The sequence below is a fragment of the Kitasatospora sp. NPDC032121 genome (assembly GCF_055580145.1).
Map to the genome: position 1 here is coordinate 56,220 of NZ_JBVILX010000017.1, position 56,816 is coordinate 113,035.

Sequence of the window (56,816 nt, forward strand, 5' to 3'; positions counted from 1 at the left end):
ATCAGCATCCTCCGACAGGTGAACCAGGAGACCCGGAGGATCATCGGACGCATTGGCGGCAAGCGCCGCGCGGACGTCAGGTTGAGGGTGTCTGGCCAGCCGCTCTTTCACGCCGGCGGGCATCGACGAGTTGGCGGCGATGGTGCGGGCCGCGCCAAGCGAGATGATCTCCTCGATCAACTCCACGGGCAGGTCCCGCCGCCGAGCCACGCAACGGCGCGCGGCAGGATGGCGGACGAGACGGCGAAGCAGATCCAGGTCGAGCCCCTCTTGGACAGCCAACTCCTGCAGCTCAACATCCAAGCTCATGGCCTGAAGGCTAGGCGACTTGGAGGCTCGCGTCAGCCGCGGCGGCCTTTTCCTGGCGACCGGCGACCGACACTGGCTCCGCGTGATCTGGGCCTGCCGGCGCGACGGCACGCTCTACGATCCCGACACCCACCAGGCCAACAGCAAGATCAATCGAGCCGTCCGCCCCACCGGCCGCATGATCTTCTACCACCTCGCCAGCCTCAGGATCCGGCCCGGCACCACCACCAGCCCACCCGCCGTCCTCCAAGCACACCTGCTCGAACTCCTCGGCATCGACGAAACCCGACCCCGCTGGCTGGAAACCTAAAACCCCATGTGCGAAGTCCGGGCCTAGCCTTGAGCGATGAAGCTGCCCCTCGCGTACCGGACCGCCGAGTCGCTGCTCGCGGGCTTCCCCCTGCGCTGGGCGCACTCCTGTCGGGTCCTGGAGCAGGCCCGGCTCCTCGCTCCGGTCCTCGGTGCCGACGGGGAGCTGGTGTGCGTCGCCGCGGTGCTTCACGACGTCGGGTACGCGACGTGTGCGGTTGACACCGGCCAGCACATGATCGACGGCGCCCGGTACCTGCGTCGGATCGGCGTCGGTGACGAGGTCTGTTCGCTGGTCGCCTACCACTCCTCGTCGGAGTGGGAGGCGGCCGAGTTGGGCTTGTCGGCCGCGCTCGCGGAGTTCCGCCGGCCGCCGTCGGACCTGCTGGACGCGATCACGTACTGCGACCTCACCAGCGGCCCCGACGGCGCCGTGGTGAACCCGGTGTCCCGGCTCGACGAGGTGCTCCGCCGGTACGGCGCCGGCCACGTCGTCCACCGCGCCGTCTCCGCCGCCCGCCCGGCGCTGCTCGACATGGTCGACCGGGTCGCGAAGCGGCTGGCCGGCTCCGACGGCGCCTGAGCGCTCAACCGAGGTGCGGGGGCTCCCCGTTCCGGAAGCCGTGGTCGAGGCGGAGCCTGGTCGTCGGGGCGATGTCGAGCCCGTCCAGGTCCTCCCGCGGCACCCAGCGGACCTCGAAGGACTCGGAACTGGCGGCGAGCCGGCCGCCCACCGGCCGTGCGCGGAAGCACAGGGAGAACTCCTGGCGCACCTCCCCGTCGGAGAACTCGATCACGTGGCCGGGATCGCTGTACGTGCCGACGAGGCCGGTGACCTCGACCTCGATGCCGGTCTCCTCCCGCACCTCCCGCACGACGGCCCCCGGAAGGTCCTCACCGATCTCCAGGACCCCGCCCGGCATGCCCCAGCGGCCGTTGTCGGAGCGCCGCTCCAGCAGGAGTTCGCCGCGCCCGTTCACCACGAACGCGGTGACGGCGGGCACGATCCGCTGCGCCCGCGGGGCGTTCGGGTCGTCGAAGTAGTCGGTACGGCTCACGGTGCCTGCCTCGGCAGCGGAAGCGGTACGGCACCGGACCAGGCCTTCTCGAAGCTCTCCTGGTAGGTCGACACCAGCCGGGCGCCATGGACGCGGCGCAGGTGGAGCACCGGGGTGAGCGGTGCGCCCACGCCGTAGATCTGGGTGTTGACCAGCATCTCGTCGTCGAACCAGTACAGGGAGTTGTGCAGCGTGGACCGGTGTACCCGGAACTCGATGCCGGGTGTGCCGTGGAGCGGACGGTAGAGCTTGATGACCTCGCGCACCTTGTACGCGACGCCTTCGCCGAGCTCCTCCTCCTCGCCCCGCCGCGCGATCTCCGGGCTCTCCGGGTCACCGAGCAGCATCCGGACCCTTACCCCCGCCCGTGCCCGTTCGGTCAGCGCCCGGTGCCACCGCGGGTTCTGGGCCAGGTGGACGCCGGCGTGGACCAGGATCCCGATGTCGCTCGCGGCCCGCTCGGCGAACTGCACCCACGACTCCGGTGGCACGGAGGAGCGATGGGGGTAGACGTGGACGATCTCGGCGTCGGCCTCGTCCAGCCGCCGGGTCTCGGACTTCGCGTCCGGCCAGAGGTAGTCCTCGTCGATCTGCAGCTTGGCCGCGGCTGCCTGGCGGTGTCGCCGGTACGGTTCGCGGTTCCTGAGGATCCAGCGTTCCACCGTCTTGGCGTCGACACCGCAGTGCTCCGCCAGCTCCTGCTCGGTCACCCCTCGGACGACCAGCGCCGACCGGAGGCGTTCGTTCGCCATGGTGCTCCCGATGAGGGACGTCTTGGGACGTGCTGAGGCCTCAGGACGATACCGAGGACGTCCCAGGACGTCCAGCTCGGCTCTGATCACGTCCCCTTCCTCGGAGGCATCCTGAGTCCCCGCCGGTTCGGATACCGCATCGGTCGGCTCGAACTCGCCCGCTCATCTGCGGAGACCTGCCATGAACCCGAGTGTTCCCAGCACCATCGCCGACGACCCGGTCGACACCACCGGCGTCCTGGCCGCCGTCCACGTGAGCTCCGGGGGACTCGTCCTCGGGGTCTCTCCGGGTGTGGACCGCGGCGAAGCGGACCGCCGGGCGGCCGCGGCATGACCGCGGCCATGCCCGTGAAGGGCGCCGGGAGGCCCCTGCGGCCCCTGCCGCTGCCCGGACTCCTGTCCGCCGTCCACATCCCCGACCCCCACAGCCCCGGCATGGCCGGCCTGGCCTCCTACCTGGCCCGGCGCCACGCTCGGGTGACGGTCTCGTCGGCGCCCCTCGATGCCCGCCCCGACCTGCGCCGAAAGCTCGAACGGTGCGGTGTCCGCCTGCAGGCGACCACCCCCGGGGGGATCCCGCTGATCTGGGGCGGGGACAACACCGCGATCCAGGACATCCTCGACCACGCCGTCGGCCGGGGCCTTCCCGTACTGGGCTACGACCGGGCCGTCGAGCTGCTGGCCGGGACGGCTCCGGTCACGGTCGCCGTCGCGGGCAGCCATTCGACCACCATGGCGGCTGCCGCGCTCACCTGCGCGCTCGCCCGCCGTGACCCCGGGTGGATCCTCGCCGAGCCCCCGAAAGGGGACTCCGTCGGCTACGACGGCGACGGGGAGGTCCTGGTCGCGGACCTCTGTCCGGACAGCTCCGGTCATGAGACGTCGCCGCCCGGTTGGCGCTTCCGCACCCTCGGTGAAGGGCTGCGTCCGACCGTCACACTGATCACCGCCGCGGACGCGGCACCGCCGTGCTGGTGGAACCAGCCGGAGGCGCTGGACCGGATGGAGGCCCTCGCCCGGCGGAGCGAGACGGTGGTGGTGTGGGCCACCCAGCCGGGCTGCCAGGAACTGGCGGACCGGCTGCGCAGGCACCGTCCGGGTCTCAGGGTGGTGACCGTCAGCCGCGGCACCGACACGGACGTGCAGGTCCTCCGGACGTTCTGGACCGGAGAGGACCACCGCGTCACCGTCCAGGCCGACGGCGAGCGTCACACGTTCACCCTGCCGGTCGCCGGGACGAACAACGCCATGGCCGTGGCAGCCGCGTGGGCCGCGGGCTGGGCCCTCGGTGTTCCCGGCACCGAACTCGCCGACGGGCTCGGCGCGTTCGCGGGCGTCGAACGGTCGCTGACCCGGCTCGGCTCGGCCGGCGGCATCGACGTCGTGGAGTCCAGGGCCGTGCACCCGGGGGAGATCGCCGCCGACCTCCAGGGCGCCCGGATGCTCACCGAGGGCGCGTTGGTGGCCGTGTACGAGCCCTCCGGGCACCTGCGGTCGAACGCCCTCGCCGGTCCGATCGCCGACGCCCTGAGCGCCGCCGACCGGACCGTGCTGCTGCCCGTCCACTCGACGTTCCCCCGGCACCGGAACCGGGCCGACGGCGGCGAAGCCATCCTCAACGCCGGTTCCACCGACACGGTGATCCGGCACGAGCCCGGCCTGCACCAAGCGGGCGCCGACGCCCTCGTCGCCTCCCTCGTCCAGCGGGGCGACCTGATCCTGACCATCGGTCCGCACCTGGCCCGGCAGATCGGGCCCTCGCTGCTGGCCGTGCTGGACCAGACGTAGCCGCCGACCCGGCAGCCCCCCTTCCGCCCCGCTCCTCCTGGAGATCCGCCATGCCCGTGTCCCTTCCCGGCAAACCCGACCTGTCCGAGGCCGAGGTCGTCCTCCTGCAGCCGGTGACCCGCGGTGCCCTGTACGAGGCGACCAGCCGCGCCACCGGAAGCGGGGAGGCCAAGGTCGGCGTGGCCGTCCACGCCCCGGCGGCCAGGGTCGGTGCGAAGCCGCGTTCCACGCCCCCGCACCGGGCGCGGGCTGGGAGCCGGTGAGCGACGTGCACGCGGTGAACGCCACCGGCAGGCCGCTGCCGGAGCGGCACGTCGCGGTGATGGACAGGGTCGGTCTCGGGCTGACGGACGCGGCGATCGGCGCCGCACTGAACCTGACGGTCGACACCGTCAAGAGCCACCTGCACCAGGCGTACGACCGCTTGGGGACGGCGAACCGGGTCCAGGCCTTCGCCCGGGCATGGCAGTCCGGCCTGCTCACCCGTTCCGCCCCGGTGAGCGCTCCGCCACCCCTTACCGACGAACAGACGTTGATCCTCCGGATCTGGGCGGCGGGCGGGACCCGCCCCGACGTCGCCCGCGCACTCGAGGTCCGGGAACGTGCGGCGGAGCTCTACGAGGACGCCGTGCTGGACGCCTTCCGCACGCGCAAGCGCGTCGTCGCCGTCCGCCGAGCGCTGGAGCACCAGCTGATCGATCCGGCCCGGGACACCCTGGCCGACCTCACCACACCCATGGCGGCCGATTCGGGTCAGGGCCGCACCGGGCACCACCGGACGACGGGAGGCGGTGGTGCCTCCGGCCCCGTCGCCGCCGCGTCGACGGAGCCCGACCACCGCTCCGCCCCGCTGGAGCACGCCGTCGCGCTGCTGCGATCCGCGCGCGGTCTGGCCGTGCACCTCGGCGCGCTGGACTGCCTCCCGGACGTGCCCTCGCTGAAGCAGGTTCTGGCCGGAACCGCGCCCCGCGGTGCGACGCCGGCCGCCGTACGGCTGGTGCACCAGGCGCTGGCCCTCGGCGCCCCGTGCGCACTGGTCCTCCCGGCGGCCGCGGTCGATCCGGGACGTGCCGTCGAGACGGTCGGTCTGGGAGCGGCCTGGTCGTGCGCCGTGCGCCAGAGCGCGTACGACGGCACCGCCGCCTACGTGGAAGCCGCCCACCGCCTCGGAGTGCCGGCCGAGGACGTGCTGGCCGTCTGCACCGCCGACCAGGCGCCTGTGGCGGCGGCAGCCGGGGTCCGCAGGGTCCTGACGACCACGAGCATCGCGCTGAGGACGGAGCAACGGCGTGCTCCCCGGCCCGAGTTGAACGCGCTGGAGCGTCGGATCGCCGAGTTGGCCGCTCAGGGGCTGAGCATCCCCGAGATCGGCGTCCGGGTCCACACCGGGGAGTACCTGGTCCGAACCCGTCTGGCCGACCTCCGCCGACGCGCCGCTGCCGTCGACGACGCCCACCTGGTCGCGCGCCTGATCGCGGCCGAGCTGATCGACACCGGACGGCTGCGACGCGAACTGCCCGAGCACGTGCCCGAGCTGGACCAGGCGGGTCGGGCCGTGACCGTCCTCATCTGCACCGGCACGTCGGGCGAAGCCGGTGCCAACGGCATCGGGCTGACCCTGCCCACGGCCCGCGCGATCGAACGGCGGGTCGTCCGCGCACTCTCGTGGCGCGGCAGCCGCACCCACGCCGCAGCCGTCGCCGTGCTCACCGGCATCGTCGCACTGCCGCGGTGACCGTCTCCGGGATCCTGCCCGACCCCGGCCGGACCGGTGGTGTCGACCAGGCGCGAGAACCGGCCGCACCGTCGCATCCGGACGGAGGTCACGGACGGCGGGTTCGGGCCCGATGGCGGGCTCGTCAGCGTGCGCGAGAGGAACCGGGTGCCGGGGCACCTGAGCGACTGGCCTTCCGCAATACTCCCTGGTGTTCCCGCCCCGCTCAGAGCGGGGCGGGAACACCAGGGACGCGTCAGCCGCCCGTCGTCAGCAGCCGGTTGGCCAGGGCGTCGGCGAGGCGGTAGGCCTCGTCGGCCGAGAGGGTGCGGCAGATGGCGTCTGCCAGTTCCTCGACGTTGTGCCAGTCGACGTCGCCGAGTTCCGCCTGTGGGATGGCCGACGGCTGCTCGTCCACCGGGGCCACGGCCCGCTGCTCCGGCATCGGGAGAGGCCCGGAATTTTCCGCGGAAAATCGGTCGGTGCTCTGAACAGGCTCAGCGCTCGCGACCGAGTTGTGGAGAGCGGGCTCCGGCCGGGGAGCGGCGGGGGCCGGCATCTCCACGGCTGCCGGCGCCACCTCCGCGACCGGCTGAACTGCGGGCGCGACAGCGGGCTGCGGTGCGGGAGCCTCAGCCGGTGCCTTGGCGGCGGCCTTGGCCTCCAGCTTCGCTGCGCGCCTGGCGGCCACCGCGTCGGCGTCGGCCTGGAGCAGCTGCTCCAGTTCCGCCGTCTGCCCGGCCAGGGACATCGCCTCGATGCCCTTGACCGAACCGAGCCGGCGGGCGACGTTGATGGAGATGCCCTCCTCGCCGCGCGCCTTGGCCCGCACCTGGCGCTGCAGCTCGGGGTGGAGCTTCAGCAGGTTCTTGCGGTGCGAGATCCAGCTCTGGGACCAGCCCTCCGCCTCGGCCGCCTCCTTGGCGGTCGGGTACTGCGCCACGATGAGCAGGACCGCGTTGGCCTCCTCGATCGGGTCGAAGTCCTTGCGCGCCATGTTCTCGTCGAGCGCGGCCCGCAGCAGGGTCGCCTTGGACTCCGCCACCGAGTCGTCCACGACGACGAGCAGCTGCTCGCGCCCGTACAGCTCCGCGGCCGCCCGTCGGCGGTTGCCGTTGACGACGATGACGTCCTGCGGGCCCGCGCCCAGCGTCTGCCGGTCCTCCGGCCACAGCCGCAGGTAGGCGGCCGGGGTGACGGCGAGGCAGCTCTGCAGTTGGCGGTCCTTGATGCTCGCCAGGTCGGAGAGGTCGCCCAGCTCGTCGCGGGGGTTACGCGGGTTGGGCAGGCAGCTGGCGGTGGGGATCCACTTGGCCACCGGGGCACTGTTGTTGGCGCTGTCCACGCCGGGGGCGTCGACGACCGGGTCGCCGGCCATCGAGGCGAAGGAAACGCGACGGCCTGCCATCAGCGGCCCCCGTAACCGAGCTCGAGGGACAGGCGGAAGAAGTCCTCGCGGGCCCGGTAGGCGGTACCGCTCTCCTTGTACTGGGTGACGACCGTTCCCTCGGCCACCGCACGCGAGTGGATCTTGTACCGGCGCAGGACGGTCTTGGCGCGGGGCCAGCCCTTCGCCGTGATGTACGCCTCGGTGTCCTCCAGGTCGGCGCGGCCGTCCCGGGGGTCCCAGTTGTTGACGACGATCCGGAAGGGGATGTCCATCGGCTCGATGACCTTCTGGATGGTCCGGGCCGTCGGGTCGAAGCAGAGCGGCTCGGTGATCATCGGGACCAGGACGTCGTCCGCGATCTCCAGGGCTCGGCGCAGGATCTCCTCGTCGGCCAGGGTGCCCGGTGTGTCGATGAAGATGTGCTGGTACTCGTCCTTCTCACCGAGGACGTCGAAGGTGCACGCCGCGAGGTTGACCGTGGTGGTGGTCTTGCCCACGCCGCCCTTCTGGTTGGCGATGACGTGGATCTTCGCGCCGGTCTTCTTCAGGTGGATCAGCTGCTCGGCGTGGTCGTGTGCCGCCATGAAGTCGAAGGGCAGGTTGTCTCCCACCCGCTCGGCCCAGACGACGGCGGACCCCTGGGGGTCTGTGGACACGACAAGCACGGATGGCTTCATGATGTTCCGTTCTCTCCGTGGGCTTCCCGGGCGGACTGCCCGGTACTGCGGATGCCCGCCGCTCAAAGCCGTGGACGGCGGACGGGGAACAGCATTCCAGATGATCAGCCCGGAGCCTGACACGACCCGCGTGTCATGGAGCACAGAATGCGGGGCGATGGGGGCTTGTTTCCCGGAAGGCTCCCAATTTTCAGCCTTCGCACCTGTAGTGATGTCCAGGTTCCGGAGGGGGGGAGCTAATGCACAGAGTCATTTACCTCGAGTGTGTGGCGCGGATGTTGAGCACTTTGTCAGGCCGCGTGGCCGTGGCAGGATGTCTGGCGTCGCTTGATGGCGTGGAGTACGACGGTGGCCAACCGGCGTTCCTGCGCCGGGTCCTCTGTGGTCCCAGCAGCACCGTGAACCAGTCGTGGATGGTGTCGCCATCCCATCTCCATTGCTATCTCCCCGTTCGGCGCACGGCCCTGCCGGACAGGGCCGTGCGCCGCCACGGTGCCCAAGGCAGTACGAACGAGCGCCCGGTCTCCTGTCCGCCCACCGCCGACGCAGACAGCTGCGATGTCGCAGGCGCCATCTCCGTCCCTTCAAGGCCGCCACCGCCGCACCACCCGTGCCCCGCCCGGTTCCACGGCCCCGCCGCATTGTCCGCTGGATCATGACCGACCCCGCAAACCTGACAGCCGATGATGCCGTCGACCTCAAGGAGATCCAGGCCAGCTGCCCCGAACTCGACGCGGTCACCCAGACCCAGTTACCGGCCCAACAAGCGACCCAAGAACCCGACCGACAGGACCGATGGGCCCCGATGAAGTAGCGGTAAATCCGGTGGACAGCGTCGCGATACTGCCGTCATGGCCGTCACCCAGCAACTTGCCCGAGTCTCGGCGGAGTACCTCGCCGCCTGCCGTCAGTCAGCCGACGAATCACCCGACGGAGATCATCACTGGGATCCGCCGTCCGCGGACTGTCTGGATCTGGACTGGGCACCGGCCATGCTGGAGCGTGCCTGCGAACTCATGCGACTCGACGCTGTCCACCTGGAGGCGCTCAAGCGCGCGACCGATGGCGACAGCGGCATCGATCTGGATTTCCTCAACGCGAACCCACATGCGATCGCTTTCTTCAGCAACTCCACTCCGACGGCCCTCTGTCCAGAGGCAGTTGCCCGAGTGTCGGCACTGCTCGGAGAGATCGACATGCAGGCGATCCTCCAGTCGGTCCTGGACAGCGGCGCGGGATCCAAGCTCGGTTACGGGTTCATCGGCGATCCAACGGAGTACCTGCTGGGCCACTTCGGTGCGCTACGTGAGTTCTACGCGGAGGCGGCCCGGAGGGGCCTTCTCGTCGTCCTGTGGTGGGACTGACCCAGTAGGCCTCCTCGATCAGCCGACAGCAGGGACCGGGGTGGCCGGCTCAAGCCCGTGGGCAGGGCATGGGGAATTACGGGCTCTGGCGCTGATCTTGTGACGCTGCCGGTGTCGGTGGCAGCTGCGATTATGGCTCGCGTGTTCTTCGCGGAACTTCGAGGTGCTGTTCCCCCATCTCGCTGGTGTCGTAGTGGCGTTGGTCGAGCGGGCTGCGGTCGGTGTGGTGACGATGCGTGCGCGGGCCCGCTCGGCGGGTGCGGACTGTCCGCACTGCGGTAGTGCGTCGGGCCGGGTGCATGGCCGGTACATGCGACAGCTGGCGGATGCCGCAGTCAGTGGCACCAGTGTGGTGATCGAGCTGCTGGTTCGGCGGTTCAAGTGCCCGAACCCGGCGTGCCGGGCGGTGACGTTCGCAGAGCAGATCGCGGGGCTGACGAGCCCGCATGCCCGCTACACGCCACTGGTGCGTGAGCAGTTGACCTCGATCGCTCTCGCGCTGGCCGGCCGCGCGGGAGCCCGCCTGGCCGGGGTGCTGGGCCTGCGCGTCGCCAAGGACACCCTGTTACGCCTGATCCGCGCCACGCCGGAAGAATCCGTCGGGCAGATCCGCGTGCTCGGTGTCGACGACTTCGCGCTGCGGAAGGGCGACTCGTACGCCACGATCCTGGTGGACTTGGAGAGGCGGCGCCCGGTGGACGTGCTGCCCGGCCGGGATGCCGAACCGCTGGCCGCATGGCTGAAGGGCCATCCGGAAGTGGAGATCATTTGCCGGGACCGGGCCGGGGCTTATGCCGAGGGCGCCCGCAGCGGAGCCCCGCAAGCGGTGCAGGTCGCCGACGCCTGGCATTTGTGGCACAACCTCGGCGAGGCCGTGGAAAAGACCGTCTCTGCCCACCACGCCTGCGCTCGGACCGCGTACGAGAACACCGCACGGGCAGCCCCGCCGACAAGCGACGACATCTGGCTGACGCCACCGCCGCCGGAACCGGCTGCCGGGATGCTCGCGCGGGCGCGGGGAGGACTACTGCTCCTGGAGCTCCGTCAGCATCGGGAGCGGCTGACCCCCGCGCTCGCGGGGAGGACGCGACCAGCGGAGTGGATGGCGAGGGATGCTTCGGCTGACCCCCGCGCTCGCGGGGAGGACGACCTTTCGCGTCCTGGCACTGCCAGGTCCCGAGCCAGCGCTCGGTCTCTCCTGCCACCAGGCCGGTGGTTGCAGGATGGCGAAGCGTGTTTCTGGCGCATTGAACCCGTCGCCGTCAGCGGCAGATCCAGTAGCTGTCGCGGATCGGGTGCTTGTATTGCTCACCGGTCGAGCGAATCACCACGATACCGCCGTCCTCGTAGGAGACCCGGTCGCCCGCCGCGACGAACACCGGTCCGCGCAGCTCGACCTGAAATTCGGCGTGGAGCAGGAACTCGCTGAGCAAAAGCATCCGCGGGACCGGGGTAACCCCATCGATGTTTAGGCGCACGAACCAAGCATCCCGCACCCCCGAACGGGCCTTCGCTCAGACCGTCGCGCTCGCCGCCTAACGCTGTGATTGATCACGGGCCTGGGGCTCTAGCACGACGGGGATCTATCGCGCAGGCGTTCGGGTGATCTCAGCGGGCCCAAGTCCTTCTCGGCGCGGTCCCGCTCGAGCAGCGGCCAAATTCACCGAAGGGGCCGGCCATGCCCCGGACACCGGCTCGGGCAGGCGGCGCCACGGCTCGGACACCGCGCCCTCGACCAGGGGTAGCGGTCCCGGGTGAGCGTTGCCGATGCCGGTGGCACGTACTCGCGTTAGACTGAAAACACGGGTTGTGAATTGCGCCCGCAGGGGGTTTTGACGGTTGGATGACGCGTCATGGCTGCGCACTTCTCGATCGAAGCCTATTCCGATTTCGTCCGATCGGTTTACGAGGCGGACTTTGACAACTTCCGCTCCCGTTGTGAAACCGAAGTCGAGGATGCGGGTTCATTCGAGGAGATGCGACGTTATCTGATCGAACGCTATTCCGGCGTCGAATCGCCCTACTCGTTCATGGGTGCCGGGGGTGAGATCGTCGACTGCATTCCCGCCGAGCAACAGTCGTATGTGAGGAAGACCGGGCGACCTTTGCTGGCGCCGCCCGAACTGCCGCATGACGACAGTTTCTTCGGCGGCGACCGGCACGACGGACCTCCGGCGTTCGTCTCCGCACCGGGGCGCACTCCACCCCCGCCGCTGGGTCCTGCCCGATACGACCGCTTCGGTCATCAGATGCTGTGCCCGGACGGAACAGTGCCGATGGTGCGGATCACCCTGGACGACCTGACCAGAGCAAGGACCCTCAAGGAATTCCTCAGTGGTGGCCGGAAGGCAGGGCAGCACCCGAGCGGGACGGCCCAGCACAGCAGCAAGCTCTATGCGGACGCCTATGACCGCCGTGTCAACAACGGCGGTTCCAGCACCATCAACGTGTGGGCACCACAGGTGATCGGCCCCCAATCGTCGGCGGCGCAGCAGTGGTTCACCTCGGGCAGCAGCGCGGGTCCCTTCCAGTCCGTGGAATGCGGCTACCGTGCCGGTTTCCCATTCGACGGAAATCCGCGGCTTTTCGTCTTCTACACGCCCGACGGATACACTACTGCCTGCTACAACGACAGCCGCCCGGGCACCTGGAACTATCTGGCCGGTGCCCAGCACTACCTCGGGGCGGTACTGGACGCCTCCCAACCAAGCGGAACGCCTCAGGTGTACCGGATGGGGTTCTTCTTCAGCGGCAGCGCGTGGTGGTTCGGCATCGGCGGCCAGTGGATCGGCTACTACGCCGTGAGCCTCTTCGGCGACGGGCCATTGTCCGCCGGTGCGGCGAGCGCGGGCTTCGGTGGTGAAGTCGGCCCCGCGGGAACCGCTTTCCCTGCGATGGGATCCGGTCAGTTTCCCTCGGCTGGATATCAGCAGGCGGCCTACCAGTCAGAGATCATCATCGCTCTCTCGTCGGGGTCCGAGCAAGCCCTGCTGACGCCCAATCCCATCCCGACGGCGTGCTATGGCATCGACGTGCACAACACCTCGGGAACGGATTGGGGGACCTACATGTTCTTTGGCGGTCGCGGCGGCGTCGACTGCTGAACTGCGCCGGTGCTCTGTTCGGCTCTGTTCGGCATGGAAGGATCACTGATGAAAGCACCTCAGGAGCAGCGACACCATGCCGGGGCCACGGTGCGGGGTCTGCCCCGTGACGACTTTCCGGTCCGTGCCCTCGAGAACAGGCGCTTGTCGGGTCGTCAGCGCAGCGCACGCGCGATGGCGCGGGCGATCGGCTGGCCGGTGTTGGACTCGAAGTAGTTGAAGGCCGGGCAGGGATTGACCTCGAAGCAGTAGACCTCGCCGTCATCGGCCGTCATCAGGTCGATCCCGGCGAGGGCCAGACCCAGCTGGTCCGCGAGTTGCAGGCACCGCTCGGCGAGGTCGTCGGGCAGCTGGCAGGGGGAGAGTTCGGCCCGGCCTCCGTCGCTGCTGGCGTAGCGGTAGTCCACCCGGTCGGTCTCGATCCGGGTGGCGAACACCTCGCCGCCGACCGTGTGCACCCGGATATTGGTGCCCGCGATGTACTGCTGGAACTGCACCGGGCAGTAGTGGATGAGGGATAGCCGGTCGATCGCCTCCCGGTCGAGGAGCCGGACGATAGACCGGACCCCGCTGATCGACTTGTAGACCAGCTGACCGTGACGCGCCTTGAACTCGTGGACGAGCTCGGGGTCGTTGGTCACCAAGGTCTCCGGCACCCGGAATCCGGCCCGCTGGATCAGCTGGGCCTGGTGGGGCTTCGACGTATTCGAGGCCATCGCGCGCTCCCGGTTCATCACGCATCCCGGGGCGAGTTCCGTCCAGGTGGTCAGGGCCGCGTGCCAGGACGCGCACCTGCGCACCGTGTCCTCGTCCGCCTCGCGGATCTCGGGGAGTCTGCGCCACTCCATCAGCCGGATGTAGATGCCGGTGACGGTGGCGCAGTCGACGGATGCGCCGTTGCACGTCACTCGCCCCCGAACTCCGGTGCCAGTGACCTCCAGCTCGAATGGTAGGTCTTGGAAGCGCCGTTGGTGGAGCATCGTGTAGGGCAGGCCGAGTTCGGCGAGTTCGGCGGTGACCCTGGCGACCGGTGACTCGCTGGCGATGCCGCAGACGATGATCACGATGGGCCCGCCGACGGCCCGGTCGACAGCCTGGTGAGGTGGTCGAGCAGGCGGTTGAGGAACGCGTCGCCGGCCGGACGGAGGTCCGGCAGCGGGCTCGCCCCCGCGAAGACCCCTGGGCGCCCGTCATCGTGGCGGAGGTCGATTCCGAGCAGGTCGACCTCGGCGAGGCGGGCGAGTCGGATGTACGCCTGCTCGTCCTCGGCCACGGGTGCGCCGAAGACGTGCTCGCCGAGCACCAGGACGTCGCTGTGGCCGGGCGCGTCCCGTCGAGGTTCGGTGCTGGGGCTGCTGGAGATCCGGGCTGGTGGGACCGGCAGCCCCGCTCTGATCGCGAGTGCAGTCCACTCCGCGGTCGAGCGCCAGGCTCCGCACAGCCCGTACCCACAAGGGCGGTTGACTGAGACCGGGGCCAGGCAGGTGAGCAGGCTGAGCAGGAGCGCGTTCAGCTCCTGGGCGGCGTACACGGCATCGGCGTGTGTGGTGAATGGCAGGATCCCGAAGGGCGCGGAGGCGATCCGGTTGAGCACGCCGTCGATATCACGGCTGGCCAGGACGCGTCCGTCAGGCAGGACGAGCTCGAAGCTCGCGCCGAGCCGATCGACACGGTGCGCCGTCCTCGTGGAGGCGAGCAGGGTCTGCGGGGAGAGCAGTTCTAGCGGTTCCAGCCCGCGCTCGCGCAGCCCCTCGTGCGCCCACAGCGCCGCCTGGTCCGCCGGATCGCAGAGCACCAGCCACATCTCGCGCCTACCCTTCGGTCTGCCCCGGCTCGGGGTCCTCGCCCCTGAGGAAGCTGTCCGTCAGGTCTGGCCGCTGAGCCTCGGGGATGAAGTGCTCGGGCGACTCGCCGGGCGGGCCCTCGGGCGGGTGCTCCTTCCACCCGCGCTTGTTGTCCTCGTTATCCTTCTGGCCTTTGGCATCCGCGTCCTCCTTGGCATCCGCGTTATCCTTGCCGACGTCCTTGCTCTCTGTCTCCTTGCTCTCCTTGGACTTTTCATCACGCGACAGTTTCAGCGTGATCTCCTGAACTGCCGGATCATTGCAGTTCAGGACGAAGGTGGCGGTCTGCGGGTCTTTGCGGGGCTCGCCCACAACAGGGGTGCTCACGACCCGGAGGTTGTTGCACGCGTTGGGTGCGAGGCTGGTCGGGAAACTCTTCAGTTGGAAGCCCGCACCCATGTCCTGGTCGGCGTCACCAGCGATGTTCAGTACTCCGGTGCCGATGTTGGCAATCGCGATCAAGCGGTCCGTGGGCGGCCCATCCACGGCCACGGTCGCTTTTACGGTGGTGGTGGTGTCCATCACGACCCTGGGCAGTTGGGCGTCCGGGACGGTCTTTGCCGAGGCCCAGACGAAGCCGAGTTCCTGCGGGTCGGTGTTCGTGATCCGCGCGCTCCAGGTACGGTCGTCCGGTTTGGATATGTCGAGCGTCACCGTGAAGACGTCGTTGGGATCCCTGGTCCAAGAGGCGGTCGCGACCGCGGTCCCGGTCTCGTCGGGGATGGAGGCCATGGCGGGTGCTTGCGGGACGGGTGTGATCAGCCCGGAGCCCGCACGGAACTCGATGTCCGGCGCCCGACCGCGTAGAGGTGCGCAGTTCGGGCCGATGGCCACCACCAGCAGGGCCCAACTCGTGGCCACGGGATCGACGTCGAAGTCGACCAAGCCGCTGGTGGCCTGGTGCGCAAGCCTGAGCTGGCCAGTGTCAGGAAACATATGATATGGCATGATCGCTCCTCTTGCCGCGGAGTCGGGCGCCGTCCCTCACCATGTTCCGAGTGGTACGACGTCGACGAAGACCGGTCGTCCGGTTCCGTCGCCGTTCGCGGGAGCGGGCCGGGTCTCGAATTCCCGGACGACGAGGCGCTGGGCCTGCTGCCCGGTGTCGGGAATGCTGATGGTGCCGGCCTGCCCAAGGACGGTGGTGGCCGTGAGGACTGTGGACCAGCCCGTGACCCCGTCCGCCGCCGTCACGCCGGCGTCCCGGACCTGGAGCTCGGTCCGGACGGTATTCCCCGGGGCACCAGGCCCGCCGTCCAGGACGACACTCGCCAGCCCCGCGCTCCGGGTGATCGTCAGCGTCCTCTGGGGCGCGAGTTGGACGGGCTCGGTCAGGACCACCTGCGACACGCTAGGGACGCCGGTGAGGGTGTACGGCTGGTAGCGGGCCAGAGCGAGCCGGACGAACGGGAAGTAGGACGCGGACGCAACCGGGGCCAGGTCGAGGTCGGCGAACCAGCGGTCCCCCTCGGCGTCGAACTCGACCTGGTACAGGGCGGCGTCCAGCTGGCGCTGCAGTTCAGGCAGGGTCACCTGGACCCTCGCCGTGGCGTCGACGTTGATCTGGGCGCTGGTGAGGACGGCGGGCGGTGCCCCGGTGTCGCGGATTGGGTCGCGCCCGGCGACTCCGACGTAGCGCAGGGCCTCGGCGGGCGCCGGCCCGGCAGGGAAGGTGAGCACGGCCAGCTTTTCTTCGTCCCCCGAGACGAACCAGGGCCGTTCGAGGAAGACCCGCAGGCCGCCGCCCTGGCGCAGCCGGGTGAGTGACTGCTGGCCGTCGGTGGTGCGGGTCCAGCGGAACGATGGCATGCAGTGGAGGAGTTTCGGGGTGGGTGGCCGGACTGAACTCGGCACGTCGCTATCCGTGGGCTTCCCGGTGACGGTGCAGGCGCAGGGGTCGGAGGCGAGAACGCGTCCGAAGCAGTCCTCGAACCGGGACACGGCCGTCACGGTGTAGCTCACGTGGTGGTGGCGGGTGTCGCCGAACTCCTGGCGGATCACCGGGAGTGCTTCCCTGGGGGGCAGGTGCTGGACCTCGTAGGAGCCGACGTGCGCCATTCGCTTTCTCTTGCCCGGTTTGGCCGGCGGACTGTCGACGACCAGATCGGTCCACTCGGCGTGGAGGTCGATCCGCCCCGTGCTCGGGACGTCGATCGTCAGGCTGTCCGTCCCGAGGACGGTGTCGTGGTCACCGGGACCCCGCTGGGGTATCAGCGGCCCGCTTGGGTCTGTCAGCGGCCGTTGCACCGCGTGGACCATGGTGACCGTTCGCGGCGGCGTGATCAGGCGGTTCCTCCCGTGGACGATGTCCTGGAAGGCCTTCGCGTGCTCGTCGTTCGGGTCGACGCCCTGCCACTTCGCGATGCCGAGCAGCGGGACGTCGTCGAACGGCAGGCACGACGGGATGTCAAAGGTCACCTGCTCGGCCGGGCCGAGCGTAACTGTGAGGTGGCGCTGGTGGGGGTCCAGCGTGCTCACCGTGCAGCCGGACGCGACCGCGTCCAGCCGCATCGTCACGGGCTGGAGGTCTGGCCAGGCGCCCTGCCAGATGGCGATCACGTCCTTGTCGGGCGGGACGATCGGCCCGGGAAGGCCATTCGGGCCAATCGGCCGGGGGCGTGCCCTTAGGGTGATGTAGGCGCCACTCGGGTCGGGCAGCCAGGGCAGCGCCACGTCGGCCTCGGGTACGACGACATACGACGACGGCACCTCCGGTCCGGCGGGGACGGTGTGTGCGCCCTGGACGACGGTGAGTTCGTTGTCGGCCAGTTTGGCGACCTCGAAGAGCCGGCGTACCTCCGCGTCGGCCACGGTGGGACCCAGCGCGCTGTCGAACTTGCCGTCGTATTGCATTGCCAGGGCGAGCGAGCACTTCGGCGGCATGAGGTGTCGCAGGTCGTACGCACGGTATCCGTGGAGGGTCGCGTAGTCGGCCGCCGAGATGCCGCGGTCGCTGCGGATGACCATCCGGTCGTGGCCGTCGCCGCCGTCGAACTCCCGGGTCGGTACGAGCTCGGGTGGCGGCAGCGGCTCGAAGCGGTAGTAGACGGCAGGGTCCGTCTGCTGCTCGGTGGCGCCGACCTCCTCGGCGCGCAGGCCTCCTCCGGCGAGGTCGGCGATCCTCACCCGCAGCCGGTAGCTACGGCCGAACCGCAGCCGCGGCAGCGAGCCGGCGTCGCACTCCACCACCGTTTCAAGGACTGACGCCGTCGGCACCGGCATGGTGTCCCCGGTGTCGATGGTCCGCTCGGGCCGTTTGGCCACCAGGCTCCAGCCGTCCCAGCGGGCAACGATCTGGTGCAGGTACAGCACGTCGGCCTCTCCGAAGCCGGTGACCACCGGGCCCGGCCTCAGATAGCCCTCCTCCAGCAGACCGTCGGGCAGGAGCGGAACGCCGCCGATCGTGTAGTGCACCCGCCGCCGGCACAGCGAGTGCCACCTCTTGCGCTTGTCGTCGAACACATCCACCCGGTAGCCGCCCAGGAGGGAGTCTGCCAGCAGGGCCGACGCGAGCAGGCCGCTCGGTGTGCTGCGTTGCTGCGCCCGCTGGAGCTGCTTGTGGTGCTCGTTCTCCCGCTCCCGGTCCACCAGGGCGAACCCCATCGAGTGCAGCGCGGGCAGGGCTCCGGCCGGAACTGGGGAGGTCTCCCCGGGCAGGGCGGCCGACGACGCGTCCGACCGGGCCGTGCTGACCAGCCGCAGGGCGGCGCCGTCCACGTCGAAGGGCATCAGCTCGAACCGGGTGTTCCCGGAAGGCGCCAAACCGGTGCCGGTCAGCGGCAGAAGGCCGTTGGCCAAGCCGGTGGAGGTCGGTCCGTCGACGGAGACCGGCACGAAGCGCGTCCCGGTCAGTGTGTAGGCGGTGGTGGGTGAGAGGTCGGTCTGGGTGGCTGCGGTCCAGCCAGGCGGAGGATTCGGGTCCGGGCGCCACCGCGGCACCGCGCTCAGCTCCGCCGGGTGCGCCGCGTCCACTGGGGCGAGTCGGGACACGGGCACGGCGAGGTCGACAAGCAGGCCGAGCGCGCGCAGGACGAGGGGTTGGTCGATCAGGTGTGCGATGGTGACGTGGAACTCGTTCTCGGTCGCGGGCGTGCTCCGGCGTTCCGGCGCGGTGAACTCGTGCGGGCCGCGCCGGTAGAAGGCGTAGGCCTGCGCGAGTTCCGGCTGGTCTGCGAGAGCGCGCGTCTCGTCGGCGCCGGGTGGCAGCAGCCCGGGCTGCCACTGATCGCTGATCGACCGCAGCGCGGCCCGCAGCCCGGCGTGGCTCTCCGGCGCCGCTCCGTGGAAGGCGGCGTGGGCCTGGGCGGTGGCCGTGTAGATGTTCCGGACCTCCGTGCCGGCCTGGCCAGCCCGGAACACCCGGGGGTCCCGTCCGTCGAAGGAGACCGCCTGGTACGGCTTGACCGGCATTGCGGCATCGAACAGCGCTTCCCAGACGGCGATTTGCCGGGCCGGTGTGAACTGGACGGCGCTCCCGTCGAGGGCGGTGAACGCGACAGGTGAGGACGGGATCGTCTGACGGCCGCGGAGGACGTCGAAGGGGTGCATCGCGTCGAGCCGCTGCGGCCAGCTCTGCATCCCGAAGTCCGCGACGGTGAGCGGACTTGCGTCCGGGCCGAGCAGGCGCGGCGTCAGCAGCACCGACAGCATTGCCATCGGCTCGGACTGGCCGGGGACCGGCACCACCCGGCCGGCCGGAAGCACCGTCCAGACGAACTGCCTCTCCAGACTGGTCGACGACATGACTCACTCCCCTGCGAACGCCCGGCAGTACGTCTGCCACGGGAACGACTGCCGCTGCGGCCCGAGTGCGGCCTCCACCGACGGGTCCGGGACGGCCGCGGCCCCGATCGGGCTACGACCGGCCCCGGCGGACGGGCAGCCGCCGAAGCACTTGTGGCACTCCAACGTGAAGGACGTGGAAAAGAACGTCAGATCCACCGTGACCACGAGCTTCGCCGAGCCGCTCAGTGAATTGCTGTGGAAGTCGTAGGTCAGACTGAACGTCGTCTCGACCGAGACGCTGATCAGTCCCAGCAGGCAGATGCTGCCACCGATCCGCAGATAGCCGGTGATCTCGATGTCGGCGCCGTTCTTGGCGAAGACCACGCCCCCGAAGACGTGCACCTCCGCAGACACGATGGTGAAGTCCACGACGATGGCGGCGCCGAACTCGATCCCGCCGGTGAGCCGCTGCAGACCGCTGTCCGTACCGCCGGCGCTCAGGCCGAGTTCCAGGTATCCACCACCGCCGAGCCCCTCCACCGTGACCAGGAACGGCCGTTCCCGCGTACCGAAGGCGAAGTCCATGGCGATGGGCTGATTGGTCAGGGACAGCGTGACACCGATCTGCACGGTGAGGTTCTGCAGGCTGAACACCATCAGACCGGCGCTGGGAACAGCGAGGGTGTACGACGCCGAGATGCCGGCGGCCGACACGTCGATCCGCGGCCCGCCGCGCCCGGCCTGCGGGATGAGCTGTGCCAGCGTGGCGAGAAATCCCAGGTCGCCGCCGAGTTCGACCTTCGACAGGTCGACGTCCAGGTTCAGCCGCCGGCCGGGGCTGGCGGTGAAACGTACGGACGCGAACTTCAGGGTGACGTACGCGGGGGCGCTCTCGTCGGGGACGACCAACCTAAAGTCGCTGATCTTCCCGGTGGCGTGCATCTCGGCTCTTCCGTCGACCAATTGGGCCTGGGCGTCGAGGTTCAGCGAGCAGGTGGTGCCGGCGCGGAAAGGGCCGACGTTCTTCGTCAGCGCCTGCGTCCAGGTCAGCTCCGCCGACGGGGTGGGCGTGTCCTCCCCGGTCCAGACGAGCTTCGGCGGCTCGGTGACGACCTTGATGAGGCTGCTCAGGGGGACCACGCCGAACAGCGTGGCGTCCGGGGCGAACAGCTTCCCGGGATCCGTCTGCAGCACGTCGGCGACGGTCGGGCCGAGCGTGCGCGAGATCTGCGTCACGGTCATGTTCGGTGCGGCCAGTGTGCCGACGCGTGCTCCAGCGGCCCCGAAGTCGAGCATCCTCGGCGTCACGAGGTCGAGCAGCGCGTCGGGCATCGGGCGGCCCCACTGGGTGCCGACGAGTTCCTGCGAGATCGTTGCAGGCAGTGCCGGCAGCGGGCCGAGCAGTTGGCGGACCGCCGGCAGCCCCACGGCCAGCTGGGTCACCTGCGGGTAGAAGCCGACGCCGGTACGGGAGAGCGCTGCGCCGAGCCCGCCGAAGGTCATCGACTGCACCTCCTGCACCGCGCCGTCCGCCGCCTGGGTCGCCGACACCATGGCGAGCGGGATACGGCTGCCAATGTCGGACAGGGGCCGCCCGCGGCCCGCGAAGGGACCTGTGCCGGGGCCGCTTCCGTAGATCCGGTCGAGCTCCGCGGCGTAGTCGGTGCCGGTCGCCGTGTCCTCGACGAACAGCAGCGGTAGGTTCAGGTCCACATATTGCTGCCCCGCCGTGGCCTGGAGGTTGAACACGACCGGTGTCCAGGCCCGGGTTGGCCAGAAGCACCTGGGAGGGGCGGCCGAGGAGTCCAACGGAATCCAGCGGGCGTCGTCCAGGTCTCGGGTCTGCCAGGGGTCGATCGCGATCTGCTGGAACGGGAACCTGCGCTCGTGCCCGCCGCCCGCGCCGATGCCGTAGTCATCGCGGACGGGCTGGGTGATGACCAGGAAGGACTTCTGGTGCAGCGCTGCCACGGCGGGGTCGGAGCCGTCGAACAGCCGGTCGTCCACCTCGAAGTAGGCCGCCCGGTGGCCGAATGGGAACAGCGCGCCGGGGACGGAGACCTTGACGTGGAAGTCCCGGCCCAGCACGGCGTCCTGGGACCACTCCAGTTTCGGCCAGTGGGCGGCGGCGGAGAACCGGGCTCCGTAGGCGCTCAGGATCAAATCGTCGACCGCCATCGGATCGTTCGGGTTCTGGCTCGCGGTCGTGACGATCGTGTCGAACCAGGCGTCCAACGGCGTTCCATGGCCGGTTCCACCGGGCAGGGCCTGGACGGGGCGCGCCGTCAGGTGCCCGTCGGGGCCCGCGATGCGGCTGTGCCACAGCTCGGTGCCACCGCTAGCGCCCGCAGCGGGCAGGGTGCGGTGGGTGCACCTGGCGTCCGGTTGCACGGCGAGTAGCAGCCGCCACGGGAGTTCGATCCTGGTCACCTCGTCCGTGCTGGAGGCCGGCGTGGTGTCCAGCGGCAGCCGGTTCATCGCGTCGAGCAGGCCCTCCACGGTGAGCGTGATCGGCTCCGAGCCGACAGCGAAGCACAGGGTGGACGGTCCGGCGAGGAAGCCCTGTGGCGGCTGTCCGGACTCCACCACGGTCTCGGCCAGGTGCTGCGGGGGGACGTCCACGATCAGGCGGCCGCCGCCCGGACCGGCCACCAACTGCACCATGCCATCGGGCCTGGTCTGCTCGTGCAGCCCCTGACTCCGGACGGTCAGGGTGACGAGGTCGTCCGGGCGCAGCACGGTGTAGCTGCGTGCCGGCGTGTTCGGCAGGGCGACGAGTTGCCAGGGCTGCCAGGCGGTGTCGAACCGTCGGTGCATCAGTGCGGCACCGGCCCAGACGGCGACCACGTCGGTGCGGCCGCTCCCGGAGTCGACCGCGGCCAGCCGGGGGCGCGCCGCGCCGCATGCGGTGAGGTCGCCGCCGAGATGCTCCCAGCCGAGCCACGGTTCCAGGGCGGAGTGCCAGAGACCATGGTCGCCGCCCAGGAAAATGTCACGCTCCGTGGCGGCGAGGCAGGTGAAGGCCTGCCCGTCCCGGTCGGGCAGGTTTCCGAGTTCCTCCCACACTGATGACTCGTGCGGCAGCGAGGTGCCTGCCGGGACTTCGTCGAGTTCGAAGCGTCTGCGGATCAGGCGCCGTTCACGGGTGTCGGCGACGAGGAGGTCGACCCGGCCTGGGGCTACGGCCACCGCTGCCGTCTGCCCCGGTGGACGGTCGCCCGTGCGGAGCACGGTTGGCTCGTTGGTTGACCGGTCGGCCGAATTCCAGTGCACGATCTCCCAGCCCGGTGCGTCCGTGTCCAGAACGACGTAGAAATCACCGGGCCGGGTCGCCACGGTCGTAAAACCGGCTGCCGCGAAATTTTGGGCAAGGACGCCGAGTAACGTCCATTCCTGCCGGTCCCCGTCGTCCAAACGCATGCGCCACAGCTCACTGACGGTGCTGAGGGCAAAGACCTCGACCCGGCCGCCCTCGGTCGCCGTTGCGCTCAACCAGTCGAACCCGGGAGCTCCGGGCGAGGGCCAGGGTCGGCCGAGTTCGCGCCACTCGGTCCAGGCACCGTCGAACGCCTTGTGTCGCACGCCGCCGTCGTGCGTTCCGATGAAGAGATGAAGTCTGCCGTTCCCCGGAGAACAGGCGGCAAGGGCCGACGCCGAGTGGTTCTGCATGGGGGTGCCCCCAGATCATGAAGGGGTGACAGTCGCGCTTACCGCATGGTGCGGCAACCCGTCAACTCTCGGTTCCAAATTAGTCCTGGTTCGACCGCGTATCAATACAGGTAACTGTACGTAACGCCTCCGGGGCCGGCTCTCGGCATTCCCGCTGTCGTCACCACGCTCCCTTCGTGACCCGATGGCCGAGCGTGCCAACTTCTACGCGCGGCGGGATTGTGTCCCTTGCGGCAGTGAGGCGGCCCGGGTCGGGCGCCAACCGTCATGCCGGGGGCGGGGTTATCCAGGGCCTCGGTGAGGGAGTGCCGTCCGGGCCGGCCGCAACGCCACCACACGGGCCCGAGCGGGGCGTGCTCGGCGAGGAGTTCCAGGGTGGTGGCGACGATGGGCACCGCGTCGTCGTACTCGCGCCAACCATCGTCTTTGTAGTCGCGGACAAACTGTGCACCACTGGCCGCGCCAGGCCTCCTCCGACAGGTGCGCGATGGCCTCCTGGCGGTTCGCCAGCGCGGTGGGTCCGGCGTCGGTGACGACCAGGGCGACCGGCGGGTATCCAGCGCGGGTGTGGCCGGGGTAGGCGCGGCGCCACCAGTGCACCGTCCGCTCGGCGGATTCCTCGCGGTAGCGGGCGGGGTCGTTGTCACGGGCTCTGACGTGGGCCAGCTGCGCCCCGGGCCGGGGCCATGGTGGAGCGGTCGACCTCCACCATCAGCACCGGCACCTCGGCCTCCGGAGCCTGCCACACCGCATCCGAGCGCACCTTCCGCTTCCCGCCTGGCAACACGAACTCGGTCTCGGTCGATCAGGACCGCACGGTGCCGACGCCGCCCGCGGCCCCGGGCGCACTGCCGCCGAGGACGAACGCGAGCACGGCCTCCTTCACCGCCATCGCATGCGGCGCACCCATGCGGCCAGCCCCCGGGCCATGGAGCCGGCGCCTGCAACGTTCCGGCGATTCAAACCGGCTGTTCATCAAGCTCAAGGAGGGTGGTGGCGGCCATCGGTGTGCTCAAAGGCCAAGCAACAGGCGGGCCCTGGACGGCCGCCGACCCCAATGGCGACCCGAGTACCGGTACTGGCGCCCGCCCGTCGAACGCGCCATGGTCTGGCTCACCACCAGAGGAAGCCGCCCCCTACAGGGCAGCCTCGGCCATGACCGGGTGGGCGCCTCATCGCTGTACAGTTCCGGATGGCGGCGGCCCGTGCCTCGACCGCCTGGCCACCGTGCTTGGCCGGGATGGCGGCGTCCAGGGGCGCGCGGCAGTGGCCGCCCTTGCCGACCGTCAGGATCCGGCGCGGCCGGGAACCTGGCCCCGAACATGGCGAGCACCTGGCTGTCGTCCGACGCCGCGACGCCGCTCGCCCATCATCTACACCGGTCCCGGCAGCCGGGCCCACAAGCTGGCGACACCGCAACCGGGCGGGCCCGGATAGAGCAGCACAACGAGATCCGCGCCGTCCAGGTGCGCTTCGTCGGCCCCGACCAGGCCCGGGCCATGGTCGGAAAGCCGGAGCTACAGAGCCTGAGCCGCCGGGCGTGGCGGTGCCGGCGCGGCGCGGCCGGACCAAAGTGAGCCGGGCGGGTTCCACTGGCCGCGACCCTGACTCCGGCGTCCGGCGTCCGGCGAGCCTTTGTCTGACAGGACCCGGTGCGGCATCGGTGGTTGGATAAGGGGTGGGCCACTGTGTTCCGTGACAAGGCAGCGGCCCGACGGTGACGGCCACCGGACGATCGGTGCTCCCGTGCGCTGCTGTCCACATAATCCGTGGGAATCCACCAGGACTTGTCGGACATCGCCCTCCACGATGAGAACCCAGACGAGCGGCAGACCGACGGGCAGACGCCGCAGCCCGACACGCGGAGATGACGATCATGGTGACGCCAGTATTCGATATGTTCCCCGACGCCGACCGGCTCAGGCTCGCGAACCGGGCCACCAGTGGCCTCGTCTCCTTCAACGTGGACCCCACGGCATCGACCTGGTTCGTGCTCGTGGCGGCCGTCGGGCCGAACTGCCGGCCCCTGGGCGGGCAGGCGCCGGACATCGAGCTCCAAGCGGGCGACGGGTTTCTCATCCTCGTCCCGCAGAGCCCGGCCACCGCGGCAATCGCCGACGAGACCGGGCAACAGGTCGCGTCCGCATCATGGACCAGGGACCACACCGACGTGTTCACGGTGCAACTGGACATCTCCAACCCGGACAAGCGCACCTGGGCCGTGCGGATCACGAACGACGATCCGGAGGAACTCGGCTTCGTCTGGACCTCCGCCCCCTCAGCGACGGACGCTCGGCAGCCGCGACTCGTCCTGACGAACTCCTCGGTGGACGCGAAAGTGGAGGTGGGTGTCCCGGCGCCGGACATCCTGCTGCCCTTCGCCAACATCGGCACCGGGGCACTCACCTTCAACGGGCCCAGCGGGGCCGACCTGGGGGCCGGATTCGTCCTGAAGAACTTCCCGGCCCGTGTCGCGCCTAACGCCTGCGACCAACTCGTGCTCGGGGTGTCCTCCGCCGCAGTCGGATCCGACCTGACCGTCACCTTCGTCCTCGACTGCAACGAAACGGTGGCCCAGGCGAAGACGCTCCGACTCTCACGTACGGAGCTGTCGAAAGAGAAGGACGTGAAGGAGAAGGAGGCCAAGGAGAAGGAGAAGGAGAAGGAGACCAAGGAGAAGGAGACCAAGGAGAAGGAGGCCAAGGACAAGGACAAGGACAAGGAGGTGTCGAAAGAGCACAAGGACTCCAAGGAAACCAAGGAGGACAAGGAAACTCTCAAGGAGGGCGGCCCTCCCGAGGCCGTGATCAACGCCCCTCCCGAGAACGGGTCTTCGGCGCACTTCATCCGCCCGGAGCTGCGCCCCGACCTGTCGGCCAGCGCCCTCCGCAGCGAGGATCCAAACCAGCGGCCCGACGGGGAGTAGATGGAGCATGTGGCTCGTGCTCTGCGCCCCCGGGGACCACGCCGGAATGTGGGCGTACGACGGGCTGCGGCGGCGTGGGCTGACCCCGCTGGAGTTGCTGCCCCCAGGTGACCTGCTCTTCTCGTCGAAGTCGGCGCACCGGGTCGACGAGTCAGGCGCGAGCTTCGAGGCCCAGCTACCGGACGGACGCGTGCTCGCCAGCCGCGACGTGAACGGCGTGCTCAACCGGGCGGGCTTCGCCCAGGTCGGACCGCTCCGGTTCGCCACCGAAGCCGACTCAGATTACGCACGGGAGGAGTTGAGCGCGCTGCTGCTCAGCCTGCTGGAGTGCCTCGCCACGGTCGCGGTCAACCGGCCGTGTGCGAGCGGTCTTTCGGGCGCGTGGCGCCCCCCTGCGGAGTGGACCCTGCTCGCCGCCGAAGCAGGCCTGCCGGTCACGCCGGTACGGCTGTCTCCCCGTTCCACGTGGGAGCCGCCGGCTCCCGGCAACGACCGCGTACTGGTGCTCGGCGGGCACGTCTTCGGCACGACCGAGTACGGGCAGGGGTGCGTCCGGCTCGCGCGGCTCGCCGGGACCGACCTGCTGGGGATCGACCTCCACCGCGACAGTGGGCACCGGGCGGTCTTCGCGGGAGCGGACCCGATGCCCGACCTCCGCCTCGGCGGCGACGCGTTCCTCGACGCCCTGCACGACCATCTGACGACCTCGGCGGGCTCCCGATGATCATCATCTGCGGCATTGCGAGCGAGTCCCCGATCGTCAGGGTCACCACCGCACTCGACGACCTCGGCCTGCCTTACACCGTCCTCCACCAACGGCACTTCGCCGACCTGCCGTTCGAGATCGACGTCACCGGCAACGGGATCCACGGACAACTCGGCATGAACGGCGCAACTGTCGACTGCGCCGACGTGACCGGCATCTACGCGCGGCTGATGGACTGGCACCACCTGCCCGAACTGCGCGACGCGGGTGAGGCCGTCGAACAGCGCTGCCAGTCCTGGCACATGGCGCTCAGCACGTGGATCGACCTCGCCCCCGGGTGCGTGATGAACCGGGCGGCTGCGATGGCCTCGAACCTATCCAAGCCGTACCAGGCGCAGCTCATCCGGAAGGCCGGGTTCCGAGTGCCGGAGACCCTCGTCACCAACGATCCCGACCTCGTCCACGAGTTCCGGGCGCGCCACGGCGAACTGGTCTACAAGTCGATCAGCTGCCTGCGGTCGATTGTCCAACCCCTCGACGCCAACGCGATCGAGCGACTCCCCCTCATCCGCGGCTGCGCCGTGCAGTTTCAGCGGTACCTCAAGGGCACCAACGTCCGGGTACACACCGTGGCCGGGGACGTCTTCGCCACGCGGATCGACACCGACCGCGTCGACTACCGCTACGCCCACCGCAACGGCGGCCGGGCCGACCTCTCCCCGTGGCAACTGCCGGATGAGCTGGCCGAGCGCTGCGTCCAGCTGGCCGACCGGCTGGGGCTGTCCCTCGCCGGCATTGACCTGATGCTGGCCGACGACGGCGGGCTCTACTGCTTCGAGGTCAATCCCAGCCCGGCGTATAGCTACTACGAGTCCTGCACCGGCCAGCCGATCGCCCGTGCCATCGCGCTCGCGCTCGCACGCCGGTGAGGCCGTCGCGGTGGTGGCGGTGCCCGCCGTACCCGCCGTGCGGCGCGCGGCGGGGACTCGCCCCACAGCATCCACGCCGGTACGGCTAGCAGACAGGTGATCGCGGTCAGGTTCGGGCGCAGACCGAACGCGGCCCCCGCGACGCCGGCCGCGAGTGCGGCCAGCGGGCGCAAGCCGACTCATCAGGCGTACCGGGTCTGCGGTGTGACGGCCCTCGTCGAGGATGCGGTCGGTGCGCAGGGCACCGGCGGTCAGGCCGATGGTGCGAAACGGCTTTCGCAGCAGGCCTGCGCTGACGGCCGGGCCGGTGAGGTCGACGGCGCTCTGCCGGCTCCGATCAGGTGGGGGTTGGCGCTGTCGGGCCAGTGCTGGTGGCGTTCCCGGATCCAGGCGGTGGTGAGGCTCATCAGGAGACTGTCGAGGTAGAGGACGTGGACCAGGCGCCGGGGGCGGCGTACGCGCTGACGGGCGGTGGTGCGGTCGAGGTCGTCGAGGCGCAGGCCGGCGACCTGGTGGGGGTGGAGGGCGTGGACGGCGACGAGGGCGACGATGAGGCGGCTGCGGGTGTCGGGGAGCCGGTCGAGGATGCCGGTGAGGCGGTCGGAGGCAACCGTGGTGGGCAGGCGCCGGGTGGTGGTGAGGCTGACCGTGCGGGCGGGGTCGCGGAAGATGAGCCGCTCGCGGCGCAGGGCACGGAAGCAGGACCGGAGCGCGGTGTGGACTTTCTGGGCGTAGTGGCCGGTGAGCGGTTCGAGGGCAGCCTCGATGTACTGCTTCGTGATCTCCCGAGGGCTGCCCAGGCCAGCCACGTGCCAGGCGGTGAGGACGGGTGCGGCGGCGTCGAGGTAGTTGTCGATGGTCTTGGGGCTGCGTTTCCAGTTCTGCTTGCTGCCCTGGCCCTGGAGGACGTCGATCCAGCGGTGCGCGGCGGGGGCGAAGTCACCGGGCAGCGCGTCGGCCCTACGCCGGGCGCGTATGAGGAGCGCATTCGTGGCGGGCAACGGGACCAGCATGCCGCAGCTGCGGAGGAACTGAATGAGTCGGTGGCCGTGGAGGTTGGGATGCAGGCTCGCGAGCGTTCGGACGTCCGCCTCGTGGACGGGCGCGGCGGCGCCGAGATGGCTGGTGATCACGCGCAGGGTGCGCACGCTGCCGCTAAAGGAGTCGGTGCTCCAGCCCCGGGAGCAGATGTAGGCGGTGAAGTCGTCGACCAGAGCGACGGCCTCCGGGGTGAGGGCGGGCTCGGCTGCTGCGGCCAAGGCTGTCCAGTCGCGGGCCGGAGCGGGGAAGAGTTCAAACTGTCCCGGGTCGACGAGGTGGGATGAGAGTGGACGGCCGCTGTCGGCGGCGCGGGCCAGGCGGCGTTACATCTCCTCCAGGGCGGCGAAGGCCTGTGGTGTGTCGGGGATGTGCCGGTCGTGGATACGGGCGCCGTCGGTCGGGGCGAACAGCCTGCGCGGGGTGGGGAAAAGGCCGAGCCAGCCCCGCGAACCGGCCGGATCGGCACGGGGAAAAGCGCTCGGTGTCAGTAGCGAATGCTAGGAGCGGCCGTCGACCCGTAGCGCGTTCCTCTTCGGACCCGTCGGTTGTCCGGCACCGCGTGGTGCCGGACAACCGACGTCAGGGGGCAGGAACTGCCTGGATGCGTTCCGGAACCCCGCCAAGGCTCACCCGCCGGAGCGTGCCTGGAGGAAGAAGCTGACCGCCGTACCCACCGCCGCACCTGATCCGGTCAGCACGAGGGGCACGAGCCTGGGGCGGTGCTTGAGCACGACCGTCAGTCCGCCGACCTTGAGGGTGAAGTAGGGCGGCTCACGGCGGGCCTGCGGCTTGGGCTTCGTCTTTCCGGTGGCGCTCATGCGAACCGCACCTCCGTCCCGGTGGACGGGGCTGCCGCCAGGCTCGGGGATGAGGCTACGTTCTCCCGGTGCCAGGCGAAGTACTCCTCGCTGACGTCACTGTGCGCGGTGCACTTCCTGCCGGCGATGGCCTCGGCCGCGGCGAGGAGGTCCTCGGACATTCCGGCCTTCGGTGACGCCTCCACCCTGCCTTCGGCGGTCACGAGGACGAAGCCGTCCTCGAACAGGGCGTCGCAGCCGAGCACGCAGACCGCCATGACGTTGGCCAGGTGCGAGCGCTGCTCCAGGTTGGACTGCGAACGCTTGCGGATGTGGGCTGCTCGCAGGAGACCGGTCGGGAGCGTACGTCCGCACAGCGCGCACTCGGCGGTGGGCTTTGCGAACAGGACGCGCCGCAGCCCGGCCGTCTCACGGCGCGCGAAAGTCCGGGTGGGGCGGTCCGAGTCGGGGTCCAGGTCGAGGTAGCGCACAGCAGGGTCGGTCAGGTCCGAGCCGGGGAGGTCTGTGCTCGCCGGAAGACCGGATTCGGGTCCGCCTTCCTGGATCGGCCGACGTCCCATGGAGTCGATGAAGCGGTCCAGGACCTCGTCGGGTACGAGAACAGGTGCCCCCTGCTTGTTGGCCGAGAGGCGGAGGGCCTCCATAGCCTCGGCCCCGAGCTCGTCTCCGCTCACGGACATCTCGATTCCCAGGACGTCCAGGGGGACGCGCACCGGGTAGACGTCGTCGGGCCACATGCTGGTCGTCTGCAACGTGACGGGCCCGGTGACACGGGCGACCGCCAGTTCACGCAGGACCGCGTCGGACCAACCTCCGTGGGGGACCCTGGCATTCGGGCCCCGGTGGCCGAGGAGGAGGTAGTCACCCGCCTTCAACGCGGCGAGCACTCGAGGTGTGTCCGCTGTGTCGGCAATGTACTGCTTCCAGCCCCAGAGGGACTCGCGCAGACTGATCTCAAGGTTCCGCTTCGATGCAGCGGGAACGTAAACGGCGACGACGGGCACGTCGAAGTTCCTCCACAGCTCGACTCTCCCTCAGTTGGGAGAGTTCGGTGGTTTGGTTGTCGGCCGGCGACGCGGGTCCCGCCGAGCGGGAGATGACGTCACCTGGTCTCGTTCTACCAGACCCCTGGGGCAGCGGGAAGCGGTTCCGGAAGGGGAACGTTCGCCCTGAGGGAACTCACTGAGCCCGTACCAGGTACGTCGACACGTCCGTCCTTGAGTCGCTTGGGTCGCTGAGTCGCCGGCCGAGCCGCCACCTGGTCGGGCTGCCCCTGCCTGCAGGCAGCGACCCAAGCGACTGACAGCCACGGTTCCTAGCGGCACCAGCGCGCGGGATCTGCTCCGCTTCGGCAGCGCTCGTACGGTCCGCACCTCAAGAGACGGTCGCTGGAGCTACCGAAGCGACCCAAGCGACTCGGCTGGGGCCCTTCCGGCAGACCTGACACGCCCGACACGCCGGGGAAAACGCCCTAAGAGACTCAGTCGCTTTCAGTCGCTGAGCTTCAGTCGCTCGACAAAACACCAGGTCAGAGCATGTTTACCCACCCCAACAGCGACTGAAGCGACTTAAGGTCGGGTATATAAAGACATTCCCGTGTGCGTGTGCGCGTTATAGACCCGGGCTTCAGTCGCTTCGGTCGCTGTTTGCTGTGGAAAATGCGCTTGACCTGCGGAAACGTCGGAGCGACCAAAACAGCGACCGAACGGGCTCAGTCGCTCTCCCAGGGCTTGGTCGCTGAGTTTGCCCGCAAGCAGTGGCAGTGACAGTCCCCACGTCCCCGCTCGGCTAGTCTGTGTGAGCTATCTTCTGAACTTCGGTCGCTTCAGTCGCTGACCCGGTGCCCGCCAGTGCCCTGACCTGGCTTTTTGCCCTCAGCGACTGAGCCAGCGACTCAAGTCCGAGCAGCTACCGAACAAGGGGAAGGGACCAGCGTGACGGCGCCGATGGCCGTGGGGAGCGACCGAGCGGACCGCCAGCCGGATGCGCTGGCCGTTGCACGCTGGTGTGCGGCCCAGGGCTGGCCCGTCCACCCGCTCGCCCCCGGGCGCAAGACCCCGCCCGCGAACTGCCGCCCTTGCCAGGACTCCCCGCACTCCCCCGCCGACTGCCCCTGCCCCGCAGTCGGTCGCTGGTGCCACGGCTTTCACGCAGCGACTCTGGACCAGGACGTCCTCACCGCCTGGTGGCGGGTTAACCCGGACTTCGGCACGGGTGTTGCCTGCGGCCCGGCCGGACTGGTCGTCATCGACGTCGACAACCACACCGACGTCGTCCCCGCCCGCGACCGCATCCTCCCCGGCATCCCGATCCACGAGGACGTCGACCTCGAAGGACTCGAGAACGGCTACCACACCCTCGCCCTGCTGGCCGCCCTGCGCCGGGCTCCCGATCCGACCACGGACGAGGGCACCCTGCGCGTCCGCACCCCCTCCGGTGGCCTGCACATCTGGTACCAGGACCACACCGACCGCCGGTTCGCCTGCTCCACCGGTTCCTCCGCGGGCCGTGCCCTGGCTTGGCAGGTCGACGTCCGCGCCCACGGCGGCTACATCGTCGCTCCCGGAACCGTCACCGCGGCAGGTACCTACACTCCGCTTCCGGGCGCCAGGATCCCCGCGCCGCTGCCCGAGTGGCTCGGCGAGGAACTCGTCCGTACCGGCCACCTCCAGGACCGGCCCGGCCGGCCGAGCGTGCCGCAGTCGGCCGTCCCCGACCGCGCCCGCCAGGCCGTCGTCGCCGCGGGTGGGGGGAAGAAAGGCGCGGAGAAGGTACTCGACACCGTCCTCCAGGAAGTCACCGACTGCGCGGGCACTCCCGAGGGCGCGGGCTTCACCGGCAAGCTCAACCGCGCCGCATACACCGTGGGCGGCCTGGTCTCGGCCGGCCACCTCACCCATGCCGCCGCCGAACAGCTCCTCCTCGAGGCGGCCCGCACCGCCCGTCCCGCCCAGGACAGGCACAACTCCGCCGTCATCCGCTCCGGCCTGGCAGCCGGCAGCCGCCAGCCCCTGCGCATCGGGAAGGCCCGCGGATGACCGACAGCACCCGCCGCAAGAGGACGGTCTTCGACCCCGTGGCCACGGCGCAACAGATCCTGGACTACCCGCCCGTCCCGGGCCCCTCGCAGCCCCCGTGGAACGGCACCGCCGTCCAGGAGAGCCTCCTCGACCCCGCGCCCGCACCGGCCGCTCCCCCGGTTCCGAAGGCGGCCGCAGAGCCCGTACAGGCCTCCGCGACGGGCCCGCAGGCGACCCCTCACGGCCTGCTGCCCGACTCGCTCTCGGACCGGGGCAACGCCAAGCTCTTCGTCCACCTCTACGGAGGCGACTACCGCCACGTTCCCGGCCTCGGCTGGTACCGCTGGTCCGCCCACCGCTGGCAGCTCGACGAGGACGACACCGTCCTGTGGGCCGCCGGCGAGATGGCCGAGAGCATCGCCACCCACGACGCGCGCGGCATCTACACCAACACCGACCTGCGTCGGCACCGCCGCCGGGCGCTGTCCACCTCCGGCATGAACGCCATGCTCGCCCAGGCCAAGTCCGCCCCCGGCATGGTCCTCAACGCTGCCCTCCTCGACGCCGACGCCTACGCCCTGTGCACCCCCGGCGGCGTCGTCGACCTGCGTACCGGTGCCATCGTCCCGCCCGACCCGAAGGTCCACCACCACTCGCGCTCCACCACCCTGGCCCCCGCCCGGATGCCCACCCCGCGCTGGGACCGCTTTCTGTCCGATACCTTCGGCGACGACAGGGAAGGCCGCCAGACCCGCGACTTCCTCCACCTGCTGCTCGGATACTCCATCAGCGGCGACGTCGGCGCCCAGGTCATGCCGTTCCTCTACGGCCAGGGCAAGAACGGCAAGTCCGTCCTGCTCGACGTCATGATCCAGCTCCTCGGTGACTACGCCGACGCGGCCCCGCCCGGCTTCCTCATGGCCAAGACCTTCGACGGCCACCCCACCGACCTCGCCGAACTCCACGGCCGCCGCATCATCGTCTGCTCCGAGCTCAAGCCCGGCGACCGCTTCGACGAGGCCCGGGTCAAGCTGCTCACCGGCGGCGACAAGATCAAGGCCCGCCGGATGCGCCAGGACTTCTTCTCCTTCGAGCCCACCCACAAGCTCTGGCTGCTCGGCAACCACCGCCCCGAGGTCGGCACCGGCGGCTTCGCCTTCTGGCGGCGCATGCGCCTGATCCCGTTCGAGCGGGTCGTCCCCGAGGAACGCAAGATCGACAACCTGGCCCACGTCCTCGTCGCCGAGGAAGGCCCCGGCATCCTCGCCTGGCTCATCGAAGGTGCCTGCCGCTACTTCGCCGGCGAGAAGGACCTCGCCGGCCCCCAGGCCGTCCAGACCGCCACCACCGCCTACGCCGAGACCGAGGACCACGTCGGCCGCTTCCTGAAGGAGGCCTGCGTCACAGGCGAGGGCATGCGGGCCGAACAGTCCCAGCTCTTCGGCGCCTACACCCGTTGGTGCGGCTTCGAAGGGGCCAATCCCGTATCCGGGCGTGCCTTCGCCGCACGAGTCCGCGAGACACTGGGTATGACCTCTCCCAAGGAGATGGTCCTGTCCAACAGCCGTAAGTACTACCCGGGCATCGGCCTGATCACCGACGACACAGAGGAGCACAACGCGTGAGCGCGCTGATCGACCCGGCCGAGCTCGCCCACGAAACCGACCTCGTCTGGCTGGAGGACACCTCCGACCTCGACTACGTCCGTCAGTCGCTGGACCGGCTCACCACCCGCCGCGGCCGCCCGGCCTACCACCGCGACGGCCGCATGGTCGGCTACGCGATCCTCGGACCCGACGCCAAGTCCTCCCGGGCCTCCGGTACCTTCCGCCGCCGCGTCTTCTGGCTCCTGCCGCACGACCGCGACCAGGACCCCGAGGGCCTCTACTCCACCGGCGCCCCCTCCGAGGCCGTGGACCCGCGCACCGTCGCCCCGGGCGTCAAGGGCTACAAGACCGAGCGTTCCGAGGGCGGCCCGGCCTCGCCCGCCATGCTCGAACTGGGGATAACGCTCCCGAAGGCCTGACAGCCCGAGGACGCGGCACAACGGTGAGGGGCGGTTCGGAAACGGGCCGCCCCTCACCGATTCGCCGGCCCGGGACTCGCCGGATGACGATCGGTGGTGATCCGGGAAGCCGTGGGGGCTCCGGCGCGAGAGCCCGGACAGAAGGGCGGGTCGCAGGGCCTCCAACGGGGCCGTGGTGGATCCCGGGGCCGCACTGTCCGTGGTGACGGATAGGGTCCGCTCGTCAGCCTCCCCCGCTCCCATGAAGGGTTCCGATGGCCCGCACCACCCCACCGCGCCCGGTCGACATAGCCGCCGTCTTCCCCGAACTGGCGCCCCTGGCCCGCCGGACGGTGCGCCTGCACCCGCGCCTGGGCACGCCGACCGCCCGAGACAGCTCCGTCGGCGGCCCACTGCTGTGGCCGGCCGACGAGCCCTGGCCCGTGTGCACCGAGCCGCATCCGGAGGACGAGCCGCCCGTGTCGCCCGCCGACGTCCGGCTGCGCCGCAGACTCATCGACATCGGCTGGGCCGGCGGGACGCGCACCGCACACGAGGAAGCGGCCCTGAACGCGACGTACGAGGGGCATCCGTGGAGCGGGGAGCCCAACCTCCTCGTGCCGGTGGCCCAGCTCTACGCCCGCGACGTCCCCGGCCTGCCCTGCCCCGACGGGGCGGACCTGCTCCAGGTGCTGTGGTGCCCCCTGGAGCACGAACCGGAGTGGATGCCGGCCACTCGACTGGTGTGGCGCTCTTCGGCAGGGGTCGGCGGGGTGTCGGCCGTGCAGCCGGAACCCGCAGACGTGTCCAACCACGGCCACTACGTGCCCGAGCCGTGCGTCCTGCACCCGGAGGTGGTGACGGAGTACCCGTCGTCGCTGGAGCTGGAGCCGGGCCTGGCGAGCCGGATCGCGGACTGGTGCGAGCAGGAGTTCACCGGCAAGGACCCCGGGTACCGGTCGGCCGACGAGTTCCGGGCCTACTACCAGTTCGAGCTGTCGGTCGCTCCGGGCTGGAAGGTCGGCGGCTGGGGGCCGTGGAGCTTCCGCGACGCGTGGGTCATGCGGTGCCGCGCCTGCGAGTCGGTCATGAACCCGCTGCTGACGATCAGCTCGGGCGCTCTGGACGGCAGCGGCTGGGACCCCGTCGAGGACCGGGGCACGGACGACGACATCGGCATCCAGATCGGCCGGAGCTACAACATGCAGCTCTACTACTGCCCGGTCTCCTTCGACCACCCGCACCTGGAGGTCATGCAGTAGCCCTCACGGCGCGGGCCCGTGCCACGGTGTGTTCCGCTCCCGGAACCACGGTGGCACCCGGCCGGGGAGCAGGGCTTCGACGACGGAGGCGACGTGACCGAGTCCGCGGGAAGCCGCCTACTGGCGGTGCGATTCGGGCAGGGCCCGGCTCCTGACTCCTTCGCCTTCACCCCGGAGGGGAAGCGGAGGAGGGCGACAGCCCGCTGAACCGATCACGTGATGCCTCTGCCGAAGTGCCGCGGCGGGCAGGTCCGGTCGCCACCGGCGCGTCGTGCGGCATCCGCCGCCTCGGGTGGTGAACGTGATCTGTCGAGGCCGACGTGGAGGTGGCGATGAGAGTCGTGTGCGTGCACGGGGCGTGGTGGTGGCACCGCACCGCAGAGCTGCTGCGGGAACGGGGGGTGCCCAGCGCGGCCCCGGCGCTGCCCAGCTGCGGCGAGACGGGCGTGCCCGGCGGCCTCGGCGGGCCGGGTCTCCCGGAGGACGTCGCCGCGGTGCGGGAGATGCTGAGGGCGAGCGACGAGCCGACCGTCGTGGTCGCCCACAGCTACGGCGGTATCGTCACCGCCGAAGCCGCCGCGGGAGTCGGGTCGGTGCGCCACCTGCTGCTGGTCTCCAGCTACCTGCCCGAGGTCGGGCAGAGCCTGTCGCAGTTCGGCGACGGCCACCCCGCCCCCTTCCTTGACGTCGACCCCGACAGCGGCACGTTCGGGGTCCGCCCGGAGTCGCTCGCGGGCACCTTCCTGCAGGACTGCGACCCTGAGGTCCAGGCGCAGGCGGCCGACCACCTCGCCCGGCAGAGTCTCCAGGTGACCGGGCAGCCGGTCGGCGCGGCCGCATGGCGGCAACTGCCCACCACCTACCTCGTCTGCGCTCAGGACCGGGGCACCCCGCCGCGGCTGCAACGCGAGTTCGCCCGCCGCGCCGGCCGCGTCGTCGAGCTCGATGCCGGCCACCACCCGTTCCTGTCCCAGCCCGCGGCGGTCCGGGACCTGCTTGTCGGCGTACTCCGTCAAGTGCTCAGCTCGGTACAAACGATCGTGCTCAGGTCCCTGTTCGATGTGATCGTGTTTCGTGCAACGATCCCGGCATGGCGAACTTTGATGCTTCCTCTCCGCAGCACCGTGTGAGTACGGGTGGGCCGTGCGGGGCGGCGCGCGGCCAACGAGGTTCTGCCCTCGCCGTGTTGGGGGCACTGCTGGATCAGTCGCTGGTGCAGATCGCCGACGCTGCCGCCGACGCCCGGTGCTTCGACCGGGAAACGATCCACATGGCGGCGGACGTGTGGGACAACAACACCTTCCCGCTGTTTCGGGCGGCGACGGCCGGCACGCGAGGCGGGCGCGAGCGTCGATCTCTGGCAGCGTTGGAATGGATGGCCGGCCTCGGTGAGGAACGGCGCACCTGGATGATCGAGCAGGCTGCGGCCGCCGGGCACTCGTTGGACGGGCTCCTCGCACCCGGGAAACCGTCCACGCCGGGCCGTGACTATCTGGGACAGGTGATGGCCCCGGTGATGTCGCTGACGGCACACGCCGCGGAGAGCCTGGCCGCCGACTACGACCTTTCATCGGCCGAGGTCCGCCATCTGCGTATCGAGCGGGCCGGCAGCCGTCTCGTCGGCCAGCTCGAACTGGCTGTCACCCGTTCCTATCCCGTCGACGACGGCACCCTGCCCGAGAACGCGACGCTGAATATATGGCTGCGCGACATCACCGAGGTCCGCTTCGATTCCGATGACGCCCGGGGCGCCGTCCTTCGACCGCGAGCGGACGGCGTGTCAATCGCCCTGGGGGCCCGAGGGATACTCTGCGCGGCGACGGCCGACCATTGCCCGGACGACCGCTGCTGGCACCTGTCCTCGGCCGGGCGCCAGGCCGACGCGACCACACCACCCCGCGACACTCGACCTGCTCGCGGCGCCTCCCCGCAGGAGGGGCACCTGGGCGCCAACGCCATGGCCGCAGCGACCGTTCTGCACCGCGCCATGCTGCACGTCCGCATGGTGCGTAGTCCCAGGCATGCGGACCGGGTCCCCGTACGCGAATTCCACCGAGCCTTCACCGGAGCCGGCGAGGCAATCCTCGCTGCGGGTGCTCACCGCCTACCCCACCGACGGGAAGCCGCCTTCCGCCACTTGGTCGAGACCTGGGTCAGACGCGGCGGTGCAGCCCTCGCGAAGTGGTTCACCAGCGAGCTGGCGGAGACCGTCCACCGACCGGATCTCCTCGTCGTCCTCCGCGACCTGGACCAACCCCACCCGACCGCTGGCACATCGCAGCAGCCCGCTCCGAACCTCGCGACGGTACCCGGCCCAGTAGAGGTCGAACTCCGGATGGCCTCCTACACCTCGGCACACACACGCTACGGCGCAGACCACGACGCCTCTGCCCTCGTGCACCTGGCCGTGCCGCCGCACCCGCGGAACGCCGAGAACGACCCGTGGCGGCTGCGCACGATGTGCGGCGCCAGCCCCGCCCGCTTCCAGTTGCAGACGGCGGCGTTCCAAGGCGCCGGCCAGCCCCCCGTCACGGCTGACGACAATGCGGCCCGCCGCTTCGCCCTACACGACGGAGCCCTCAACATCACACGAAGGGAAGGCTGAAACCACTATCCGCCGCGCGCACGTTGGTTTGTACCGGCCTGAGCAGTTTTCCGGCTCTGGCAAGATTTTCGTAGCCGGAGATCATCCCGGGGCGGCGGTGTGTTGGTTCGCGCATCGACGACGCAGGTGGGCGATCAGTACAACTCGGTGGCGGAGAAGTGTGACGCTGGCGCGACCTCCCATGATGCGCTTCTGGAGCTTCACGTCGGTGATCCGGCCCTCGTTGACTCCGGAGTTGTAAGGGGTTGTGATCCCCTGGGCGACCGCGTGTTGGTCTTCGCGCAGGGCGCTGGCGATACCGGCGAGAGGCGCCAGCCCGCTGTTGGCGAGTCGTTCGAGCCAGTCCGGCAGCGGCGTGGCATCGCGTGTGTCGAGCATGGCAGCAAACTCGCGGACCAGGTCGTGGGTGCGCCGGAGTTCCGGGCAGTGTTCGAGCAGCTGGCGCAGACGCTCGGCAGTCTGCAGGCTGAGCCGATCGGGGGCGGTGATGATCCAGCGTGCGGCTTCACGTGGGGAAGGCGGTCGTTCGCGAGGCTCGTCCAGGGGTAGGCCACGCCTGAGGGTGCAAGGGCCATCTTCACTCGCTGGTAGTGCCCCAGGTAGCCCTTGCCCAGGAGTTCCTGATGAAGGATCTTCGCGTTGTGTTCGCCCTCGTCCCAGCGTTGCTGCAGGTAGTCGAGGTAGGGATCCAGGGTGGACGGGCGTCGGGGAGCGCGGCGCATGACCTCCTGCCAGGTGCGGGCCCGGGCGTACTTGCGTACCGTGCAGGTCCAGGCCGAGCTCACGCGCTACGGCGCTGTAAGGACGGCCGGCATCGGCCAGCGCGTGCACGGCCTCGAACAGCCGCCGTGCGTGCCGGCTGGCCGGAGTGTCCACCGGCTCGGAACCGGCGTCCGCCGTGTCAGCGGGCTCGGGCCCGGCAGGACCAGGGGCGGGGAGCGCGGCCGGCAGGCAGGCGCGGTGGGCGGCAGCGACGTCCTGAACGCGCCGGGACAGGCCCTGCCACAGATGGAAGCGGTCGCTGACCTGGACCGCGTCGGGGGCACCGTCGGCGATGCCCTGCCGGTAGGTGAGCGATCCGTCGCGGCAGACGATAGTCGTCCGGCCGCGACTTCAGGTGCAGGTCCAGCAGCACACGGAACTTGGCGACCGCCTCGGCGCAGTCAGCGAACAGGTCGTCGCAACCGTGGCGCACGGCCGCGCGCTGCAGGATCGTCCCGGCCAGTGCGCGCGCCCGTGGGGTGTTCGACGCGAGTCGTATCAGGCGGGGAAGGGCAGCGAAGCCGGCGGGGAAGACGAGGTCGTTCTCCAGGCACAGCCGGAATCCGAGTTCCGTCCATGCCTCGGCATCGTCTTCGCGCTCGACGCGGTGCAGGAGTTCGGGAACGCGGTCGACTTCCCCGTAGCAGTCGTGCATCCGTGCCCAGTTCACCATCCGGGCGTCCAGCTGCCCGAGGCTTGCCAGGACGAATCCGCCCTGCTCTCGTGGCGGTCAGTCGATGGGGTCGGCCGGTGCCATTCGCTTTCCGGCGGCACTCCGTCCGGCCAGGCGAAGCACAGCTCGTCGTTCATCGCGGCCACCAACCACTGGGCCAGGGTGACGCCTTGCTGCCGACAATCGCCCTCTGCGTTGGACCACATCGCGCCGTCCACGTCGCGGAAGTCGACCATCGACCACAGCGTGCAGCCCCAGTCGAAGAGCGGCACCACTCCGGCCGGCACTCCCCCGGTGGGATCCGGTCCGTGCTCATAGGCTTCCGCGATGTGCTCGTGTCCTTGCCCCACATCGACCGGCAGGACGCCGTCGACGGGTCCGAAGCCACCGTTGGAGACCTCGGTGTAGAGGCGCCGCAGAAGCGTGGGGAAGGCGAAACCGATGACACGTTCCGCCTCGGCGAGGGCCTGCGGCGGGGCAGGTGGGGGTGCCTGACGTTCCTGGGCAATTCCTCGGCAGGCCTCAATGATCTCGTCATCCGTCACCAGGCGACCGTAGGGGGTGGCTCGGACAGTAGGGGCCACCGCTTCGGGACGGCAGGAGGTGGATCGCCTCGGAGCGATGCGAAGTCCGAAGCCCGACGTCCGGTACCGGTCGACTCTTCAGGGCAAAGGGCACAGGGCACAGGACGTCACGAGCTCACTGGCAGCGGGCGAGGAGGGGGTAGGCCCTGCGCCGATCTCGGACGCACCCGGCCTGGCCAGTGGGCCGTTGCTTCGAGCCTCCGGCCGGACGATTTTCCGCGGAAAATCCGACGGCCGTCGGTCAGTCGGCATCGCTGACACCAGACCGTCGAACCGGCTGACCGTGATCGCAACCCGCGTGCATCGGGCCCGACGTGGGAAGCCGCCCTGGGGCGGGACACTCCCTACGGCGACATCGTGACCGGGCCCCCAACCTTGGCACGGGGGGCCGGAGCTGTCCGGTGTTGGTCTTCAGGGATGCCCCTGGAGAGCGGGACTTGGCGGCGGACATCCTGCTCTGCGATCGGGAGTAGCCTGCTTCATCCGCCATCAGTCACCCCGGTCCATGCGAGGGAGGGGCAGAACGGTCGCCCCTTCCGGGCCGAAAGCGTCGGGTCGGGTCGGCGGAGGGCCTCCGATTTTCCGCGGAAAATTTCATGATGCGAGGGAGCCCTGGAAGGGTCAGTTACCTGAGCCCTTCGCAGGCTGCCACGTCATCGTCAGACACCTGCCCTCGACGGCAGCTTCCGGTGGCCCGGATTTTCCGCGGAAAATTCTCCGTGCGGATCGCGGACGCACCCAGCCGCGCGCGCCCTCACCGACCAACCCCGTTGAGTGCTGTTCCCAAGGCCCTACTCCCCCGCCGCCGTCCGTCCCCCGGTCGCGGCGTCAGCTGGGTTGCAGGTTGGACGGATAGGGCGGGCTTCAGCCGGTGGAGTGCCTGGAGGGCTCGCACGCCCATGGGACGGGACGGTTCGACCCGTGCGATCAGGACGGGGAGCGAGATGGACGCGTCGCTGATGACTGTCCAGTCGTGGAAGCGGTTCTGGAGGTATTGGGCGGGGCGGTGACGCAGCCGGCGAGTGAGGTTGGGCAGGTGGGTACGGCCCCTCAGGGGGGAAGCGGGCGGGTCGACCAGGCCGAAGCCGTCAGGCGGTGGGGAGATGATGTCGAGCAGGACGCAGAGGTCCCAGAGGTCGTACCAGGCCGTGTCCCGTGAATGATCTTGCAGGTGGAAATTGTCGTTGAGCTTGTGGCCAGCGGCCGGAAGATTGCCGCCATGAGCTCTCGACGCTTCGTCCCCCTCGATCCTGACGGCATGAGTGCCGGTGGCTGGCTGTATGCGGTGGTCGAGGCGAAGACGGGGGTCTTCTATCAGCAGCAGTACGGCGGAACCGCCTGTCGACAGGGACAGGTCGAGGGCTTCCTGGTGCCGCTGTTCGGCCCTGATGAGTTGGACGCGTTGCGCGAGCTCTTCGAGAAGGACTTCCGTGGGGCCGGCACCTGGAACTACGCGTGGCCGGATGACGAGCGGGACAGGCTCCGCGGGATCATCGAAGCCATCCGCTACTGGGCATGCGACGGGACCACCGAGGAGCCGCACCCTCTGCGACTGGACGAGAGCCGGATCCGCGACGCCGACGAGGCCTGGGTGCCGGTGATCACGCCGGACGGCCCCGCAGTACTGATGTGGTTCAACTCCGACTGAACCCGGCGATCAGCCGTCCTCCCCAAGCCAGAGGACCAGCCTTATGGCGGCAGTCACGAAGGATCTTCCAGGTCTTCATCCTGGCGAACATATGATCGATATGGGCACGGACTTGTTTGTGCCCACGGTTGTGCTCGGCCTGCCACTCGGTGGGCTTGCCGCCTTTGGGGCAGCGGTGCGGGACGACCAGGCCGGTCCCCGGGTAGCCGCCGTCGGCGATCGTGGTGGTCCGGCCGACCGCCGCCATGGCACCGGACTCTTCCCATTCCTTGCAGTCGTTCCAGTTGCCGGCAGAGGTCTGCCGACCTCCACTATCAGCCGGGAGTGGGCGTCTACGACCACCTGGTGGTTGGTGGAACACCTGTAGTTCTCGGACTGCTCGGCGATGGTGTGGTCGAGGGTGGGGACAAGGGTGCCGTCGACGATCAGCACGGTGTTTCTGCGGAACCGGCGCCGGGGCTTGAGTGCCAGGAGCGGTCGATGCGCCCGATGATTCGGCTGGCCGCCGACTTGGAGAAGCCAAACAGGGGCGCGAGCTGCCGTAGTGTCAGGCTGGTGCGTCAGTAGCCGCGACCAGCAGGAGTCGGTCCTCCAGCGGCAGGTTCCACGGCCGGCCAGGACGGACCGTGCGGGCGCCCTCGCGGCGGAGCATCGTGATCAACTGTTTGAACTCGCGTGGCCCCAGGCCGGTGAACGGGGGCTATCCACGACGATTCCGCTGCGTGATCACTCCAGTCACGGCAAGATCATGGCATCAAGCCTGCTCCCGTAGCGCCGGCCGGTCGGAGTGCCTCCCGGCTGTGGGTACCACCAACAGCGGGAGCATGGTTGAGGCAGCGACGGAGCTGGCGCGAGGATCCGGATGAGGAGCAGGGCGTGGGAGGGCTGTTGAAGAGCGTCTCTGGGGTCCGCTGGGCAGAGCTGCGTGACGCAACGGGGGCTCCGGCCGGCGGGATTCCATCTCTGCTGTCCCGGATCGCCTATGGGGACGAGGACGCGGCCCGCATCGCTATCGATGAACTGGGCGATGCCATCTGTGCGCTGGGGTTCGTCATCGGTGAGGCGACAGCTCCCACGGTCCCGTTCCTTGTCGAACTGGCCGGGGCCCCTCACGTGGCGTGCAAGGCCGAGCTGCTGGCTCTGCTGGGCATCATCTGCCAGACCGACCAGTGGCACTCTGCCGCTACGGCAGCCAGGAAAGGCAAGCGCGACACGGGCTACCGCCAGCAACCCGGCTGGGAGGCGGCCGCGAGGACAGCCGTCTTTGTGGGTCGGTCAGTCATCGAAGGTGTGGCCTCCTCCGTACATCCAGAGGAGGCCACACCCGCAAGGCGGTTGTTGCAGATGATGGACCACATCCCGCCGTTTCCGGAGCTGTGAGCCGCCCTTGCGGGACAGCCCTTGGCCCATCGATTTTCTGCGGAAAATTCTCGGGACCCTGGCGGTGCTGCAAGCCGTTCGGGGCAGTCGTCGATCAAGCACTCAGGACGTGCCGAGCGATCGCCCGTCCCAACAACGTTCGCAGGTGCCGCGAATTTTCCGCGGAAAATTCCTGAGCCCGCCCCTACCGATCCGCCCGCGGAGTGGCGGGCCTGCGCCCGCTCCGGCCGGCTGCATCCCCGTGGGCTGCCGGGTGACGGAAAGGAACCGGCGGGCCCCCCTTGAGGTGTCCCATGACTCGGATGTCGACCGCGCGAAGCTCGTTCCGGAGTCACATGGTGAACGGGCTGAAGCGGACGGTGTGTCGGCGCGCCCCGACGGAGGTAGCGAGCCGGGCTGCCAGGGAACCGCTGGTGCCCCATGAATCGGCTCGGGATCTACCTGTCCCGACCTACCGCTGTTCCTGAACCCCCGCGTGGCCGATCTCGTCGAGTCGCTTCGGCGCGCGGAGGACGTTGCGCCGCTGGACTACGTCACTGACAACGACGTCGCCGACCTTGCCGGAGTGCTCCCCCATACCGTGCTCATCCAGCTGACATGGATGTCCGCTCGCTCAGTGAAGACGATGCTGAGGCAGTCAGTAGGACCACGGGGCGGGAGCGTGTGTAGTGGGGGTCGTGAACCCGTAGCCAGGACCGTCGGCACCGACCCGCTGATTTTCCGCGGAAAATTCTGGAAGGGCTTCGGCGGAGTTCAGAGTGGGATTGACCCGGCGGAGGAGACGACGGGCGAGGATCGAGCAGAAGATCTCCATCTGGTTCAGCCATGAGACGTGCAGAGGCGTGTGGTGCACGATGAAGCGTGGGTGGGCTGCCGGCCAGGTCCGGGCGGCGGGCGGCGGGCATGACAGGGGACGAGCCGTTGTCGAGGACCAGTGCCGTGACCGCAGGGTCTGCCGGAACCGTTGAGTGGGTCGATGGGGATCTGGTCGTCAGAGGGCAGGGAGCGGGCCGGCGCTGGTGATCAGGCCGGTCCAGTGGTCTGGCCGATCGGCTTCTGCCCAACTGATCTCGAGCTCGCGGCGGGTGAGTTCTTCGGCTCTGCGATGCATGGCTGTCTGTGCGCTCTCGGGCTCGCCGGAGGTGGTGGGATGGTCGAGTGCCCCGTCGGCGACGCCTTCCGGTCCGGTGAAGTAGACGGCATACCGCCACCGCTCCGGCGTCCGGTACAGAACGAGCGTCGTCGGAGTTCCGAAGGTCCACCAGTACGGTTTCCGTTTGCTGACCATGCCGGAAAAGTAGCGGGAGAACGCCGCGCCGCTTTGCCCGGGCTATGCGGCTGTGGCCATTGGCCGTCCGTCGCAGTGGATACGGGCGCTGGCGTTGGGTCAGCACAGGTAGGCGTGCGGGTCCGGACCGCGTGGTCGGGGGCTGGGGTTGGCGAGTGTGAACTGCCACAGGGGCCGATGGCTGTGTTCAGGAGAAGCGACAGCACCCGCGTTCGCCGGTGATCGGAGCACCGAACCGGGCGGGGGCCGCCGCTCGTGCTACTGGATGCTCCAGCGGTGCGGATGGTTGGAATCGGCGGGGCAGGCGAAGACGTTCAGCTCGCCGAATCGGCCCACGACTACTTCGGTGGGGGTGGCGGACCGATGGGCAGGCAGGTCCCGATCCTCTAGCGGCTTCCAGCTGCCGCTGCCGCCGTCCCATTCCGAGCTGTCAATGGTCAGCAGTAGGTGCATCGGCGTGCGGCAGGTCCGGCAGTCCATGGGGTACGGGTCGGTGGCGTGCCAGGAGGCGAAGCCGCCGACGCGCCAGCCGGGCGGGATCGACAGGTCGTACTGGTAGCCGACCGCATGGGCGGCGATCTCGTCAGCCGACCGCATGGCCTCCTCCTGGGTCTCGTCCCAGGCGTCGAGCCGGGCGCACAGCTCCTCGGGCAGGAGGCCGGCGAACGGGTAGCTGACCACCTGCTCCGGGTGCAGCACGCAGGGCTCGGGCACGAATCCGGCGGCTCCGACGACCAACGGCTGCGGGGGAACGGCCAACACGTCCTCGACCTCCCACGACCGCCGCCAGCGCACACGCAGATTCAGGTCGTACAGGCTCGGGCCGTGCGCGTCGAAGGGACACCAGAACACCTGGAGCAGGTCGCAGTCCTCCGGCCCCGGCGGCATGTCCGGGACATCCCGTCGGTACAGCTGCGCCAGGCCGATCATCGGCAACGGATCCATCTGCGACACCTCGGGGAGCCGGTGCTCCAGGTACAGCTCGGCCAGGAGCTCCCGTTCCTCCTCCGTAGGGCCCGGGCTCTGCTCCCGAGCCCACGCGGCAGCCAGGATCCCCCGGTAGCGGTGGATGTCGGCCGGACGCCGACCGCGCCCCCGGCCGTGGGCCTCACCACACACCGGCCACGGCTCCTCCGCCGGCCACAGCATCGGACCACCCACCGAGCTGTCAGTCATCGCCGGGCTGCCCGGCCGTGGGTGGAGCCGCGTCGTCGTACCCCGGTAGGCGGCTAGTTCCGGGAAGAGCGCTTCGACATCAAGTGGGCGCGGCGGAGTGGTCCTCGTCATGGAACGCGACCTTAGACACCCGGCGATCTCGGCCGTCGAGCACCCCCGGCAGCAGTCTCTGCACCCCTGAAGCTCTGCTGTCGAAACCGCGTTGTTCGGTACAGTCGGGTCGCGTCGGCCGGGTGGGATGTCCATGCCGGTCAGGATCTGTCCGACCCCGGAGATCCCGTGTCCTGCTGGGGATTCGGCGATCGCCCGCTGGTCCTTGTCCCGGCCCCCACCGTGAACGGGCTGTGCACCGGCATGCTCTCCCCGGATGCGACATGCGCTGGACAGCGTCACACGGGCGAGTGGGTTGGTGGCGAACGTCCTCGCCGGGGCCGGTGCCACTGGCAGGATGACGGCCATGTCGAACACCAGGCGCGCCGATCCGTCCACCCGCTCCCGGACCGCCGTGGGAACGTCCGTCCACACGATCAAGGTCACCCTGTCCGGCTCCCGGCCCCCGATCTGGCGTCGCCTACAGGTGCCGTCGGGCACCGATCTGCGGCGGCTGCATGACGTGGTCCAGGCCGCGTTCGGCTGGGAGGACTACCACATGTGGGCCTTCGAGACCGGGCGCGAACGGTACGGGGTCACCGACCGGGACCTGAGAATCCGCAGTGCGGCAACGACGCGCCTCGACCAGATCGCCCCCTGCGTCGGCGCACGGTTCGGCTACACCTACGACTTCGGCGACAACTGGGAGCACGACATCCTCGTCGAAGCGGTAGGAGATGCCGAACCCGGTGTCTCCTACCCGCGTTGCCTCACCGGCCGTCGTGCCGGCCCGCCCGAGGACTGCGGTGGGATCTGGAGCTACGACTACCTCGTCGAGATTCTTGCCGACCCCGGCCACGAAGAACACGAGGAACGCCTCGAATGGCTCGGCCTGGAATCGGCCGACCAGTTCGACCCTGCCGCATTCGATCTGGACGAGACCAACACCGCGCTCGCCGGCCACGCGACCGTGCTGGTCCCGAACTGAGACCTGGCCTCCGCCGGTCCCCGTCGCCCCGGCTACCACCGGGGCGATCAGGACCCTCGCAAGATCAAACGCGACGCTGCACCAGCTTCCGACCGCTGGAATTTTCCGCGGAAAATCCTCGCATCCAGCGCGGCCGCGGCCACGATGTGTCCGGCGTCCATACACCTGGGTATGTGAGCCGAGGCGCTGAACACCGAACGTCTGCCTGGCTCCGCCAGGCGCTGCAGGATTTTCCGCGGAAAATCCTGCAGCGTCCGGCGGGTGACGGAGCAGCGCGATCCGAGCAGTCGCGGACCGCCGTGTGGATGACCAGGGTGACTCCCCCGCCGTCCCTGGTGCCGTTGGGCAGCCTCAGGCTTCAGCCGTCACGGCGCCACCGGTCGGCGGCGAACCGGGAGAGCGCAAGCTCCAGATCGAGCGGCACCACCTCGGTGGAGCCCAGCTCCCACACCCGAATCCAGCCGTCTGTGTCGATGGGGAAGCTCGGCGTCTTCAGCCCGGGCACCGGCCTCATCGCGAGGCAGTACGAGACGTTCAGATCGGGGGAGCCGGTCTCCACATTTCTGCGGGATCGGACCCTGATCACCCGTGCCTCCGCCACGTCATCCCACCGCAGCCGCAGCTTGCGGCCCTCGTTGAGCTCCACACCCTCACCGTTGATGCGCAGCCGCGTTGCGACCGCTCGCAACGCCAGTGCCCCCAGGACGAGAACGCCGAGCACGGCCAACAGCAGGGGCCACCAACGCACGGTCAGCAGCCAGGTCTGGCGCAAGTCGGCCTGGAAGCCTGAGCCCGAGGACACGGGGGAGACCACCAGGAGGAACACGGCGGTCAGCCCCAGCAGATCGCGTGCCGACGCCCATAGGGCCCCGATGCTCCGCACGCTGCTCCTGAGCACTACTTCGCGTGCTCCTGCGGCACTGTCGGGCATCGGGCCCGGCGTCTCTCCGGCAAGACGGGACTTCAACTCGGCGTGCCGGAACTGGTAGATCCCGCCGAACCGCCTCAGCACGCCCAACTGGCGGCCGTCCTCGAGGAAGCCCACCACATCGCGTGGCAGGCATCGACGCCTCGCCAGGATGAGCCGCGTCGCCGTCCAGCGGCCCCAGCGGCTGAGGGCGATCAGGACGGCGGCCGAGCACGACCAGCCGATGACGAGACCGCCACCGATGAGCAGGGGATCGCCGTTGAGCCAGTGGAAGAACGCCAGTGAGTTTGCCGCGATGGCCAGTGCGACCACCGTGGATTCGACGAGAGCGATCCTGCGCTCGTCGCGCAGCAACTGCCTCGGCCTGGCCGTCCTGTCGGACTCGGTCGACCGGGTCAGGAGCACACCGGAGAGCAGAGGAAGAAGGAAGACACACAGGGTCGCCGACGTGCTGCCGGGCAGGGCCACGCCGACGACTGTCGTCGCCACCGCCGCTGCCGCCAGGAGCAGCCGTCCACTGACTCCGGCCGTCGGTCGTCGTGGGCGATCGTCGAAGCCGCTGAACAGGTGCCTCGTGAGCGCCCTGCCGATGGCCGTTGTGATGATGGCGACCGCGGCGACGGCACCGAGTACTTGGCCCACGCCCAGGATCCCGAGGCCGGGCCGTGGGGGAGAGACACCCAGGAGGGTGGCCAGCCCCGCGATCGCATAGCCCACCACCGTGCCGTAGATGCCGACGGCGACGATCACGAGGGTGCCCCAGACGCCCGGCTCGGTCAGCCGGCTCCTCAGCTGCCACCACGCGATGTCCTGGGTACGCCGGCGGCGGAGCTCGCCGGCCAGGAAGCGGAAGTACGCGGGCGCTCTGTCGGACTTCCAACGGCGCACCGGCCCGGGGAGGTAGGAGGGACGGGGCCCCTGTGCGCAGACAGCCGGGATCAGCGCGTCCAGGAGATGGCCCTTGATGTCCGCCTCTGCGGGCAGCCGCGTCGCATCGAGCAGTTCACGAGGGTCGGCGTTCCTGGGCGCGTACACCGTTGCCGCGAGCGAGAGCATCAGGGGCGAGGAGAGGGTGGTGGCGACCGGGCCTTCGGAGTCCTTCTCCATCGCGTCGAAGAGCGACTGCCAGGGGCCGAGACGATCCCGATGACACATCTGGGCGAGGTACGCGCGCCCAGCCTCGGGAGTCACCGGGCAAAGACGCAGCACGGGCACATGGCGCAGTACCGGCGAGTCGTCCACGACAGGCTGGTAGGCCTCCGGTCGGGAGGTCAGAATCAGGGGGTCCGTCGTGCCGAGTGCACGCTCCAGCGCCCTCACCGCGTCTTCGCGAGCCAGCGGAGGGAGCTCGTCGAGGCCGTCGAGCACGGGAATGATCCGCTGACCCCGCACCAGTGACTCCACGACCGGCTGATCCAGGCCTTCGACGAGCCTTCCGTACTCCTCGCTGATGCGCCTGATGACCCAGTCCTGGACGCTGGTCCCGGGCTCCCAGTCCGGCATTGCCAGGATGACCGGCACGCTCTCCCCGGAGCCGGGGGCCCTGGCCTTCAGCACCTCGACCGCGATCAGGACGACCAGGGACGACTTCCCCGCTCCGCCAGGACCGGTGACCACCAGCTGGCGTGGCGTGAGCGTTCGGACCCAGGCCACCAGATCCTCAAGCCCGGTCAGTTCAGGACGCTCTGCGTTCGGGTCGTTCCGGTGGCCCTGCTCCAGCTCCCAGGGAACCGCCATCGGAACCGGATGGTGCAGACCTCGGACACTGGCCTCATCCCGCCACTGATCCAGCACCTCACGGGCCAGCCCGTCCAGGGCATCGTTCTCGGCGTCGGCGTTGGCCGACCGTCTGCTGCGGGAGGCGGGGGAGGAGTTCAGATGGAGGGCGTGGATCTGTCCCGCCTGGATCACGTTCTGGGGTGATCCTTCGCTGTGGTTGTGTACCTCTCCAGTCACCCCGACATGCTGGCAGGCCGACGTCTGTCGCCGACGGGTTTCCGGTGGACCGGGTGGCGGCTCCAGGGAGGCTTGTCAGGGGCAGTGGGTAGTGGAGAGTGATGACCTCAGACGATCGTGAGATTTCGAGTCGAACCGTTTCTGCGATCAACGAGAAGAACACAAAAGACTGTTGTAAACAGCACATAGACACCACGGGCGGGAGCCAGAACCACGGCCGGCGTCTCTCACGGCGGAATCCGGAAGCGTTCCTCCAGGGCAACGGTACCGGTGCTGATCGCCCTCACCGCCGGCTGCTCGGCCGTGGCATCCAACTCGGCCGGTGCCGGCAGCAGCACCTCCGTCGGCGGCCCCGCAGCACCGTCGGCCACTGCCACCCCGGCCGGTCCCGTACCCGCGTGGCGTGCCCTCGGGGCGCTGTCCGGGGAACAACTGACGGGAGTCCTGTTGTCGGCCGCGGACCTGCCGCCGGGCAGTACCACAGAGCCCGCCCAAGACGTACCCGCCGCCGGGCCGGACCCGATGGCTGCGGCCGCACAGCGGTATCCGGCGTGTGCACCGGTTCTCACCCTCCTCTCCGAGCGGCCCGTGGCCTCCGCCCGGCGCTGGTACGTCACCGGAAGCAACGTCCTCGGCAATCGCACGCTGGTGGACGTCGGCAGCTTCACGGACGGCCGGTCGAAGGAGCGTTTCGACGCGTTGGAGGCCGCTGTGTACAGGGGCGGCTGCGCCGGGTTCCACCTGGACAAGGGCGGCAGCGGGGCGGACCTGCGGGTCGAGCCGGTGGTTTCCGATACGCCGGAGGCACCGGCGGTCGGCTTCCGCGTCGTCTCGCCCACCGGCGCGGTGACCTCGCAAGGCGGCTTCACCCGCGTCTACCTCTATGCGGCCGTCGGAGAGAACCGCGTCCTGTTCTTCACCGGCGACGACAGCGCGCACGAGCCTGCCCTGCGCACCGACCTGGTGGCCGCTCAGATCCACCGACTCGCCACATCCACAGCGGGCTGACCGACGCTGCGCGGCCACCATGACAACAGCAGGTCTCGGCGACCGGCAGCAGGCGGTCACCACCACCGCGTCCCGCCGCCACGGCAACGCCGTCGCCCGGGCCTGGGACTGGCTGCACCCGAGTCTGACCCGCCGGGCGGCATGGCTGGAGCACGACGGACCGCTGCCCGTCATCGAGGGCACCGTGATCCGCCTGGCCGTCGAGAAGCTGCCCAGCGGCGGGGCGAACCGCCCGGTCTGGCTCTGGGACACGCCCAGCCTCCGTCTTTCAGTCCCGATCACGATGCGGACGAGGCTCCAAGTGAAACGCGCAGGGTAGTGCCGTCCACGGGCACGCCCTGCGTCACACCGCAACCGATCGACGTGGTGACCGATGCCGGGGACATCCACACCATCTGCGAGTAGTGACCCCAGGCGTGGAAGTTGGTTCCGGCGGCTGCGTTGCCATCGATCGCAGCGTTGTTGTCGGTGTCGAACTTGGTCTTCTCGGCTATCCAGCTGTAGCCCACCGAGGGGTCCAGCGCCGCCATGGGACGCACCGGCCCGGTGGAGTCGAGGAGGTTCTCGCCCTCGTTGCCGTTGGTGGCGCGATCGCTGTGGTGGAGCCCGCCGTCCGCGGTGGAGGCAGGGTCGTCGGCCCAGGCCTGCGCATCACAGGCCAGCTTGGCGTCCCACGCCACGGAAACCGGGGTGAGGCCGGGGTTGTACTTCTGGGCGGCCTCCTGGCGTGCGGCGTTGTGGGCACTGACGAGCTGCGCGGCATCGGCGTCGCTGATCTGCGATCCCGTACCCGGGTGGGGCGTTGGGCGAGGAGCAGGTGGCTGCGTCCGCGTCCGTGCGGACGGCGGGCGCCGTGGCGGTACGCCCCTGCACGTAGGTGGCCGAACTCGGGCCCATCATGAGCAGGCCGCAGACGATCGCTGCTGCGGTTGCGATGAGTTTTGGTTTCATCGGATACCCCTGAATTCCGAGTGGAGGTCTCCGTTCGCCGAGCGCGGGCAATCACACGTCGGGCGATGAGATCACCGTGAGCAATTCGGGGTAAGGCGGCTTGCCCAACGAGCGCTACGTTGATCTGTTCGGATGAATAACCCGGCTGTAGTTGCGATTGGACCGGCGTCGTGCCTGCCCGACAGGCCGCGGCCCGTGACCAGGCCGACCGGCTCCGTGTGCAGATCACGGTGTTCTTGAAGCCGGCGTCCGCTTCCCGTCCATGATGACCCGGCCATCACTCCGGGGTGTCGGCTTGTTGCCGTTTGTCACCCCACCTACACTTCCGAAAGCCACTCAGATGACATTGAGGAGCCCTTCATGGGAAATCCGACGGACGTTCCCGGGCAGCCACTTCCGAAGTTCGAGGAAGCCAAGGGGCTGGGTCCGCAGGACAGTCAATTCGTGCACGATCTAGTGGATGTGCTGGAAAAGCACGGGAACCTCGACCGCTTCGGCCTGTGCCTGTTGCACGAGCACTTTCCCCTCGCGTCCGACGAAGTCCTGGTCGAAACCCACGACCTCGCGGCACGCACGCTCCAGATCCGGGTCGACAAGGCGGACACGACCGGTCACACCAAGCCCTCGCAGTGGCGGTTCGTGAAGACCGGACACGGCAGCGCTGAGGTCGAGAGCCACGCCTACCAGGTGATCCTGCAGTGCAGTCTGATCAGCGGGTGCCCGGGAAGCGGGAGCACACCGCGTTGAAGAAGGATGACGGCGGCGAGGTGGACACGAACACCTCGCCGCCGTCGCACGGTCGCAACCCGAGAGCCCGCAGCACCGCGGTGTACCGGTGGGGGCTGTGTGCCGTGCCGTTGCTGGTCTTCCTGATCCTCTGGGGCGGACAGTCCGCCCGAGCGGATTCCCCGTCCGCGAGCGGCTGCCATGCGGAGCAGCTGACCGCGGCCCAGGTGGACGTCGAACTCAAACTCTCCAACCACGCCCACCTCACGGCCAAGGGCGAGGGGGTCATGACCGTCCGCGTGCCCAGGTCCTGGGAGCACGCCGAGGGCCTGCTGCTGCACAAGAGTTCTGTTGCCTACCGCGACGCGATGCGCTGTCTCCTGCGCGACGAGCAGGAGCCGGGGCAGCCCCCGCAGCAGTACCAGCGCCAGAACGAGTGGCGCAAGTCCAACCCGACGGTGAGCACCGAGCCTGACTCGGTCAAGGTCGAGTACCCGACGGTCTTCTGGTTCGATCACGGCGGCACGTTCCGCGTCGGGCCGTGGGACGTTGACGTGCACCGCCACCAGTGGAAGCTGTCCCTCGTCGCGCCGACGGCTCTGGTGGGGGCCCGCTGGAACTCGGTCACGGTCGATCTGGGCGGCCTGGAGGCATCCGGCCTGGTGCCCGAACCCTCGACCGTCGGCAACGGGAGCCTGGTGTGGCTCGACCCCGGCCGGCCTCAGGGGTCGAGCCCCTTGCTGACGGTTCGGGTGGTTCCCCCGTGGCAGCGCGCATGGGCGGCGGTGAGCGGCAAACTCGCACCGTTTCTCGTCAGCAACAAGATCGGGCAGGCCGCCTGGTGGGTGGTCATCTCCGCCGTCCTCGCGGTGGCCGCTCTACGAGCCCGCCGCCGGCCGGCCCACGCCGAGGCCCTCGGGCTGGATTCCGCGGCCACCGGGCTCGAGATCTGCAGCAGCACGGCCCTGCTGCAGTGGGGTGTCGTCAGCGCCGTCATCATCCTGGCGTTCCTGCCGCCGCAGTACGTGCTCCTCGACCATCGTTTGATGATCCTGATCGGGCTTCTGGTCGGCTGGGCGTTGACGGCCACCGCCCGTCCGAGGAGGTCGGTGTTGCTGGCCGCCTCGCTGGTGACGGCGGCCGGCGGCCTGGTGGCCGCCTGGCCGTCCCTGTTCAGCCTTCCCTCGAAGCTCTCCCTCCCCGGGACCGGGCCCGTCCACGGCTTCGTCCCACTGGTGGCCATGACCGCGGCGCTCCTGTGGCTGTGGCTGACCGGCCTGGCGCTGTGGATCTGGCGGCTCGCGTGTGAGGGCGGGCTGATCCGGTCATCGACGTCACCCTGGCGGCTGCGCCGCGTCGGACCGGGACTCGCCGTGGTCACCCTCCTCCTGCTGGGGTGGCAGTGGTGGACCCAGGACCGCGGGTGGGAGCGGGCCAGCTGGCTGAGCAACCGCGCGATGTCGGAGTACGGTTGGCTGCACCAGTCCTTCCTGAGCGAGCGTCTGGTGTCCTACGCGATCCAGATCCCCGTGTGGTGCGCTTCTTGGACCTGGGTACCGACCGGCGTCGCCATCGTGGGCCTGCTACGGGCCAGGGACCTGGCGTTCCCCGTGCCGCGCGCGTATCCCACCAGGCTGGACCGCCTCCTGTTCGCCGTGTTCTTCGCCCTCGTGGTCGCCTACCGCCAGAACTCGTTCGCGGGCAGCCAGGCCGTGGCCGTCCTCTGGCTCCTCCTGGACATCGCCGGGCTCTACGTCCTGTTGGCGGTCGGAAAGCGGTGGGCGGTCCTGACCCATCACCTCGAGGGAAGTGGGAACACCCCGACGCTGGGCGAAGCGATCAGGGAGACGAGCCGCTCCGACTTCATCGTGCGTGCCCGCCGCTACCGGGAGCTGACCGACGAGCTCCGTGACCTGGGGAAGAGTGAGGGAACCGCGAGCCGGCACGCGGTGGAGAAGGAACGGCACGCGATCGAACGGGAGCTGAGCGGGCTGCACCGCTGGCGGCCGCCGACCAGAACCGCAGGCACGGCACAGGTCTGGCTACCCGGCCAGTACACGATCATGGACGTCGCCCTGAGCTGGGGCCCACACGCCAGGTGGTGGGAGAACGCCCGCCGGGCCGCCCTGTTGGCGGCCGCCTTCGGCCTTCCGGGCACTCTCGTCATCCTCTGGTTCTCCTACCGGGCGGAGGAGACTCAGTGGATGTACACCGCGCAGGACTCCTTCGGGGCACCCAACATGGTCAGGCTGTTCCTGACCCTGGAGCTCGCCTCGGCGGGCGCGGGCCTGGTCCTGGGAGGGCTTTGGCGCCTGCTGCCCGGCCGCCGCGGTCCGGCACGCGCCCTGAGCCTGGTCGCCGTCTACACCCTGCTGACCGTCCTGGGGATCCTGGGCAACCGCATCACCGACCAGCCGCTCGGCAACGTGGCCATCACCGTCTGCCAAATGCTTCTGGTACTGACCCTCACCGGCCTCGCCATGGACGCGGACACCTTCCATGCTGAGCGGCGTCTGTGGCCCAGCCGCCTGGGACTGCTGCTCTGGATCTACCAGCTCCGCGGATTCTCCGCACAGATCGCCTATGTACTGGCTCAGCTGGGCGCACTGGTCGTGATCGCGAAGTTCTTCGTCGGACCCGATATCCGGGGCATGAAGCCGCCGTAAGCCGACGACTCGCGCGCACGTCCCGGGTGCCGTGGTCGGCACCCGGGACGTGCGTCTGCCGGAGAGCGGCAGCTCCGTCGCGGCCATGACGCGCTGTCGTCGAGCGCCCGGAAGCTCGGCAGCGTCACTCCTGCGGGTCCGGTGGGGTTCAGCGGGTGGTGATCCACCGCTCGACGAGAGCGGAGACGATCAGGGCGGGGGTTTCGGAGAAGGAGAGGACGGCGGCGCGGAGGGCCTGCCGCAGCAGCGAGCTGCGACGGTCGTCCTCCTGCTCGGGCAGGTCGTTGTCGGTCCCGGCGGCTGCCATGGTGCCGGCCCCGGTACGGGTACCGACGGCCGGCAGCTCGGGGGTGTGGCCGGCGTCGGCATCGCGGCGGCCTGTTCCAGGGTGAGCGGGGTGGTGCGGGGCAGCGCGGTGGGGGACGGGCGCAGCGCGGCGGCGTTGAACGGGGGTTCGGGGGTGTGGCCGGCGTCGGCGGCGTAGGCGTAGAACGCCGCGAGGGCGGCCAGGCGGCGGGCGGGGTTGTGCAGGGAGACGCGCGGTGCGAGTGGGCGGCGTGAGGGCCGGTCGGGGTTGGGGCGGCGCAGGGCGGGGGCGTAGGCCCAGGTGGTGGCGTCGACTCGTCGGCGTTCCAGGCGCACCGATGCCGGTGGTCTCCTGGGTGAAGTACAGCCACTCCCGCAGGTCGGCCTCGTAGCGGGGTGGGGGTGGTGCCCTGCAGGGCGCGGCCGTGCTTGCCGCGGCCGGCGGCGAGCCACTGGGTGAGGACGTCGTACGGGTGGGGGCGGGTCACCAGGAAACTGCATGCGGGGTGCCGGGGGTTGCTCCGTCTCGGCGGCGCCGGGGGTGACCGCGGTCGCCCTGCGGTCGCCCTGTGATGGCGCCCGCTTGTCCGGTCGCGTGGACACACCGCCGCATGGACGTCGGCCGCATGGCCATAGCCGGACCGGGTCGGCGTCGGTGCGGCCCTGGCGCGTCGGTCAACAGGCGCCGGCCGGGTCGCGTTCGGTGTCCTGCTCTTCGCCGCTCGCCGGTGCCGCTGCGGGGGAGGGGAAGGTGAGCCTCGCCATGCGTGCGGAGATCTCCTTCCGCCCCTTCAGCGCGGCCTGCACGTCGCGCCTGGGGATCCCGGCAGTCTCGGCGAGTTCCTCGATGTCGCCGTCGAAGAGAGGTACGGCCTTCTCCAGTTCCCTCGCGAGCTCTCCCTGGGCCATCTCGACCCGCTCCCTGGCCCTGTCGATCGCGGTGAGGGCGGAGGTCTGGCGGGTCTGCCGCTGCCGGAGGTCTTCGCGCTCCTGCTCCTGGCGTCGCTTCAGGGCCGCGCGCCGGTCCATCGTCTGCTCGTTCCTGCGTGAGGTCATGGCGCGATCCTCGCGCCCCACCGCGCCCGAGTACAGCACCTGCGGGTGGGCCGTCCCGCGCTGTAACCCGGTGGAACGAATACGCGATCCGGAAATGCCCGATGACGAGCGGATCGGAAGGCGACGAGAGAGGACCAGGAGGGGACGGAAGCGAGCAAGGAGGAGCAGCGGACACGGACGGGAAGGCGAGGCAGGAGCGGAACGGACAGCTAGCGTGATCAGGAACAGCACACCTCTTGCTATCCGCCGTTGATCCCGAAGGAGTGCGCCGGATGCCCTGTTCCGTCGGCCGCCGGACGGGCCGGTTGACCGTCGGTGCCCCGACGAGTCACGGCGGGCCCGGGGCCGGCCGGTGATCACCCTCCACCCGATCAGTGCGGGCAGCGGCATCGACTACCTGCTCTCCACCGTCGCCGGCGACGACGTGAGGACCGGTTCGCGCTCGCTGACGGCCCACTGGGAGGGCGGCGGTGACACCCCGGGCGTGTGGCTGGGGGCGCAGGCGGCCGAGCTCGGCATCGCCGGCCGGCGGGTCACCCAGGAGGCCGCCGACGCCCTGTTCAAGGACGCCCTCAACCCGGTCGACGGCAGCCCGCTCGGTCGGCGCTGGAGCCG

General features: G+C 69.8%; 49 protein-coding genes and 2 pseudogenes (2 of these 51 cut by a window edge). 28 read left to right on the top strand and 23 right to left on the bottom strand.

Annotated features, from left to right (window positions below; genetic code table 11):
- On the bottom strand, nucleotides 1–309 hold the 5' portion of the coding sequence (locus ACZ5OX_RS31255; protein ID WP_465634641.1) for a hypothetical protein. The gene continues 99 nt to the left of window position 1, outside the view; the window shows 309 of its 408 coding nt (coding positions 1–309); its start codon is at nucleotides 307–309; its stop codon lies off the left edge, out of view.
- An 82-nt stretch (nucleotides 310–391) separates the two neighbouring features.
- Between ACZ5OX_RS31255 and ACZ5OX_RS31260 the strand changes: the two genes are divergently transcribed.
- Both ACZ5OX_RS31260 and ACZ5OX_RS31265 read left to right on the top strand, forming a co-directional pair.
- Nucleotides 392–619: a hypothetical protein gene (locus ACZ5OX_RS31260; RefSeq protein WP_465634643.1), complete on the top strand. Its 228-nt coding sequence runs from the start codon at nucleotides 392–394 to the stop codon at nucleotides 617–619.
- 36 nt (nucleotides 620–655) lie between these two features.
- Nucleotides 656–1,201 carry an HD domain-containing protein gene (locus ACZ5OX_RS31265; protein WP_465634644.1) on the top strand — a complete coding sequence of 182 codons (546 nt, stop codon included), beginning with the start codon at nucleotides 656–658 and terminating at the stop codon, nucleotides 1,199–1,201.
- A gap of 4 nt (nucleotides 1,202–1,205) precedes the next feature.
- Here ACZ5OX_RS31265 and ACZ5OX_RS31270 read toward each other — a convergent pair whose 3' ends face one another.
- Both ACZ5OX_RS31270 and ACZ5OX_RS31275 read right to left on the bottom strand, forming a co-directional pair.
- Complete coding sequence (locus tag ACZ5OX_RS31270; RefSeq protein WP_465634646.1) at nucleotides 1,206–1,676, bottom strand: NUDIX hydrolase; 471 nt, start codon at nucleotides 1,674–1,676, stop codon at nucleotides 1,206–1,208.
- On the bottom strand, nucleotides 1,673–2,428 hold the full coding sequence (locus tag ACZ5OX_RS31275) for a helix-turn-helix domain-containing protein (protein WP_465634647.1): 756 nt from the start codon (nucleotides 2,426–2,428) through the stop codon (nucleotides 1,673–1,675). The genes ACZ5OX_RS31270 and ACZ5OX_RS31275 overlap by 4 nt, the downstream gene beginning before the upstream one ends.
- Before the next feature lie 181 nt (nucleotides 2,429–2,609).
- Between ACZ5OX_RS31275 and ACZ5OX_RS31280 the strand changes: the two genes are divergently transcribed.
- From ACZ5OX_RS31280 to ACZ5OX_RS31295, 4 genes are read left to right on the top strand one after another with little or no spacing between them, the layout of a single operon-like run.
- A complete protein-coding gene (locus ACZ5OX_RS31280; protein ID WP_465634648.1) occupies nucleotides 2,610–2,762 on the top strand; it encodes a hypothetical protein in 153 nt (50 codons plus the stop codon).
- Nucleotides 2,763–2,770: 8 nt separating this feature from the next.
- Nucleotides 2,771–4,216: a Mur ligase domain-containing protein gene (locus tag ACZ5OX_RS31285; RefSeq protein WP_465634650.1), complete on the top strand. Its 1,446-nt coding sequence runs from the start codon at nucleotides 2,771–2,773 to the stop codon at nucleotides 4,214–4,216.
- 50 nt (nucleotides 4,217–4,266) lie between these two features.
- Entirely contained in the window at nucleotides 4,267–4,479 is a 213-nt protein-coding gene (locus ACZ5OX_RS31290; RefSeq protein ID WP_465634651.1) for a hypothetical protein, read from the top strand.
- Complete coding sequence (locus tag ACZ5OX_RS31295) at nucleotides 4,476–5,951, top strand: response regulator transcription factor (protein WP_465634652.1); 1,476 nt, start codon at nucleotides 4,476–4,478, stop codon at nucleotides 5,949–5,951. Before ACZ5OX_RS31290 ends, ACZ5OX_RS31295 begins: the two co-directional genes overlap by 4 nt.
- Nucleotides 5,952–6,186: 235 nt before the next feature.
- Here the strand turns inward: ACZ5OX_RS31295 and ACZ5OX_RS31300 are convergent, their stop codons facing one another.
- Nucleotides 6,187–7,338, bottom strand: a complete 1,152-nt coding sequence (locus ACZ5OX_RS31300; RefSeq protein WP_465634654.1) for a ParB/RepB/Spo0J family partition protein — start codon at nucleotides 7,336–7,338, stop codon at nucleotides 6,187–6,189.
- On the bottom strand, nucleotides 7,338–7,976 hold the full coding sequence (locus ACZ5OX_RS31305; RefSeq protein ID WP_359902473.1) for a ParA family protein: 639 nt from the start codon (nucleotides 7,974–7,976) through the stop codon (nucleotides 7,338–7,340). Before ACZ5OX_RS31305 ends, ACZ5OX_RS31300 begins: the two co-directional genes overlap by 1 nt.
- Before the next feature lie 872 nt (nucleotides 7,977–8,848).
- Here ACZ5OX_RS31305 and ACZ5OX_RS31310 point away from each other — a divergent pair.
- Complete coding sequence (locus ACZ5OX_RS31310) at nucleotides 8,849–9,361, top strand: DUF1877 domain-containing protein (RefSeq protein ID WP_465634655.1); 513 nt, start codon at nucleotides 8,849–8,851, stop codon at nucleotides 9,359–9,361.
- A 232-nt stretch (nucleotides 9,362–9,593) separates the two neighbouring features.
- Nucleotides 9,594–10,271: pseudogene (locus ACZ5OX_RS31315) on the top strand (ISL3 family transposase); the annotation flags it as partial.
- A gap of 352 nt (nucleotides 10,272–10,623) precedes the next feature.
- Here ACZ5OX_RS31315 and ACZ5OX_RS31320 read toward each other — a convergent pair.
- Nucleotides 10,624–10,839 (bottom strand): hypothetical protein, encoded by a 216-nt coding sequence (locus ACZ5OX_RS31320; protein ID WP_465634780.1) that lies wholly within the window; start codon nucleotides 10,837–10,839, stop codon nucleotides 10,624–10,626.
- A gap of 375 nt (nucleotides 10,840–11,214) precedes the next feature.
- On the opposite strand from ACZ5OX_RS31320, the gene ACZ5OX_RS31325 reads away from it, so the two are divergent.
- Nucleotides 11,215–12,465 (top strand): neprosin family prolyl endopeptidase, encoded by a 1,251-nt coding sequence (locus ACZ5OX_RS31325; protein WP_465634657.1) that lies wholly within the window; start codon nucleotides 11,215–11,217, stop codon nucleotides 12,463–12,465.
- 155 nt (nucleotides 12,466–12,620) lie between these two features.
- Here ACZ5OX_RS31325 and ACZ5OX_RS31330 read toward each other — a convergent pair whose 3' ends face one another.
- Genes ACZ5OX_RS31330 through ACZ5OX_RS31350 form a run of 5 tightly spaced genes read right to left on the bottom strand, consistent with a single transcriptional unit; the run spans nucleotide 12,621 to nucleotide 22,703 of the window.
- On the bottom strand, nucleotides 12,621–13,529 hold the full coding sequence (locus ACZ5OX_RS31330) for an ATP-grasp domain-containing protein (RefSeq protein WP_465634658.1): 909 nt from the start codon (nucleotides 13,527–13,529) through the stop codon (nucleotides 12,621–12,623).
- Nucleotides 13,526–14,269 carry a hypothetical protein gene (locus tag ACZ5OX_RS31335; RefSeq protein ID WP_465634659.1) on the bottom strand — a complete coding sequence of 248 codons (744 nt, stop codon included), beginning with the start codon at nucleotides 14,267–14,269 and terminating at the stop codon, nucleotides 13,526–13,528. The genes ACZ5OX_RS31330 and ACZ5OX_RS31335 overlap by 4 nt, the downstream gene beginning before the upstream one ends.
- Nucleotides 14,270–14,276: 7 nt before the next feature.
- Nucleotides 14,277–15,257, bottom strand: a complete 981-nt coding sequence (locus ACZ5OX_RS31340) for a hypothetical protein (RefSeq protein ID WP_465634661.1) — start codon at nucleotides 15,255–15,257, stop codon at nucleotides 14,277–14,279.
- Between the two features lie 36 nt (nucleotides 15,258–15,293).
- On the bottom strand, nucleotides 15,294–19,052 hold the full coding sequence (locus ACZ5OX_RS31345) for a hypothetical protein (protein WP_465634662.1): 3,759 nt from the start codon (nucleotides 19,050–19,052) through the stop codon (nucleotides 15,294–15,296).
- 3 nt (nucleotides 19,053–19,055) lie between these two features.
- Complete coding sequence (locus ACZ5OX_RS31350; protein WP_465634663.1) at nucleotides 19,056–22,703, bottom strand: PLL family lectin; 3,648 nt, start codon at nucleotides 22,701–22,703, stop codon at nucleotides 19,056–19,058.
- Nucleotides 22,704–24,025: 1,322 nt separating this feature from the next.
- Here ACZ5OX_RS31350 and ACZ5OX_RS31355 point away from each other — a divergent pair.
- The 4 genes from ACZ5OX_RS31355 to ACZ5OX_RS31370 all read left to right on the top strand — a co-directional run bounded on the left by ACZ5OX_RS31355 (nucleotide 24,026) and on the right by ACZ5OX_RS31370 (nucleotide 27,264).
- Nucleotides 24,026–24,280 carry a hypothetical protein gene (locus tag ACZ5OX_RS31355; protein WP_465634664.1) on the top strand — a complete coding sequence of 85 codons (255 nt, stop codon included), beginning with the start codon at nucleotides 24,026–24,028 and terminating at the stop codon, nucleotides 24,278–24,280.
- Between the two features lie 290 nt (nucleotides 24,281–24,570).
- Nucleotides 24,571–25,629: a hypothetical protein gene (locus ACZ5OX_RS31360; protein WP_465634666.1), complete on the top strand. Its 1,059-nt coding sequence runs from the start codon at nucleotides 24,571–24,573 to the stop codon at nucleotides 25,627–25,629.
- 7 nt (nucleotides 25,630–25,636) lie between these two features.
- Nucleotides 25,637–26,353 (top strand): hypothetical protein, encoded by a 717-nt coding sequence (locus ACZ5OX_RS31365; RefSeq protein WP_465634667.1) that lies wholly within the window; start codon nucleotides 25,637–25,639, stop codon nucleotides 26,351–26,353.
- A complete protein-coding gene (locus ACZ5OX_RS31370; RefSeq protein ID WP_465634668.1) occupies nucleotides 26,350–27,264 on the top strand; it encodes an ATP-grasp domain-containing protein in 915 nt (304 codons plus the stop codon). Before ACZ5OX_RS31365 ends, ACZ5OX_RS31370 begins: the two co-directional genes overlap by 4 nt.
- A gap of 251 nt (nucleotides 27,265–27,515) precedes the next feature.
- Here the strand turns inward: ACZ5OX_RS31370 and ACZ5OX_RS31375 are convergent, their stop codons facing one another.
- From ACZ5OX_RS31375 to ACZ5OX_RS31385, 3 genes are all read right to left on the bottom strand, one after another.
- Nucleotides 27,516–28,523 carry a hypothetical protein gene (locus ACZ5OX_RS31375; RefSeq protein WP_465634670.1) on the bottom strand — a complete coding sequence of 336 codons (1,008 nt, stop codon included), beginning with the start codon at nucleotides 28,521–28,523 and terminating at the stop codon, nucleotides 27,516–27,518.
- Nucleotides 28,524–28,931: 408 nt separating this feature from the next.
- Nucleotides 28,932–29,123, bottom strand: coding sequence for a hypothetical protein (locus ACZ5OX_RS31380; RefSeq protein ID WP_392924746.1), 192 nt, complete (start codon nucleotides 29,121–29,123; stop codon nucleotides 28,932–28,934).
- Nucleotides 29,120–30,127: a hypothetical protein gene (locus ACZ5OX_RS31385; RefSeq protein WP_465634671.1), complete on the bottom strand. Its 1,008-nt coding sequence runs from the start codon at nucleotides 30,125–30,127 to the stop codon at nucleotides 29,120–29,122. The genes ACZ5OX_RS31380 and ACZ5OX_RS31385 overlap by 4 nt, the downstream gene beginning before the upstream one ends.
- Before the next feature lie 930 nt (nucleotides 30,128–31,057).
- Between ACZ5OX_RS31385 and ACZ5OX_RS31390 the strand changes: the two genes are divergently transcribed.
- The 6 genes from ACZ5OX_RS31390 to ACZ5OX_RS31415 all read left to right on the top strand — a co-directional run bounded on the left by ACZ5OX_RS31390 (nucleotide 31,058) and on the right by ACZ5OX_RS31415 (nucleotide 38,015).
- Nucleotides 31,058–32,161 (top strand): bifunctional DNA primase/polymerase, encoded by a 1,104-nt coding sequence (locus ACZ5OX_RS31390; protein ID WP_465634672.1) that lies wholly within the window; start codon nucleotides 31,058–31,060, stop codon nucleotides 32,159–32,161.
- Nucleotides 32,158–33,768, top strand: coding sequence for a DNA primase family protein (locus ACZ5OX_RS31395; RefSeq protein WP_465634674.1), 1,611 nt, complete (start codon nucleotides 32,158–32,160; stop codon nucleotides 33,766–33,768). Before ACZ5OX_RS31390 ends, ACZ5OX_RS31395 begins: the two co-directional genes overlap by 4 nt.
- On the top strand, nucleotides 33,765–34,169 hold the full coding sequence (locus tag ACZ5OX_RS31400; RefSeq protein WP_097240598.1) for a DUF6009 family protein: 405 nt from the start codon (nucleotides 33,765–33,767) through the stop codon (nucleotides 34,167–34,169). Before ACZ5OX_RS31395 ends, ACZ5OX_RS31400 begins: the two co-directional genes overlap by 4 nt.
- A 254-nt stretch (nucleotides 34,170–34,423) precedes the next feature.
- Nucleotides 34,424–35,410, top strand: coding sequence for a hypothetical protein (locus ACZ5OX_RS31405; RefSeq protein WP_465634675.1), 987 nt, complete (start codon nucleotides 34,424–34,426; stop codon nucleotides 35,408–35,410).
- 332 nt (nucleotides 35,411–35,742) lie between these two features.
- Entirely contained in the window at nucleotides 35,743–36,540 is a 798-nt protein-coding gene (locus tag ACZ5OX_RS31410) for an alpha/beta hydrolase (protein ID WP_465634676.1), read from the top strand.
- Nucleotides 36,541–36,623: 83 nt separating this feature from the next.
- Nucleotides 36,624–38,015, top strand: coding sequence for a hypothetical protein (locus tag ACZ5OX_RS31415; protein ID WP_465634678.1), 1,392 nt, complete (start codon nucleotides 36,624–36,626; stop codon nucleotides 38,013–38,015).
- An 81-nt stretch (nucleotides 38,016–38,096) separates the two neighbouring features.
- Here ACZ5OX_RS31415 and ACZ5OX_RS31420 read toward each other — a convergent pair whose 3' ends face one another.
- Both ACZ5OX_RS31420 and ACZ5OX_RS31425 read right to left on the bottom strand, forming a co-directional pair.
- A complete protein-coding gene (locus ACZ5OX_RS31420) occupies nucleotides 38,097–38,891 on the bottom strand; it encodes a transposase (protein ID WP_465634679.1) in 795 nt (264 codons plus the stop codon).
- 552 nt (nucleotides 38,892–39,443) lie between these two features.
- A complete protein-coding gene (locus ACZ5OX_RS31425) occupies nucleotides 39,444–39,995 on the bottom strand; it encodes a hypothetical protein (RefSeq protein WP_465634680.1) in 552 nt (183 codons plus the stop codon).
- A 1,198-nt stretch (nucleotides 39,996–41,193) separates the two neighbouring features.
- On the opposite strand from ACZ5OX_RS31425, the gene ACZ5OX_RS31430 reads away from it, so the two are divergent.
- Entirely contained in the window at nucleotides 41,194–41,682 is a 489-nt protein-coding gene (locus ACZ5OX_RS31430) for a DUF6210 family protein (RefSeq protein ID WP_465634681.1), read from the top strand.
- Here ACZ5OX_RS31430 and ACZ5OX_RS31435 read toward each other — a convergent pair.
- Nucleotides 41,669–42,386: pseudogene (locus ACZ5OX_RS31435) on the bottom strand (transposase family protein). The gene ACZ5OX_RS31430 and the pseudogene ACZ5OX_RS31435 overlap by 14 nt on opposite strands.
- A 172-nt stretch (nucleotides 42,387–42,558) precedes the next feature.
- On the opposite strand from ACZ5OX_RS31435, the gene ACZ5OX_RS31440 reads away from it, so the two are divergent.
- Entirely contained in the window at nucleotides 42,559–43,062 is a 504-nt protein-coding gene (locus ACZ5OX_RS31440; RefSeq protein ID WP_465634683.1) for a hypothetical protein, read from the top strand.
- A gap of 475 nt (nucleotides 43,063–43,537) precedes the next feature.
- Nucleotides 43,538–43,891 (top strand): hypothetical protein, encoded by a 354-nt coding sequence (locus tag ACZ5OX_RS31445; protein WP_465634685.1) that lies wholly within the window; start codon nucleotides 43,538–43,540, stop codon nucleotides 43,889–43,891.
- A gap of 162 nt (nucleotides 43,892–44,053) precedes the next feature.
- Here the strand turns inward: ACZ5OX_RS31445 and ACZ5OX_RS31450 are convergent, their stop codons facing one another.
- Nucleotides 44,054–44,350 (bottom strand): hypothetical protein, encoded by a 297-nt coding sequence (locus ACZ5OX_RS31450; protein WP_465634687.1) that lies wholly within the window; start codon nucleotides 44,348–44,350, stop codon nucleotides 44,054–44,056.
- Nucleotides 44,351–44,608: 258 nt separating this feature from the next.
- Nucleotides 44,609–45,637, bottom strand: coding sequence for a hypothetical protein (locus ACZ5OX_RS31455; protein ID WP_465634689.1), 1,029 nt, complete (start codon nucleotides 45,635–45,637; stop codon nucleotides 44,609–44,611).
- 298 nt (nucleotides 45,638–45,935) lie between these two features.
- Between ACZ5OX_RS31455 and ACZ5OX_RS31460 the strand changes: the two genes are divergently transcribed.
- Complete coding sequence (locus tag ACZ5OX_RS31460) at nucleotides 45,936–46,604, top strand: plasmid pRiA4b ORF-3 family protein (RefSeq protein WP_465634691.1); 669 nt, start codon at nucleotides 45,936–45,938, stop codon at nucleotides 46,602–46,604.
- A gap of 358 nt (nucleotides 46,605–46,962) precedes the next feature.
- Here the strand turns inward: ACZ5OX_RS31460 and ACZ5OX_RS31465 are convergent, their stop codons facing one another.
- Nucleotides 46,963–49,443 (bottom strand): NACHT domain-containing protein, encoded by a 2,481-nt coding sequence (locus ACZ5OX_RS31465; RefSeq protein WP_465634692.1) that lies wholly within the window; start codon nucleotides 49,441–49,443, stop codon nucleotides 46,963–46,965.
- 315 nt (nucleotides 49,444–49,758) lie between these two features.
- Between ACZ5OX_RS31465 and ACZ5OX_RS31470 the strand changes: the two genes are divergently transcribed.
- Nucleotides 49,759–50,496, top strand: a complete 738-nt coding sequence (locus ACZ5OX_RS31470) for a hypothetical protein (RefSeq protein WP_465634694.1) — start codon at nucleotides 49,759–49,761, stop codon at nucleotides 50,494–50,496.
- A 19-nt stretch (nucleotides 50,497–50,515) separates the two neighbouring features.
- Nucleotides 50,516–50,815 carry a hypothetical protein gene (locus ACZ5OX_RS31475; protein ID WP_465634695.1) on the top strand — a complete coding sequence of 100 codons (300 nt, stop codon included), beginning with the start codon at nucleotides 50,516–50,518 and terminating at the stop codon, nucleotides 50,813–50,815.
- On the opposite strand, the gene ACZ5OX_RS31480 is transcribed toward ACZ5OX_RS31475, so the two are convergent.
- Nucleotides 50,775–51,272, bottom strand: coding sequence for a CAP domain-containing protein (locus ACZ5OX_RS31480; protein WP_465634774.1), 498 nt, complete (start codon nucleotides 51,270–51,272; stop codon nucleotides 50,775–50,777). The two genes, ACZ5OX_RS31475 and ACZ5OX_RS31480, sit on opposite strands and share 41 nt — an antisense overlap.
- A gap of 535 nt (nucleotides 51,273–51,807) precedes the next feature.
- Here ACZ5OX_RS31480 and ACZ5OX_RS31485 point away from each other — a divergent pair.
- Complete coding sequence (locus ACZ5OX_RS31485) at nucleotides 51,808–52,194, top strand: hypothetical protein (RefSeq protein ID WP_465634696.1); 387 nt, start codon at nucleotides 51,808–51,810, stop codon at nucleotides 52,192–52,194.
- Nucleotides 52,146–54,839, top strand: a complete 2,694-nt coding sequence (locus ACZ5OX_RS31490) for a DUF6185 family protein (protein WP_465634697.1) — start codon at nucleotides 52,146–52,148, stop codon at nucleotides 54,837–54,839. Before ACZ5OX_RS31485 ends, ACZ5OX_RS31490 begins: the two co-directional genes overlap by 49 nt.
- A gap of 148 nt (nucleotides 54,840–54,987) precedes the next feature.
- Here ACZ5OX_RS31490 and ACZ5OX_RS31495 read toward each other — a convergent pair whose 3' ends face one another.
- Both ACZ5OX_RS31495 and ACZ5OX_RS31500 read right to left on the bottom strand, forming a co-directional pair.
- Nucleotides 54,988–55,146 carry a hypothetical protein gene (locus ACZ5OX_RS31495; protein ID WP_465634699.1) on the bottom strand — a complete coding sequence of 53 codons (159 nt, stop codon included), beginning with the start codon at nucleotides 55,144–55,146 and terminating at the stop codon, nucleotides 54,988–54,990.
- A gap of 674 nt (nucleotides 55,147–55,820) precedes the next feature.
- Nucleotides 55,821–56,201, bottom strand: coding sequence for a hypothetical protein (locus ACZ5OX_RS31500; RefSeq protein ID WP_465634701.1), 381 nt, complete (start codon nucleotides 56,199–56,201; stop codon nucleotides 55,821–55,823).
- A gap of 352 nt (nucleotides 56,202–56,553) precedes the next feature.
- Here ACZ5OX_RS31500 and mobF point away from each other — a divergent pair, with 352 nt between their 5' ends.
- A protein-coding gene (mobF, locus tag ACZ5OX_RS31505) for a MobF family relaxase (RefSeq protein WP_465634702.1) crosses the window boundary here: on the top strand, nucleotides 56,554–56,816 show its start. 3,010 nt of this gene lie beyond the right edge of the window; the window shows 263 of its 3,273 coding nt (coding positions 1–263); the start codon lies at nucleotides 56,554–56,556; its stop codon lies off the right edge, out of view.

What these genes read in the sequence shown, in the direction of transcription:
- ACZ5OX_RS31485 (WP_465634696.1), top strand. Translation starts at nt 51,808, where the DNA reads ATGGGAAATCCGACGGACGTTCCCGGGCAGCCACTTCCGAAGTTCGAG.
- ACZ5OX_RS31265 (WP_465634644.1), top strand. Translation starts at nt 656, where the DNA reads ATGAAGCTGCCCCTCGCGTACCGGACCGCCGAGTCGCTGCTCGCGGGC.
- ACZ5OX_RS31345 (WP_465634662.1), bottom strand. Translation starts at nt 19,052, where the DNA reads ATGTCGTCGACCAGTCTGGAGAGGCAGTTCGTCTGGACGGTGCTTCCG.
- ACZ5OX_RS31280 (WP_465634648.1), top strand. Translation starts at nt 2,610, where the DNA reads ATGAACCCGAGTGTTCCCAGCACCATCGCCGACGACCCGGTCGACACC.
- ACZ5OX_RS31335 (WP_465634659.1), bottom strand. Translation starts at nt 14,269, where the DNA reads ATGTGGCTGGTGCTCTGCGATCCGGCGGACCAGGCGGCGCTGTGGGCG.
- ACZ5OX_RS31300 (WP_465634654.1), bottom strand. Translation starts at nt 7,338, where the DNA reads ATGGCAGGCCGTCGCGTTTCCTTCGCCTCGATGGCCGGCGACCCGGTC.
- ACZ5OX_RS31365 (WP_465634667.1), top strand. Translation starts at nt 25,637, where the DNA reads ATGTGGCTCGTGCTCTGCGCCCCCGGGGACCACGCCGGAATGTGGGCG.
- ACZ5OX_RS31410 (WP_465634676.1), top strand. Translation starts at nt 35,743, where the DNA reads ATGAGAGTCGTGTGCGTGCACGGGGCGTGGTGGTGGCACCGCACCGCA.
- ACZ5OX_RS31455 (WP_465634689.1), bottom strand. Translation starts at nt 45,637, where the DNA reads ATGACGAGGACCACTCCGCCGCGCCCACTTGATGTCGAAGCGCTCTTC.
- ACZ5OX_RS31475 (WP_465634695.1), top strand. Translation starts at nt 50,516, where the DNA reads ATGACAACAGCAGGTCTCGGCGACCGGCAGCAGGCGGTCACCACCACC.
- ACZ5OX_RS31405 (WP_465634675.1), top strand. Translation starts at nt 34,424, where the DNA reads ATGGCCCGCACCACCCCACCGCGCCCGGTCGACATAGCCGCCGTCTTC.
- ACZ5OX_RS31360 (WP_465634666.1), top strand. Translation starts at nt 24,571, where the DNA reads ATGACGATCATGGTGACGCCAGTATTCGATATGTTCCCCGACGCCGAC.
- ACZ5OX_RS31310 (WP_465634655.1), top strand. Translation starts at nt 8,849, where the DNA reads ATGGCCGTCACCCAGCAACTTGCCCGAGTCTCGGCGGAGTACCTCGCC.
- ACZ5OX_RS31380 (WP_392924746.1), bottom strand. Translation starts at nt 29,123, where the DNA reads ATGAGCGCCACCGGAAAGACGAAGCCCAAGCCGCAGGCCCGCCGTGAG.
- ACZ5OX_RS31355 (WP_465634664.1), top strand. Translation starts at nt 24,026, where the DNA reads ATGGCGAGCACCTGGCTGTCGTCCGACGCCGCGACGCCGCTCGCCCAT.
- ACZ5OX_RS31430 (WP_465634681.1), top strand. Translation starts at nt 41,194, where the DNA reads ATGATCTTGCAGGTGGAAATTGTCGTTGAGCTTGTGGCCAGCGGCCGG.
- ACZ5OX_RS31500 (WP_465634701.1), bottom strand. Translation starts at nt 56,201, where the DNA reads ATGACCTCACGCAGGAACGAGCAGACGATGGACCGGCGCGCGGCCCTG.
- ACZ5OX_RS31325 (WP_465634657.1), top strand. Translation starts at nt 11,215, where the DNA reads ATGGCTGCGCACTTCTCGATCGAAGCCTATTCCGATTTCGTCCGATCG.
- ACZ5OX_RS31340 (WP_465634661.1), bottom strand. Translation starts at nt 15,257, where the DNA reads ATGCCATATCATATGTTTCCTGACACTGGCCAGCTCAGGCTTGCGCAC.
- ACZ5OX_RS31370 (WP_465634668.1), top strand. Translation starts at nt 26,350, where the DNA reads ATGATCATCATCTGCGGCATTGCGAGCGAGTCCCCGATCGTCAGGGTC.
- ACZ5OX_RS31275 (WP_465634647.1), bottom strand. Translation starts at nt 2,428, where the DNA reads ATGGCGAACGAACGCCTCCGGTCGGCGCTGGTCGTCCGAGGGGTGACC.
- ACZ5OX_RS31395 (WP_465634674.1), top strand. Translation starts at nt 32,158, where the DNA reads ATGACCGACAGCACCCGCCGCAAGAGGACGGTCTTCGACCCCGTGGCC.
- ACZ5OX_RS31290 (WP_465634651.1), top strand. Translation starts at nt 4,267, where the DNA reads ATGCCCGTGTCCCTTCCCGGCAAACCCGACCTGTCCGAGGCCGAGGTC.
- ACZ5OX_RS31350 (WP_465634663.1), bottom strand. Translation starts at nt 22,703, where the DNA reads ATGCAGAACCACTCGGCGTCGGCCCTTGCCGCCTGTTCTCCGGGGAAC.
- ACZ5OX_RS31495 (WP_465634699.1), bottom strand. Translation starts at nt 55,146, where the DNA reads ATGGCAGCCGCCGGGACCGACAACGACCTGCCCGAGCAGGAGGACGAC.
- ACZ5OX_RS31450 (WP_465634687.1), bottom strand. Translation starts at nt 44,350, where the DNA reads ATGGTCAGCAAACGGAAACCGTACTGGTGGACCTTCGGAACTCCGACG.
- ACZ5OX_RS31285 (WP_465634650.1), top strand. Translation starts at nt 2,771, where the DNA reads ATGCCCGTGAAGGGCGCCGGGAGGCCCCTGCGGCCCCTGCCGCTGCCC.